Origin of the sequence: Microbacterium sp. HD4P20, assembly GCF_019449275.2 — a bacterium.
In the GTDB taxonomy this organism is placed as follows: Bacteria; Actinomycetota; Actinomycetes; order Actinomycetales; family Microbacteriaceae; genus Microbacterium.
The window spans coordinates 57,461-115,131 of sequence record NZ_JAHZQZ020000017.1 but is presented as its reverse complement, the minus strand read 5'-3'; the positions used below and the strand labels follow the sequence as shown (position 1 = coordinate 115,131).

The window sequence follows — 57,671 nt, the reverse complement described above, 5'->3', positions numbered from 1 at the left end:
CACGCCCAGCGCTGCTGGAGTGGCGGTCATCAACGACAGATCGTGCCCGGCCACCGCCGATGTCATCAGGATCTCGGCATTGAGCCCCGAGATCGATGCGCCCAGGGTGTCGAACTCGCGCACCTCGCCGTTGGGGAGCCGCTCACGGGTGTGGATGTCGAGCTTCCACATCGAATCCTCACTGCGCGTGATCCAGCACTCGATGCCGGCGGAGTCCGACTCCCACGCGCCGAGCCACGCGGCCGGCATCGTGTCGGTGTCGGGCTGACTGGTCCACGAGACGGGCCTGGTGGGACCGAACGACGGGTAGGGCGCCTGCCACGTGATGGCGAACTCGACCGAGTAGTCCCAGTCGGAGATGGTGATGATGGCGGACCTTTCACCAGACACCCGCGGCGCGAGCACCTTGGTGTGCTTCTGCCCGGGGGCCAACGGTTCGAGCGGTATGTCCTGCGCCCAGCGGAACACTTCGTCGTCGTCGTCGAGGCCGGTGAAGAAGTCGACGACTTCGGGGATCCCGTTGATGACCGAATCGATGTAGGGAATCGGCAGGTACGACGCAGCCTTCGCAATCCCGCTCGTGACTTTGCGGATGTCGTCTTCGTTCTTCACCCACCAGTCGCTGTTGTCGAGATCGAGTCCGAGCGCGCCGATCCCGACCGTCGGCTGATCGACCCAGCCCGCGAACAACGGCATCTGGTAGGTGAACGTCCACCCCGTCTTGAGCGGGATGGCCGGGTGGGCAAACGGATGAGTTTCGCCGTCGACCACCACCGCTCCGGCCAATGCGAAGACGTCATGCTCCGCTGACGACGACTCCATCTCATTGCAGATCACCCGCAGAAGCGTGATTTCCACGTAGTTCGCCATGACAACTCCAAATCCGCGCCGTCGCGCCAGGTGTGACGGGCGCCGGTGGCACTCCCTTGTCGCGTTCGACCAGCTGTCGCCAGCCGCAATGGAAGAGGCCACACGGCGAGCTTCTGATACGACGGCACTTCTCCTACGGCCCAATCGCGTGGCTGGCAATCGGGCGTCGCTCGGCTGTATCGGATTCCGCCGTCAACGGCAGACGCGGACCTGACGCCCTTCGAAACTGACGATGTCACCGAGCTGCAGCTGCCGTCCGCGGCGGCGGTCGACGTCGCCGTTCACGCTGACGTAGCCGTCGATGACGGCCTCTTTCACGTTGCCCCCGGTGTCGAGGAGACCGGCGAATTTCAGGAACTGCCCGAGGCGTATGCCCTCGCCGCCGATCGAGACGTCATCGATCGGTGCCGGGTTCGTCATCCCCGAATGCTAGCCGAACGTTTCGCTCGACCTGGTGTGCACTCCAGATCTGCTGCAACTCGTTCGTCCCGACGACCCTGACGGTGGACGGTTCACGCGTCGATGGTTCAGTGCGCCGCGTCGAGTCGAGCGCGTTCCTCACCTGTGAGGTGAAGTTGAACGCCGGTGACTGCTCGTTCGACTTGGTCGACGTCGCTGCACCCGACCAGGGGAACCAGCCCGGGCTGCGCACCGCTGAGCCACGCCAGCACGATCTGCCCACGCTGGACGCCTCGTTCGCTCGCAATTTCGCTGAGAACCTTCATCCGCCGGACGTTTCCAGGGTGCCGGTATTCATCCGGTAGCGGCCGGTCATCACGGTCATATGCGCCGAGCAGCAGCGAGGTGTACACCCAGCCGGTGATGTCAACCTCTCGGCGCAGCAGTTCGAGTCCGTCGGAGGACAACATGCCCAGTGGAAGAGGTTGCCCCGTGACAGGCGCACCCGGCGCGGGCTGCAGGTAGGAATATCTCTGCTGATACGCAACCGGTCCTGCCACGCCGCTGCGCTTGGCTATTTCGCGGGCTGAGGCGAAGAGCCAGGAAGGATGATTCGACAAGCCATAGGCGCCGACTCGCCCGTCAGCCTGCAGCCCACCGAATGTCTCCACAAGCGTTCGCATGGGAACTGAGGCGTCTTCGACGTGCGCCCAATAGAGGTCTACTCGGTCCACTCCGAGTCGCTCCAGGCTGGCGTCGAGCGACCGGTGGACGACGTCCGACTGCAGGCCTTCCAGATGATCCGGGAACCCGCCCCGATGGGTCGGCTGAGCCCCGACTTTCGTACTGATCCTGACGGCAACGCCCTGGTTCGCTCTGAGCCATCGGCCGATGACCGCCTCGCTCTGGCCTCCGAACCCCGACTCGTGTTCCCAGAACGAGTAGTTGTTCGAGGTGTCGATCCACTGGCCCCCGAGCTCGATATATCGGTCGAGCACTTCGAAGCTCCGCCGGTCATCAAGTCGCGTCCCGAAGTACATCGTTCCCAGGACGACTAGGGCATGGAGAGGATTCGTGGTCATGGTTCGATGCTTCTATCTGGAGCGCGCACCAGGTCAAGACATCATTGAGCGACTTGCTGATCGTTATCCGGAGCTTCCCGCGACCGCCGTCACTGATGCGGTTGCCGTGCTCACGGGACCGGGTAGCATCGGCGCGCGCTCCGATTGGCGTCAGGGCAATCGCCGGATAACCCCTGACGTGGGCAGCTCGCCGTTGAAGAGTTGCTCGAGGTTCACGAGGACGAATCCTCGGTCGAGGAGGCCGTCGTACACAGCGCCGGCGGTTCGAGCGGTGTTCGGGTGGATGTCGTGCTGGAGCACGATCGATCCGGGGCGGGGCAGATCGACCGCCCGAGAGAGAACGGCGTGGTCGGAGACTTTTGCGTAATCGAGCGAGTCGACGTCCCACAGGATCGCAGCCATTCCCGCGGTCTGCAGCACCATGTCGTTGTATTCCCCGTACGGAGGCCGGAACACCCGCGCCGGTACCCCGGTTGCGGCGAGGATGGCCGCATTCGTCTCTTCGATTTCGGCTGCAACGCGAGCTGAGCTGAGCTGGGCAAGGTCCGGATGGCTGAACGTGTGGTTCTCAACGAGATGTCCTTCGTCCAGGGTGCGCTTCAGCAGCTCCACGTTGAAGCGTGCCCGTTCCCCGGTGATGAAGAACGTCGCGGAGCCGTGCCGCTTCGCGAGTTCATCGAGGATGCCGGGCGTGAACTCGGAGGGGCCGTCGTCATAGGTGAGCGCGACGCACGGGACGAGGGTGCAGTCGACCGGATCCCGTCCGGCGGGTGTCGTCGCGGGTGGCGTGAACTGGCCAGCCCGCGTGGCCACGGAGAGGAGGTCTGCACCCAATGGTGTGAGCAAGTTCGCGGCGAGGCCGGCGGGGACCCCGATGATCAGACGCTCGGTCGTGGGGGTGATGCCTAGCGATCGCAGCTCTGGTGATGTGAACCCCGCCGCCACCGGCACGACAAGGGTGCCATCGGGAGTGACGATGGTCTGAGCAAGGGCGGCCGACATCAGTGCGCGCCCGGCATCATCCGGGGACTGTACGCTCACGCCCAGCGAGTCCGTGTCGCGACGGAGCAGGTTGACAATCTCGCCGTGCAGGGTGACGAGTGCATGGTGTGCCCAAAGTTCGTCGGCGGTCGCCGCCTCGCCGGTCGAGGTGTTCGCGTAGACCACGACGGTGGTGTCGGTCGAGTCGGAACTGACGGCGCGTATCCGCTGACCCAGATACGGGCCGGTCGCTACAACGATGTCGCAGACGACCGCGACCCCTGCCCCGTCCTTGGGACCGAGCAATGGATCCGCCAGGATGTCGCTGGCGGTCCGGTTCGTGGAACCGCTGATGCACCCACGGTCGGCCAGCCCTGACCCCGGCGGAGACACCGCCGGCGCGTAGGCCACGCCGCCCGCGCTCACCCGCGCGTCGATGCTGGCGCGAACGATCTCAGTGACCTTCGAGTCGAAAGCTGCACGACCGGGCAGTTCGATCCACCGCGCCTGGACGCCGACGTCGTCGTTCCGGATGCGGAAGGCTGGAAGCGCTGAGAAGGCGTCCGCGTCCAAGTGTGCAGGGATGGTCGTTACGGTCAGGGTCGGCGTGGGCCATTCGGGCGGAGCCCATGACGTGTCCGGCGCGGGCGCTGAACATGCCGATAGTGCTAGGCCGACCGCAGCGAGGGCGGCGATCTTCGCGTGTCGATTCATGAGGACACATGCAGCCCGTCGAGGATATGCCCCACCGCTGGAAGGTACTGCTCGAGGTCCTCAGCGGCCGCATGCGCGACCACGGTGGCGCTGCGTGCGCCGTCGGGCACCCCGACGGCCGCAATCAACGCATCATCCCCCGAGCGCGCGTGCACCACCGACAGGCCGGACCCCAGCTCTTCGGTGACTGGGTCATCGATGGCGCCGGCGTCTCGCGAGGCATCGGCGAAGGCCCGCGCACCGTCGGCGCCCGTCGCGGTGATGCTGATCGTCAGCACAGCATCGGGCGAGGTTACGACAACGGTGTTGCCCTGCAACGGCGACCACCGCGTCACCCATCCGGGAGGCACCGCAACTGTGACCGGCGCACCCTGATCGCCGATCGTCACCGTCGTCTCGGCTTCGGCGACGCGGGCGCTGAGATTCAACACGAGGCCCGGTAGCACCGTCATCAAAAGGATCCCGACGACGATCAGGGAAACCAGAATCGCACTGGCAACCACCGCGATGACCCGCGCCCGGCCACGCAGGAGCCGAGTTCGCGACGTGCCGGTTGCCGTCACTGGTCCCCCGTCCCCACGATTTTCGGAGCGGTGCATATCTTATGACCACCGAGCGACGAGAAAGGGGCCGCGAGGACTGAGTGTCCCGCGACCCCTACTCCAGACTGGTGCCCCCGACAGGAATCGAACCTGCGACCTTTGGTACCGGAAACCAACGCTCTATCCCCTGAGCTACGGAGGCGTGCCGATCGAGATTACCATCCCGACCCGGCGCCGACCGCCAGCTCAGGGCGCGACGGCCCCGTCATCGAGCGGTGCCTCGGCCACGACATTCGTCGTTCGGGTCATCGCTCGCACGGCGTCCGCCACTCGGCTCGCAAGGTAGGCGTGGCCGGTCGTGGAGGGGTGGTCACGGCCGACCGGGCCGCTGTCGATCACGTCAGCGTAGTTCGCCGTCGTGATCCATTCCTCTTGGATGGGGGAGATGTACCACCAGCCGCGTGCGGCTGCCAGATCCCGCAGGTCGGTGTCGATCTTGCGGGTGGCCGCCTCCACCGGCAGCACTTGCGGCGCCGGTCCCAGCACGACGATGGCGGCGTCGGGGAAGTGGGCTTCGAGCTGATCCCAGGCCGCGGTCACGGCATCCCGATACCCGCTCGGGTACAAGCGGCGGTCATTGATCGAGCCCTCGATGACGATGAGGTCGGGGTCGAGAGCCGGATCGAGCTGTGCGATGCGCTCTCCGTACGCCGGGCCGTCCACGCCGGGCTTGAGGTAGCCGCTGCCGCGCACGCCGTCGACGAGCGTCTCGACGCCCAGCTCGTGGGCGAGGCGATAGGCGAATCCGAGGGTGGGGGTGAGGGCGGCCGAGCCGTAGACCCACGAGTCGCCGAACACCAGCACGCGCGCCTCGTCGGGCAGGGTCAGAGCAGCCGGCGCCGCGACGGTCATGGGCGCGTCGCCGCCGCCCGCAGCGACCGGATCGGCGGCCGCTCCGGGACGCAGCACGGCCACCGCGCACACGGCAGCGACAGCGAGCGCGGCGCCCAGGAAGGGAAGCCACAATCGCCGTCCGCGGAGGCGACCGGGCGCGTGCATGCATCGAGGGTAAGTCACGCCGTGGGACGGCTTTGGACACGGGGGAGAAGGGTGGGGAAAACCGCCGGACGATCCTGAGGGTTGCGCGTGCGAGGATACTTCGGTGCAACGCGTCGTGACCGCTGAGATGGACCTCGAATTGGGGGCATCCGTCGACCTCATCGTGCAGCTCGCGGCCGCCCGGTCAGTGCCCGTCTCGGCGGAGCGGCTCACGTTCACGCAGGGTGACCGCGTGTTCACCCCGACCGAGATCGTCGACCAATCCGGGACGCGCCTGCACCGCCTGACCGGCGAGCCGGGGCGGCTCGAGATCCGCTACGAGGCGACCATCGAGGGTCAGGCGCCCGCGGGTCGCGCGAGCGAGCTCGAGGCGATCACCTACCTGCGCCCGAGCCGCTACTGCCAGTCCGACGAGGTGTTCTCGCAGGCGCGTCGTCAGTTCAACGGACTGTCGGGTCACGAGCTCATCGTGGCCGTCTCGGAGTTCGTCTCCACCCGCACCGCTTACATGCCGGGCCTCAGCCAGGGCACGGACAGTGCGGTGACGACCCTGATGACGGGTCAGGGGGTGTGCCGTGACTACGCCCACCTCGTCATCGCACTGCTGCGTGCCATGGACATGCCGGCCCGCTATGCCGCCTGCTACGCACCGGGCCTTCAGCCGATGGACTTCCACGCCGTCGCCGAGGCGTACCTCGACGGCGCCTGGTACGTCATCGACGCGACGCGCCTGGCGAATCGACGGTCGCTCGTGCGCATCTCGACGGGGCGCGATGCCGCCGACTGTGCGTTCCTCAGCTTCCACGGTGGCTACGTCGGTCTCGAGCACTTGCGGGTCGATGCGTGGGCGGTTCCGGATGCCGCGTCCCCGGATGGATCCGAGACCTTCGCGCCCGTTCTGCCCGAGCACACCGATCCCACGCGCGACGACCTGGCCACGCTGGTGCAGATGGCCTGATCCCCAGCGGTCGGCGACCCCGTTCGACCGCGTCCGATTGAACTTCCCGCCCGAAGCCGCTTCGTGGTTCGGCGGCGAGGGCGCGGGCGGCGGCGAGAACTAGACTGGGGAGGCTATGACTCCCGATGCCCTCTCCGCCGCTCTGCTCGCCGTCGTCGCCCCGCTCGCCGAGGCGCGACGAGCCGGCTCGTCGGATGGGCTGACGGCTGCCGATCTGCCGCTGGAGCGCCCGAAGAACCGGGACCACGGCGACTGGGCGTCCAACGCCGCGCTCAAGCTCGCCAAGGCGGTCGGCGCGAATCCACGCGAATTCGCAGCCGAGATCGCCGAGGGACTGGCCAAGGTCGACGGTGTCGCCGACGTCGAGGTCGCCGGACCGGGCTTCATCAACATCCGGCTGGATGCAGCAGCCGCAGGATCGCTGGCGAAGACCATCGTCGAGGCGGGCGCCGCGTTCGGCACGAACGATTCTCAGCGTGGCAACACGATCAACCTCGAGTTCGTCAGCGCGAACCCGACCGGTCCGATGCACATCGGACACACGCGGTGGGCGGCGCTGGGTGATTCGATGGCGCGCCTGCTGCAGGCCAGCGGCGCGACCATCGTGCGCGAGTTCTACATCAACGACGCCGGATCCCAGATGGAGCGCTTCGGCCGCTCGGTCCTGGCGGCTGCGAACGGGCAGCCCGCACCTGACGACGGCTACGCCGGCGCGTACATCGAGGAGCTCGCCCGTCGCGTCCTCGCGGCGCGTCCCGACCTGCTCGAGCTGCCCGAGGCCGATCAGCTCACGGTCGCGCGCGACCTCGCGTACGAGTTCCAGCTGGGGGAGCTCCAGCACTCGCTCGAGAAGTTCAACGTCCACTTCGACGTATGGTTCTCGGAGCGCACGCTGCACGCCAAGCCCGAAGACGGCGGCCCCAGTCTCGTCGACGAGGCCGTCGAGCGGTTGCGCGCCCAGGGCCACGTGTTCGATGAAGACGGCGCTGTGTGGGTGCGCACCACCGATTTCGGCGACGACCGAGACCGCGTCATCCGCCGCTCCAACGGCGAGTACACGTACTTCGCGGCCGATGCCGCGTACTACCTCAGCAAGACCGACCGCGGCTTCGCGCACAAGATCTACCTGCTGGGAGCCGACCATCACGGCTACATCCACCGGCTGAAGGCGCTCGCGGGTGCCGCCGGCGACGATCCCGACAAAGACATCGAGGTGCTGATCGGCCAACTTGTCTCGATCAACGGCGCTCGACTGAGCAAGCGCGCCGGCAACATCATCGAACTCGACGACCTGCGCGAGTGGCTCGGCGCCGACGCGCTGCGGTACTCGCTGGCGCGGTATCCCGCCGACTCGCCGCTGACGCTGGATCCCGAGATCCTCCGCAAGCGCACCAACGACAACCCGGTCTTCTACGTGCAATACGCGCACGCACGTACGCACAATGTCGCACGCAATGCCGAGGCATCCGGTGTCGACCGCTCTGGCTTCGCGCCCGAGCTGCTCACGCATGGGACCGAGTCGGCGCTGCTGGGCGCGCTTCAGGAATTCCCGCGCATCGTCGCGTTCGCCGCCGAGGTGCTGGAGCCGCATCGGGTGGCGCGCTACCTCGAAGAGCTCGCGGGCCTCTACCACCGGTGGTACGACAACTGCCGCGTGATCCCGCTCGGCGACGAGCCGGTCGAGGCCGTGCACCGCACGCGTCTGTGGCTCAACGACGCCACCGGGCAGGTGCTGCGCAACGGACTGACGCTCCTGGGCGTCGGCGCTCCCGAGCGGATGTGATCCCGTGAGCGCGGGCGACACGCAGCCGACCCTGCCGCTCCCGGACTGGGAGCCGGCCGAAGCGCCCAGGAGGCGCCGATGGCCCTGGCTGGTCGCCCTCGGTGTCGTGATCGTGCTGCTGGTGGCCGCGTGGTTCGCCGCCGAAGCCCTTGCCCGGCAGCTGGTCGTGGGCGTCGTCCGCGATCAGGTCCAGAGCCAGCTGGGGCTACCGGCCGACCAGCAGATCGACGTCGAGATTCCCGGCGCCATCATTCCGCAGCTGATCGGCGGCACGCTGCACGAGATCACCATCGCATCCGACGACGTCGTGGTCGCGCAGTTCGCCGGCGATGTTTCCGTCACCGCATACGGCGTGCCGATCCGCGGCGGGAGTATGAGCGACGGCACTGCCACCGTCACGCTCGCCGAAGAGCAGCTGCGGACGCTTCTGGCGACGATCGACCAGTTCCCCTCCGGCACCGTCGAGATCGACGAGCCGGGCGTCTCGATGACCATGGATCTGCAGCTGTTCGGTCTCACCATCCCCGTCGGTGCGTCCCTCACCCCAGCCGCTGTCGAAGGCGACATCATCCTCACCCCGACCGCGCTCAGCGTCGGCGGCGCCGAGGTCGACGCAGATGCCCTGCGCAACCAGTTCGGAGGCGTCGCCGATACCGTGTTGCGGGATTGGACCCTCTGCATCGCCCAGTACATACCGGCAGGCGCGACGCTCACCGACGTCGCCGTGGACGACGACACGCTCGTGGCCGACTTCGACATCGACGGCGACATCATGTCCGATCCGGCGCTGCGCGCCCAAGGCGTCTGCGACTGAGCCGGCCGGTCACGCGGTGCGGGGCGCGCGGTCTCCGGGCGTCATACGGAAAGGGGCACGGATGCGGTGTGCCCTAGACTTCAAGCACTGCCCGGCGCGTGACCCTTCCGGCCGCGGCATCGCGCCGCCCCCGGTGTCCGGACGGCGACAGCGTCGAAGCTCCCATCGATTGGTCCCCCGTGTCCGCTGACCCGCACACCCGCTCCGTCGCTCCCGCGTGGCTGAAGCGCCCGGACAACGCGAATGCGCTCGCTCCTGCCGTGTGGCCGGCCGCCGCTGTCCGCGACGATGACGGCGTCCTCCTGCTGGGCGGCATCGCCGCGACCGCGTTGAAAGAACGGTTCGGCACGCCGCTGTACGTCGTGGACGAGGACGAGGTGCGCGCCACGGCCCGTCGCACGCTCGACGCGTTCCGCGCCGCTGCCGCCCTCCACGGCGCACAGGCCCGCGTGTACTACGCCGGCAAGGCTTTCCTGACCGCCGAGGTGGTGCGGTGGGTGACCGAGGAGGGTCTGGCCGTCGACGTGTGCACGGGCGGTGAACTTGCGGTGGCGCTCGCCGCGGGAGCTGATCCGGCCCGCCTGGGCTTCCACGGCAACAACAAGTCCGTCGCCGAACTCGAGCGCGCGGTCGAGGTGGGCATCGGCTCGATCGTGATCGACAGCTTCATCGAGATCGAGCGGCTGGCCGCGATCATCGAGCGGCGGGGCGCACGGCAGTCGGTCCTGATCCGCGTCAACAGCGGCGTCCACGCTGAGACGCACGACTTCCTCGCGACGGCGCACGAAGACCAGAAGTTCGGGTTCACCCTGACGGATGCCCCGGCCGCTGCCGCCCGCATCCGGGAGCTGGCGGGACTCGAGCTCGTGGGCCTGCACTGCCACATCGGGTCGCAGATCTTCGGCACCGCCGGGTTCGAGGAGTCCGCCGCGCGCATCGTGGAGCTGCACGCCGAGCTGGCCGAGGACGGCGAGCTGCCCGTCCTCAACCTCGGCGGCGGGTTCGGCATCGCATACACCTCGGTCGACGACCCGACGCCCATCGAGCAGCTCGCGGTCGGCATCGCCGACGCGGTCGCGCGCCAATGCGAGGTGCGCGGCATCCCGATGCCGAACCTGGCGTTCGAGCCGGGCCGGGCCATCGTCGGGCGCGCAGGCGTAACCCTCTACGAGGTGGGCACCACCAAACCGGTCGCGCTCGACGGCGGGCGTACGCGTCTGTATATGAGCGTCGACGGCGGCATGAGCGACAATGCGCGGCCCGCTCTGTACGGCGCGCAGTTCTCGGCCCGGATCGCCTCACGCACCAGCGAGGCAGAGCCGGTGCTGGCACGCGTCGTGGGCAAGCACTGCGAATCCGGTGACATCGTGGTGGATGCCGAGTACCTGCCTGCCGACGTCTCGCCGGGCGATCTGCTGGCGGTGCCGGCGACTGGTGCGTACTGCTTCTCGCTTGCGAGCAACTACAACTTCGTCCCCCGCCCGCCGGTCGTGGCGCTGCGTGGGGGAGAGGCGCGCGTCATCGTGCGTGGCGAGACGGTCGACGACCTGCTCGCACGCGACGCCGGACTCACCTCGACCCCCATGGAACGGATGGACATGCCTGTAACGAGCGAGCGGAGCGAGCCGAAGTGACCGACTACCGACGTCTTCGCGTCGCACTGCTGGGAGCCGGCTCGGTCGGCTCGCAGGTCGCCGGGCTGCTGCGCCAGCATGCCGATGAACTCGCCGATCGTGCCGGCGCCCGTCTCGAACTCGTCGGCATTGCCGTGCGCGACGTGGATGCCCCGCGCGACGTGGAGTTGCCGCGCGAGCTGCTCACGACGGATGCCGAGACCTTGATCGTCGGCGCCGACATCGTCATCGAACTGATGGGCGGCATTGAGCCGGCCCGCACCCACCTGCTGCACGCGATCAACTCGGGCGCCGACATCGTCACGGCGAACAAGGCGCTCCTGGCCAGTCACGGTCCCGAGATCTTCGATGCGGCCGACCAGGTCGGTGCCGAGGTCTACTACGAGGCCGCCGCGGCGGGCGCCATTCCCATCATCCGCCCGCTGCGCGACTCGCTCGCGGGCGACCGCGTTCAGCGGATCATGGGCATCGTCAACGGCACGACCAACTACATCCTGGACCACATGGACACCGAGGGCGCTGAGTTCTCCGACGTCCTGGCCGACGCGCAGCGTCTCGGCTACGCCGAGGCCGATCCGACCGCCGACGTCGAAGGCTACGACGCGGCGCAGAAGGCGGCGATCCTCGCAAGCCTCGCCTTCCACACCGCGGTGCCGCTGGACGCGGTCCACCGCGAGGGGATCACCTCGATCGACAAGTCGACGATGGACGCCGCGCGCCACGCCGGCTACGTCATCAAGCTCCTGGCCGTGTGCGAGCGACTCACCGGCCCGGAGGGCGAGTCGATCTCGGTGCGGGTCTACCCGGCGCTCATCGATCGCGCGCACCCGCTGGCGAGCGTCCACGGCGCCAACAACGCGGTGTTCGTGCAGGCCGAGGCGGCAGGCAACCTCATGTTCTACGGTGCCGGGGCCGGCGGCGTGCAGACCGCGTCGGCCGTGCTCGGCGACGTCGTCTCGGCGGCGCGCCGTCACATCGCGGGCGGCGTCGGCGTCGGCGAGTCCACGCTGGCGAACCTTCCCGTGGTGCCCGTCGGCCGCGTCACGACGCGGTATCACATCACTCTCGAGGTCGATGATCGGCCCGGCGTGCTCGCGACCGTCGCGGGCATCCTCAGCGAAGGACGCGTGTCGATCGCCACCGTCGAGCAGACCGTCATCGGCGACGGCGAGGCCGGCAGCGGAGTCGCACGCCTCGTCATCGGAACACACAAGGCTTTGGAGCAGGACCTCAGCGAGACGGTCGACCGTCTCGCCGCGAGCGGCGTCGTCGAGCGCGTCGTCTCGGTCCTGCGCGTGGAAGGAGACTGACCGATATGGCAGCACACGTCTGGCGCGGAGTCCTGCGCGAATACGCAGACCGGCTGGGGGTCACCGACACCTCGACGGTGGTCACCCTCGGCGAGGGCGGCACGCCGCTGCTTCCCGCCCCGGCCCTGTCGCGGCGCACCGGCGCCGACGTCTGGGTCAAGTTCGAGGGCATGAACCCGACGGGCTCGTTCAAGGACCGCGGCATGACCGTCGCGGTCTCGCGCGCGATCGACCACGGCGCGAAGGCCGTCATCTGCGCATCGACGGGCAACACGTCCGCCTCCGCCGCGGCCTACGCCGCCCATGCGGGGATCACTGCTGCCGTGCTCGTGCCCGAGGGCAAGATCGCGATGGGCAAGCTCAGCCAGGCCGTCGCGCACAACGGCCGGCTCATCCAGATCCGCGGCAACTTCGACGACTGCCTCGAGATCGCGCGCGAGCTCGCCGACAACTACCCCGTGCACCTGGTCAACTCGGTCAACCCCGACCGCATCGACGGGCAGAAGACGGCGGCGTACGAGGTCGTCGAGCAGCTCGGCGACGCCCCGGACTTCCACTTCATCCCCGTAGGCAATGCCGGCAACTACACCGCCTACACGCGCGGCTACCGCGAAGAGGCCGCATCGGGCGTCTCCACCCGTGTGCCGCGCATGTTCGGCTTCCAGGCGGAGGGCTCGGCACCGCTCGTGCGCGGCGAGGTCGTGAAGAACCCCGAGACGGTGGCCAGCGCGATCCGTATCGGCAACCCCGCGTCGTGGGAACTCGCCCTCGAGGCGCGCGAGGCGACCGACGGCTGGTTCGGCGCCATCGATGACGACCGCATCCTGGCGGCTCAGAAGCTGCTCGCCGGCGAGGTCGGCATCTTCGTCGAACCCGCCTCCGCCATCAGCGTCGCGGGCCTTCTGGACCGAGTCGAGCAGGGCGTGGTGCCGGCCGGAGCCCGAGTGGTGCTCACGGTGACCGGTCACGGCCTGAAGGACCCGCAGTGGGCCCTGCGCAACGCCGACGGCAGCCAGGTCGCGCCGACCGTCGTCGACGCGACGACGTCGGAAGTGGCATCCGTCCTCGAACTCGCCCCGGTGGCGACCGCGTGAACGCAGCCGTCTCTCCGGAGCCGGGGCGACGGATCGTCGTCCGGGTTCCGGCGACGAGCGCGAACCTCGGCCCAGGGTTCGACACCCTCGGTCTCGCGCTGAGCGTCTACGACGAGCTGGACGTCACGGCGCTGCCCGAGGGCGAGCTCGACATCACGGTCGAGGGGGAGGGCACCGCGGATGTGCCTCGCGACGCGTCGCATCTCGTGGTGCGTTCGATCGCGTACGCCTACGAGTCGGTGGGACGACGGATGCCGGGCCTCCGGCTCGTCGCCAGGAACGTCATTCCGCACGGGCGCGGCCTCGGATCGTCCGGAGCCGCGGTGGTGTCGGGCCTGCTGGCAGCCAAGGGACTGCTGGAGGGCGATGTCGAGTTCGGCCCCGATGCCCTGCTGCGCCTGGCGACCGAGCTCGAGGGTCATCCCGACAACGTCGCGCCGGCCCTGTTCGGAGGACTGACGATCGCGTGGGTCGACGAAGGCGTGCCGCAGCACAAGAAGCTGCTCGTGCACCGCGGTGTTTCGCCGCTGGTATTCGTGCCCGAGTTCACGATGTCGACGAAGCTCGCGCGGAGCCTTCAGCCCCTCCATGTGCCCCGCGAGGACGCCGTCTTCAACGTCTCACGTTCGGCTCTGCTGATCGCGGCGCTCACGCAGAGCCCCGAACTTCTCCAGGCGGCGACCGAAGACAAGCTCCACCAGAGCTACCGCGCGAGTGCCATGCCCGAGACGGATCTGCTGGTGCGCGCGTTGCGTGCGAACGGGTTCGCGGCCGTCGTCTCGGGTGCCGGGCCGAGCGTGCTCGTGCTCGCTGACGGACCCGGCCGGCGACTCGAGGCGGCGGCGCTCGCCAAGACCGTGACCGACACCCCGTGGGAGGGGCTCATGCTCGCTGTCGACTTCAAGGGTGGTACAGTGAAGGAGTACGCGGAGGGTTCCACGTAACACGTGAATCTGGCCTCCGTCGCAAATCTGCGAATCCACCGCACGACCCCCGAACCTGCCGAAGGTCTCTGAGCGCCATCTCGGTCGCTCATGCCATCGACGAGTATTTCGACGGGCTGAAAGCCCTCCGATCCCGGGGAGAAGCTGCCGAGCAGCATGCGCCGTGCGATCGTGCACCACCGTTCGTTTCACAAGGGAGAACTCGTGGAGTCCATCTCCGAGATCCATACCGACGCCCAGGCCGACGAGCGCGCAGACGCGCCAGATGCCGAGAACGTCAAGACCACCACCGCCGCTTCGGGCGACGCCGGCAGCACCAGCGCCGCGCAGTCTGCGCCCGCCGCCGAGATCGCTGCACCGTCGCCCGCCGACGAGGCAGCCGCTGAGCCCAAGGCTCCGACCGGGGACGCGGCGTCCGCCGAACAGGCTCCGAGCGAGCCTGAGGCTCCGGCCCGGCGCCAGGCACCGGCCCGGAAGGCGAAGGCCACCAAGGCGGCTTCCGCCCGGACCGAGGCTGCGGCCGAGCAGGCTGCGCCCGCCGATGCTGCGCCCGAGGCTCCGGCATCCGTCGAGGAGCCCGCGAAGGCGCCGCGCAAGCGGGCACCGCGGCGTGCCAAGAGCACCGACGCGGCCGCGACGGCCGTAGCCCCCGAGACCACCGCCGAGACCGCGCCCGAGCCGGCCGCCGCGGACGCGGCACCGGCCGAGGCCGAGGCATCCGTCGACTCGTCAGCCGCGGGACCCGCCGAGACGGCGAAGGAGTCCGAGACCGCCGAGGCGCCGACCGACTCCGGCACGCAGTCCGCCGAGGGCGACAGTGGCGAGACGACGGGCCGTGGCCGTGGTCGCAACCGCAGCCGCAGCCGCAACCGCGGGCAGAACGGCAGCGGGCAGGGTGGTGGCCAGGCCGGCCAGGGCGCTCAGGGTCAGCAGGCCCAGGCGCCGTCGGGCGATGCGGCGAAGGCCGACGCCGCCGACGATGATCAGTCCCAGTCCGGTGGCCGCAACCGTCAGCGCAACAAGCGTCGCGCCACCCAGACGGGCGACGAGTTCGACACCGAGATCGGCGAGGACGACGTCCTCATCCCGATCGCCGGCATCCTGGACGTGCTCGACAACTACGCGTTCGTCCGCACCACCGGCTACCTTCCCGGCCCCAGCGACGTCTACGTCTCACTCGGCCAGGTCAAGAAGTACAACCTGCGCAAGGGCGACGCTGTCGTCGGTGCGATCAAGCAGCCGCGCGAGGGGGAGCAGTCCAGCCGCCAGAAGTACAACGCGCTCGTCAAGGTCGATGCCGTCAACGGCCTTTCGGTCGACGACGCCGCCACGCGCGTGGAGTTCGGCAAGCTGACGCCGCTCTACCCGCAGGAGCGCCTGCGCATGGAGACCGGCCCCGAGAAGCTGACGCAGCGCATCATCGACCTCGTCGCACCTGTGGGCAAGGGTCAGCGAGGGCTCATCGTCGCGCCGCCCAAGGCCGGCAAGACGATCGTGCTGCAGCAGATCGCCAACGCCATCGCGACCAACAACCCCGAGGTCCACCTCATGGTGGTGCTGGTCGACGAGCGTCCCGAAGAAGTCACCGACATGCAGCGTACGGTCAAGGGCGAGGTCATCGCCTCGACGTTCGACCGTCCCGCCGAGGACCACACCACCGTCGCCGAACTGGCGATCGAGCGCGCCAAGCGCCTGGTCGAACTCGGCCGCGACGTCGTGGTGCTGCTCGACTCGATCACCCGCCTCGGCCGTGCGTACAACATCTCGGCGCCGACGTCGGGCCGCGTGCTGACGGGCGGTGTCGACGCCTCGGCGCTGTACCCGCCCAAGCGCTTCTTCGGCGCAGCGCGCAACATCGAAAACGGCGGATCGCTCACGATCCTCGCCACGGCGCTGGTCGAGACCGGCTCCAAGATGGACGACGTCATCTTCGAGGAGTTCAAGGGCACCGGCAACAGCGAGCTGCGCCTGAACCGCCAGCTCGCCGACAAGCGGATCTTCCCGGCGGTCGACGTCAACGCGTCGTCCACGCGCCGCGAAGAGATGCTGCTCTCGGCCGACGAGGTCAAGATCACGTGGAAGCTGCGTCGTGCGCTGGCCGGCCTCGACCCCCAGCAGGCCCTCGAGGTCGTGCTCGGCAAGCTCAAAGAGACGCAGTCCAACGTCGAGTTCCTGGTGCAGATGCAGAAGTCGATCCCGGCTCCGGCACGCGACGGTCACGGCGGCGGGCACAGCCACACGCACGACAACAGCATCCGCTGACCGGCGATGTTCGAGTCGGTCCGAGGACTGATCGAAGAGCACGCCGCCATCCAGACGGAGCTCTCCGACCCGGCGGTGCATGCCGATGCTGCGCGCGCCAAGCGCGTCAATCGGCGCTACGCCGAGCTGTCGCGGGTCGTGAAGGCGCACGAGGACTGGGTCGCGGCATCCGCTGATCTCGAAGCCGCGCGCGAGTTCGCCCGCGAGGACGAGGCGTTCGCCGAAGAGGTCCCGGCGCTCGAGGCGAAGCTCGCCGACGCGCAGGAGCGGCTGCGACGGCTGCTGATCCCACGCGACCCCGACGATGCTCGCGACGTCATCATGGAGATCAAGCAGGGCGAGGGCGGCGCCGAGTCGGCGCTGTTCGCCGCCGACCTGCTGCGGATGTACCTGCAGTACGCCGCCTCGATGGGATGGAAGACCGAGCTGCTCGCGCGCAGCGAGTCCGACCTGGGCGGGTACAAGGAAGTCCAGGTGGCGATCAAGGGCTCGTCGTCCGACCCTGCGCAGGGCGTCTGGGCGCACCTGAAGTACGAGGGCGGCGTGCACCGCGTGCAGCGGGTGCCCGCGACCGAGTCGCAGGGCCGCATCCACACCTCGACGACGGGCGTGCTCGTCTTTCCCGAGGTCGACGAGCCGGACGAGGTGGAGGTCAACCCGAGCGACCTCAAGATCGACGTCTTCCGTTCATCCGGTCCGGGCGGGCAGTCGGTCAACACGACCGACTCCGCGGTGCGTATCACGCACCTGCCGACCGGCATCGTCGTGTCGATGCAGAACGAGAAGTCGCAGCTGCAGAACCGAGAGGCGGGAATGCGCGTGCTGCGGGCACGGCTGCTCGCACGTCAGCAGGAGGAGCGGGATGCCGCGGCCTCCGATGCGCGCAAGTCGCAGATCCGCGGCATGGACCGCTCCGAGCGGATCCGCACGTACAACTTCCCCGAGAACCGCATCGCCGACCACCGCACCGGCTACAAGGCCTACAACCTCGACCAGGTGATGGACGGCGCACTCTCCCCCGTCGTCGAGGCCGCCATCCAGGCCGACGAAGAGGCGCGCCTCGCCGCCCTCGGCTCCGACGCCTGACCCCGACTCTCCGCTCGACATTTCGAGCGGCCGTTCAGGGGTGTGCGCGCCTTGCCGGACGAGGGCGGGACGGATGCTGCACACCGCCATCCGATCGAAGTCCAACGCGAGCGGATTCGGCGGAACGTTCACCACTTCGCCGTTCACATGCACGAGCACGAGTTCTTCTCACACGTGACCGCCGCCGTGCTGTGGGGACTGCCACTTCCGGCTGTGGACATGAGCTGCCTCGACGTGTCCGTCGTCGCACCTCACCGCGCTCCGCGCGGCCGCGGAGTCCGCGGTCATCAGCTGGCATCAAAGCTGGTGTCGACGATGATCCACGAGGACGGGTTCACGGTCGCCTCTCCGGCGTCCACGTGGGCTCAGCTCGGACGGATCGTCCGGCATCCGTACGATCTCACCGCCATCGCAGACGCGGTCATCCTCACACCCAGGGTGGTGGGGCCGTTCGGCCGCGTCATCCGCCCGTCGCTCGACACGATCGAGTCGCTCGCCGCCGAGCTCACGCGCGGTCGGCGAGTGGGAATCGACTCTCTTGAGGAAGCGTTGCGCCGGACTCGTCCGGGGGCGGTGTCAAGGCCTGAGACGTGGGTGCGCCTGACCGTCGTCGACGCGGGTCTTCCGGAACCGACGGTGGATCACGACGTGTACGACGAGGACGGCGTGTTCGTCGGCTGTGTGGACCTCGCGTACTCGGAGCTCAAGATCGCCATCGAATACGAAGGCGACCATCATCGAGTCGAGCAAGGTCAGTGGAATCGCGACATCATCAAGCACGATCGGCTGGTCGAGCTCGGTTGGCGCGTGATCCGTGTCACGAAGTCGAGCGTGTTCAACGATCCCGGCGATCTCGTGCGCCGCGTTCGCACCGCGCTGCGCGCCCGCTCCTGATCCCGCCCCGCCGCCGCCCACGCGACGGGCCGGTCCCCGTCGCCACCCGGGTTCACTTGCCCTGTTCGTACATCAGACCGGCCTCTCCGCGTACGTTCAGGGCAAGTGAACCGGGGGAGGGGGGAGGGCCATGGCGGTAGGGTCGGCACGTGTTCGCCTTTCTCATCCATGCGCTGACGTTCATCGTCTCGGCAGCGCTCGGGCTCATCCTCGCCGACCTGCTGCTCGAAGGCTTTCACATCGACTGGAGTGACTGGTGGGGCTTCGTGCTCGCGGTGCTCATCTTCGCGCTCATCCAGAGCGTCCTCGCGCCGCTGGTCTCGCGACTCACCCGACGCCACGCGCCGGCCCTGCTCGGTGGCATCGGCATTCTCTCGACCTTCGTGTCGATCGTGATCGTCGTGCTCATCCCGGGCGCCGGCATCGGCATCTCGCAGCCGCTGGCATGGATCGTCGCACCGCTCATCGTGTGGATCGTCACGGCGGTGGCCACCTGGCTGGTGCCGCCCCTGTTCATCAAGGACGACCGGCGCGACCGGCGCCGGGCGTAGCGCGAACGGATGCCGCCGCATCCCCGCCGCATCCGGGTGCTCGGCACCTCCGGCTCGGGCAAGACGACGCTCGCGGCCGAGATCGCCCGGCGTACCGGGCTTCCGCGCCTCGAATTGGATGCGGTCTTCTGGGACGCGGGCTGGCAGTTTCGTGAGCTCGAGGAGGCGCACCGGATCATCGAGGAGTTCACGGCGGACCACCCGGACGGCTGGGTGATCGACGGCAACTGGACGTCGCGCCTGGACGGCCGACTCGATCCCGGGTCGGAGGGCGGGGCGGATCTGGTGGTGTGGCTGGATCATCCCCGATCGGTGGTGATGGCCAGGCTCGTGGCGCGTACGCTGCGGCGCGGCATCCTTCGTGAAGAACTCTGGCATGGCAACCGCGAGCGGCCCTCGGGGTGGTTCTCACGCGACGCGCACAAGAACATCATGCGCTGGGCGTGGGTGCAGCACGCCGCGGTGCGCGAGCGATTGAGCGCACGCACGGGGGAGTGGCCCATCGTGAGACTCACGGGCCAGCGCGACGTCGACACGTGGCTGGCGCGGCTCGGGCCGGGTCGACCCGGTTGATGCCCGAGGCCCGTGCAGGCGCGGCGTGACCCGGTGGGACGCCCCGCACGATGCGCGACATCACGGCCACGGCGGGCCGCGCCGATGGGATGATGGGCGGTATGCAGATCGGCCGGGTTCCCCTCGTCGGTCGTCAGGCAGACCTCGCGGCGTTGCGCGCCGAGGTCGCCGCCGTCGGGCCCGCCGGACGGGCCGTCGTCGTCTCGGGCGACGCCGGGATGGGCAAGACCCGGCTGCTGCGCGACTTCACCGACGGTCTCGGCGACGTCGTGGTGCTGCGCGGCGCGTGCGTCGACTCCGGATCGGGTCCCGCGCCGCTCACCGCGGTCACTGATCTGCTTCGCGATCTTGTCGACGCGCTGGGTGTGGCGGCGGTGCGCGAGGCGGCAGGGCCCGGCGCGGACGCGCTCGGCGTGCTGGTGCCCGCCCTCAGCGAGGCACCCGGCGAAGCGGAGCGCCTCGCCGACGTCGTCGTTGAACTGTTCTCCGAGCTCGCGCGCGCACATCGGCTCGTGGTGACCATCGAAGACCTCCACTGGGCGGATGGCACCACGAGCGAGATCGCGTCGCGCCTCGTTCGCCGCGCGGCCGCCGTGCCCCTGTTCGTGCTGCTGTCGTATCGCACCGATGACCTCGGCCGCGGGCATCCGCTTCGGCCGGTCCTGGCAGAGCTGGATCGTGCGAGGCTGATCACGCATCGACCGCTCTCGCGTCTGAGTTCCGCCGACGTCGCGGCTCTGGCCACGGCCGTGCACGGTGGCTCGCTGCCGGCCGAGGTGCTGCACGACATCGCGGCACGCAGCGACGGCATCCCGTTCTATGTCGAGGAGCTCGCGAGCTTCACCAGCGAGCGGCTTCCGACTTCTCTGCGCGAGGTGCTCCTCTTGCGGTACGAGCGGCTTGTGCCCGATGCGCGCCGGTTCGCCCGGGTGCTGGCCACGGGCGGCGTCGAGGTGACGCATCCGGTGCTGCGTGCCGTCTTCGAGGGCGACGAATCCGCGCTCGAGGATGCGGTCCGCGATGCCGTGGACGCGCAGGTCGTCGTGATCCGCGGCCAAGCGTATGCGTTCCGTCACGCCCTCATGCAGGAGGCGGTCTATGCCGAGCTGCTGCCCACAGAGCGGACGCGGCTGCACACGGCGTACGCCGTCGCGCTGGAGGCGGCCGAACCCACGCCGCGCGTGCTGGCCGATATCGCGCACCATTGGCGGGCCGCGCACGTGCTGGATCGTGCGCTGACCGCGGCGGTGACGGCACAGCGGGCGGCGAGCCGCGCGTCGGCGTGGACGACCGCCGCCGACACCGGCGAGCGAGCGCTCGAGCTGTGGGATGCCGTGCCCGATCCGGAGCAGAGGACCGGCATGCGACGGGTCGATCTGCTGCGGCGAACCTCCGGCGCGCTCGTGTCGGCGAACCGCCAAGAGCGCGCATTGGCGTTCGCTCAGGAGGCGGTCGCATTGTGGCCCGAGGACGACACGGTCGGACGCGCTGCGATCCTCGCGGATCTGGCGACGAGCGAGTTCCAGGCGGGAGTGTCGGACGGGGTGGCGAGCATCGAGCAGGCGCTCGCGATCCTGGGCGAAGATCCACGACACGACGTGCAGCGCGCCGGATTGCTGCTGTCTTCGGCGCGCGTGCACATGCTCAACGGCCGCCTGGGCCTCGGACGTGAGGTCGCGGCGCAGGCGCGTGAGACGGCCGAGGCTGCGGCGTCGGCGGGCGACCCCGTCGCGGCTGAGGCCGTCGCGCAGGCGATGCTCATCGTCGCGACGTGCCTGACCACCAGTGGCGACGCCGCCGGCATCGCGCTGTTCGACGAAGCGCGCCCGCGGGCGTCGGATTTCATGCGGGCGATGATGCGCTACTACATCAACTACTCGAACGCCCTGATGCTCGTGGGGCGATACGAAGACGCGATCGCGCTCGCCCGGGAAGGGCACGAGTACGGCAGAGCGCATGTCGCCGACCGCGGTCCGCTCGTCATGCTCGAGGCCAACGTGATCGAGGCGCTGCTGTATTCCGGCCGGATGCCGGAGGCGGAGGAACTCGGGGCGCGCTTGCTGCCGATGATCGAGCCGGGCCTGTATTCGGCTTTTCTCCGCGAGCGCCTGGTCTGCCTCGCCATCTGGCGAGGGCGCATCGCGGATGCCGAACGGGCACTCGAGGCGGCGGGCCGCGAACTGGACACGTTCGGCGCCTACGAGTTCCAGACGCGGTTCGGCATGACGTACGACCGAGGGGAGCTGGCTCTCGCCCGTGGCGACGCACGCCAAGCGCTGGCGTATGCCGACACCGCATGGAAGGACGCGGTCGGCGCCGTCCTGGCCCTTCCGCTGACGGCGGTCGCGGCGCGGGCGATCGCCATGCTCCGTCAGAACGGAGAGGATGCCGACCCCGAGCCGTACCGCGCGGTGCTGGAGAGATTCAAGGGGTGGCCGGTGACTCCGCTCTGGGCGGCGGTGTTCGCCGCGGAACTCGGTGAGGGGCCCTGGTCGGCGGTGATCGAGGCCGAGGGGCCGGCGTACATCCTCGCGTACGCCCGTGTGCGTCACGCTGAAGCGCTCCTGGCGCAGGGCGACCGTCCGGGCGCGAGAGACGCGCTGTCCCTCGCTGCGTCGTATGCGGAGGGGATCGGAGCGGATGGTCTGGACGCGCGGGCGCGGGAGCTGTCGGCGGACGCCGGACTCGCGGAGGTTGCGCCGCGATCGATCCTCACTGCTCGCGAGGAGCAGGTTCTCGAACTGCTCGCCGAGGGGCTCAGCAACGGCCAGATCGCCGAGCGACTGTACATCAGCGTCAAGACCGTCTCGGTGCACGTGTCCGCGATCCTGCGAAAGCTCGACGTGCCCACGCGCACGGCAGCCGCAGCCATCTACCGCCGCACGGTGGCCTGAACCTGCATCCCGGTCTGAACCGGCATCCCGGCCTGAACCGGCATCCCTCCTACGGGGGCCCGACGCGACGGCGTTGCCGGATCAGATGCTGTAGTCGGGTGTGGTGAGCAAGGCCCGCGTCTCTTCTCCGGTGCGACGTGCACGGGGCTTGGCGGGCACGCCGACGAGAACGCTGTCGGCCGGCGCATCCTTGGTGACGACAGCGTTGGCGCCGACGACCGAGCCCGCACCGATCGTGATCGGACCGAGGATCTTCGCACCTGCGCCGACCGCGACGCCGTCTTCGAGGGTGGGATGCCGCTTGCCGCCCTCGCGCTGACGCCCCCCGAGCGTCACGCCGTGGTAGAGCATCACGTCGTCGCCGACCTCGGCGGTCTCGCCGATGACGACCCCCATGCCGTGGTCGATGAAGAACCGTCGGCCGATCGTGGCGCCGGGGTGGATCTCGATGCCGGTGAGCCAGCGGGTGACCTGCGAGCCCGCCCGCGCGATGAAGCGCGCCCGGCGTGTCCACAGCGCGTGCCACACCCGGTGCGCCCAGATGGCATGCAGGCCCGGATAGAGAAGCGCGATCTCGAGGCCACCGCGGGCAGCGGGGTCGCGCAGTTTGGCGGCTGAGAGGTCTTCGCGCACGCGCGCCACGAATCCGATGTGCTCGGTCATTTCTTCTCCGCCTCCGGTTCGCGCAGGTGTTCGTACAGAGCAGTGGACAGGTAGCGTTCGCCCGAGTCGGGCACGATCACGACGATCCGCTGCCCCGCTGTCTCGGGTCGGGCCGCGATCTCCAATGCCGCCCACACGGCGGCGCCGGCCGACATGCCGGCGAGGATGCCCTCGCGGGTCGCAAGTTCCCGGGCGACGCGGATCGCGTCGTCGAACTCCACGTCGATGATCTCGTCGACGACGGAACGGTCCAGTACGTCGGGCACGAAGTTCGGGCCGATGCCCTGGATGCGATGCCCCCCGGCGCGGCCCTCGGTGAGGACGGGGGAGTCCTTGGGCTCGACCAGCACGACCTTTGCCTGCGGGTTGCGCTGCTTCAGCACCTGGCCGACGCCGGTCACCGTGCCGCCCGTGCCCGAACCCGCGACGAACCAGTCGATGCGGCCATCGGTGTCGCGCCAGATCTCCTCGGCGGTCGTGCGACGGTGGATCTCGGCGTTGGCCTCGTGCTCGAACTGACGGGCCAGGATGGCACCAGGCGTGTCGGCGGCGATGCGGCGGGCGGTCTCGACGGCCTCGGTCATCCCCTTGTACGGGTCGGTGAGCACGAGTTCGGCGCCGTACGCCTTGAGCAGCGTCCGGCGCTCCTTCGACATCGACGCCGGCATCGTGAGGATGACCTTGTAGCCGCGGGCCGCGCCGATCAGCGCCAGCGCGATGCCGGTGTTGCCACTGGTCGACTCGACGATGGTGCCACCCGGCCCGAGCTCTCCCGACTCCTCGGCCGCCGCCACCAGTGCGTAGCCCAGGCGGTCTTTGACCGACGAGCCCGGGTTGTAGAACTCCAGTTTGGCCAGCACCTCCGCGTCGAGGCCCTCGGTGAGCGCGTTCACGCGCACCAGCGGGGTCTCGCCGAACGCGGTGGTGATGTCGGAATGGATGCCGGGCACGGAGCGCTCCTCGGATCGGGCGGATGAGACGACGACGGCGCGACGGCGCCCGAGCGGGTCCGTCGCGCCGTCGTTGCAGATCAATCCTCGCGCAGATCCTCGTAGAGGGCGGTCGAGAGGTAGCGCTCACCGAACGACGGAACGATCACGACGATGTTCTTGCCCTCCGCCTCGGGGCGCGCGGCGATCTGCAGCGCAGCCCAGATGGCGGCACCCGAAGAGATGCCGACGAGGATGCCGTCCTTCGTGCCGACCGCGCGGGCCGTCGAGATCGCGTCGGGGAACTCCACGTCGATGACCTCGTCGATGACGCCCTGGTCGAGAATCGCCGGGATGAAGTTCGGCCCGATGCCCTGGATCTTGTGGGGGCCCGGCGTGCCCTTGGTCAGCAGCGGCGAATCGGCCGGCTCGACGGCGACGACCTTCGCGCCGGGTGCGCGCTCCTTGAGCACCTGACCGACGCCCGTGATCGTGCCGCCGGTACCGATGCCGGCGACGAAGTAGTCGACCGCTCCGTCGGTGTCGCGGAGGATCTCTTCGGCTGTCGTCTTGCGGTGGATCTCGGGGTTCGCCTCGTTCTCGAACTGCCGCGCGAGGACCGCGCCGGGGATGTCGGCCACGAGCTCCTCGGCCTTGGCGACGGCGCCCTTCATGCCACCGGCCGGGTCGGTGAGGACGAGCTCTGCGCCGTAGGCCTTCAGCAGCAGGCGGCGCTCGATCGACATGGATGAGGGCATCGCCAGGACGACGCGATAGCCGCGCGCGGCGCCGACCATTGCCAGCGCGATGCCGGTGTTGCCACTGGTCGCCTCGACGATGGTGCCGCCGGGCTGCAACTGGCCCGAGGCTTCTGCCGCGTCGACGATCGCGATGCCGAGGCGATCCTTGACGCTCGAGGCGGGGTTGTAGAACTCCAGCTTGGCCAGCACGTTGCCGCCGACGCCTTCCGCCACGCGGTTCAGGCGCACGAGCGGGGTGTTGCCGAAAGCAGAGGTGATGTCGGGATGGATGCCGGTCATGTCGGGGCCTTTCGCGGGTTCACGGCAGAGTCGAGCACCAGCCTAGAACCCGCGCTTTCGTGTGAGTCCAAGTGTGACGAAGTGAGAGTTCGAAGGCGCGTCGGGGACGCGGCATCCCGAAATAGAGTGGACCGGTCATGAATCCCGCACCATCCGTCGCCGAAGCGCTCCAGCGCGCCGCCGAGCGGCTGGCAGCCGCGGGCATCCCCGATCCCGTCGTCGACGTCGAGCTGCTCGCGGGCTTCGTGCTGGGCACCGGCCGTGGGGGAGTGCAGGCTGCGGCGATGCGCGGCGCCGACTTCACAGCCGACGAGGCGCGGCGCCTGGACGAGCTCGTCGCGCGGCGGTCCACGCGCGAGCCGCTGCAGCACATCACCGGCCTGGCCCCGTTCCGCCATCTCGAGCTGCGCGTCGGTCCCGGGGTGTTCGTACCTCGGCCCGAGACCGAGATCGTCGCCCAGCTCGCGATCGATGCGCTGCGGGCTGCGGCATCCGCGGCGCCGGTCGCCGTGGATCTCGGCACCGGCAGCGGGGCGATCGCTCTGGCGATGGCGACCGAGGTGCCGCACGCGCGGGTGTTCGCCGCCGAGAACTCCGTCGACGCGTTCGTGTGGACCAGGGAGAACTTCGAGCGGGTCGGCGCCGACAACGCGCAACTCGCCTTCATCGATCTCGCTCATGCGTTCCCAGAGCTGGACGGCACGGTCTCGGTCGTGGCCTCCAACCCCCCTTACGTTCCGGATGCCGCGATTCCGCGCGACCCGGAGGTCCGGCTGTTCGATCCGCCCGCGGCGCTCTACGGCGGCGTGGACGGGCTGGACGTGGTGCGCGTGCTGAGCGAAGTCGGGCTGCGCCTGGCGCACCCCGGCGGCGCGATCGTGATCGAGCACGGCGAATGGCAAGGCGAGGAGATCCGCCGGATCCTCTCCGCCGACGGCTGGCGCGCCGCGGCGACGCACCCCGACCTGACGATGCGCGACCGCGCCACCACCGCACTGCGGCCGTAACCGGGCGATCGGCATGGCCCGGCGCCTGCACCGGCCGGGCGAGGCTTCGCGCCTGCTCCGGACTAAACTGGCGGCGATATGTCCCCCATCTTCGACTGCCGTGATGAAGCGCAGCTGCTCACAGGCATGCGCCAGGCGCGCCAGGCCATCGGCCGCGGCGAGCTCGTCGTGATCCCCACCGACACCGTTTACGGCGTCGCCGCCGACGCCTTCGACGCGAAGGCGGTCGGACGGCTGCTCGCCGCGAAGGGTCGCGGCCGGCAGTCGCCGCCGCCGGTTCTCGTCGCCGGTGTCACGACGCTGCGGGCGCTCGTGGCCGACGTCCCCGAGCCGGTCGAGCGGCTCGTCGAGGCGTTCTGGCCGGGAGGGCTCACGATCGTCCTTCCCGCCCAGCCCTCGTTGTCGTGGGATCTCGGCGACACCCACGGCACGGTGGCCGTGCGGATGCCGGAGCACCGCATCGCCCTCGAGCTGCTCGAAGAGACCGGGCCCCTGGCCGTCTCCAGCGCGAACCGGACCGGTATGGCCGCGGGCATCACCGCCGAGGACGCGGAAGGGATGCTGAAGGACAGCGTCGCGGTGTACCTCAGCGACGGTCCCTCCAAGACCGGCGTCGCGTCGACGATCGTCGACGCGACGAGCCTGGTGGGCGGGGCCGAGCCCCTCGTCCGCGTGCTGAGAGAGGGAGCCGTGGGCCGCGCGCGCCTGCGCGAGGTGCTCGGCGACCTGCTCGAGCCCGACCCCGTGGACGAGTTCGCTGCCGCCGCCGAGGTGCAGGAGCCTCCACACCGGGAACCCGACGGCGCGTGAAGCAGTACGTCTTCACGATCCTGCTGACCGCCGCGGTCACCTTCGTCCTGTCGTGGGCGGTGTGGCGCCTGAGCCTGAAGTACAAGCTGTACCCCGGCATCCGCGAACGCGACGTGCACAAGACGCCCACCCCGCGTCTCGGCGGCATCGCCATGTTCCTCGGGGTGGTCGCGGCGTTCGCCGTCTCGTCGCAGCATCCGTTCTTCGCCATCGTCTGGTCGCAACCCCACGAGATCTACGCGCTCCTGGGCGCCACCGGCCTCATCGTGCTCGTCGGCGTCTTCGACGACCTGTGGGACCTGGACTGGACCATCAAGCTCGGCGCGCAGTTCCTCGCCGCGGGCGTGATCGCGTGGTTCGGCAAGCTGCAGATCTACACGCTGCCGCTGGGCGGCATGACGATCTTCTCCAGCTGGGCGAGCTTCGCGCTGACGGTGTTCTCGATCGTCGTGGTCATGAACGCCGTCAACTTCATCGACGGCCTCGACGGCCTCGTGGCCGGCGTCTGCCTGATCGCGAACGCCGTCTTCTTCGCGTACTCCTACATGGTGTTCCGCGACACCGGTGCCAGCAGCTACTTCAATCTCGCGTCGTTCATCGCCGCGGTGCTCATCGGCGCCTGCATCGGCTTCCTGCCGCTGAACTGGAGTCCGGCGAGGCTGTTCATGGGCGACGCCGGCGCCCTCATGCTGGGCCTGCTCATGGCCTGCTCGGCCATCTCCATCACCGGCAACTTCGACCCGGCCATGATGGGCGACAACGACGAGTTCGGCCGGTCCCAGCTGCTCGGTGCCTTCATCCCGATCCTGCTGCCGGTCGTGGTGGTGCTGTTGCCGCTGATCGACTTCGGCCTGGCGGTCGTGCGACGGATGAGCAGGGGAAAGTCGCCCTTCTCGCCCGACCGCAAGCACCTGCACCACCGCATGCTCGACATGGGGCATTCCGACCGCGATGCGGTGCTGATCTTCTACGCCTGGACCGCGCTGGTCAGCCTCTCGGTGCTGCTGATGTACATCGGCACGACGCTGGAGTGGCCCGGCGACTATCTGATCGGCGTCGCCTACGGCGTCGTGGGCGTGGCCGCATGCCTCGTCGTGACCTTCCTGCCCTCGCGGCGCCCGGCGCAGCCTCCTGCGGTCACGGCTCCGCCCTCACCCGAAACCTCGACGGAGAACGCCCGATGACCCCCAACACCGTCTCCAGCACACCGATCCTGCGCACCGTCCTGGTGTGGTCGGGCACCGTCACCGCGGTGCTCGCCGTCGTCGGCGCCGTCGTCGGCTACCTCGTCGCCGGATCGACCGGGTTGTGGAGCGCCCTGGTCGGAGTGCTCGTGGCGGCGGTGTTCCTCGGCATCACCGGCGCCAGCATCCTGATCGCCAACCGGTGGTACGGCGACGCGCTGTACGTCCCGCTGTTCTTCGGGATCGTTCTAGGCGGCTGGATCCTCAAGTTCGTCGTCTTCATCATCGCGCTGCTGGTCCTGCGCGATCAGCCGTGGGTCGAGCCGACCGTCTTCTTCGTCGCCGTCGTGGTCAGCGTGCTGGCCTCCCTCCTCGTGGATGTCGTCGTGCTCCTGCGCATGCGGGTGCCGCATGTGAGCGACGTCGTGCTTCCCACCGATCCGGATGCCGGAGACCGCACAGACGGCGCGGACGGCGGGGAGCGGCCCGGCCCCCCGGCGGATTCAGGGACCTCTCAAGTTTGATAGGCTGATCTCGCGCCCGCCCGCTCGCTTTGCGAGTGCTTGCGGAGTGACGCTCACCGACCATCGTCGCAACGGTTCTTGACCGGTGCCCCGAAGCTGGAGCCAGCGCTGACTACTCAAGCTGCGACCCTGATCGCCCCCTTTGCCGCCGACGCGCCCCCGGAGTTCCACGGGCCGTCGATCGAGGAGTTCTTCCCCGAAGCGATCTTCCAGATCGGTGGTTTCGAGTTCAACCGGATCCATATGATCCAGCTGCTCGCGACGCTCGCCGTGGTCCTCATCTTCTGGCTCGGCACGCGCCGCATGAAGATCGTTCCTGGCCGCTTCCAGAGCCTGGTCGAGATGGGCCTGGACTTCGTCCGCGTCAACATCGGCGAAGACCTGCTCGGCAAGAAGGACGCCCAGCGCTTCCTGCCGATCCTCACCACGATCTTCTTCATGGTGCTGTTCATGAACATCACGGGAATCATCCCGTTCCTGAACATCGCCGGAACCGCGATCATCGCGGTGCCGCTGACTCTCGCCGTCGTGAGCTACGTCACGTTCATCTACGCCGGCATCAAGAAGAGCCCCAAGAACTTCTTCAAGAACTCGCTGTTCCCGTCCGGCGTGCCGTGGCCGATCTACATCATCGTCACGCCGATCGAGCTCATCTCGACGTTCATCATCCGGCCGGTCACTCTGACGCTCCGACTGCTGATGAACATGATGGTCGGGCACCTCCTGCTCGTCCTGTTCTTCGCGGCGACGCAGTTCTTCCTCCTCGACATGGGCGGATGGTGGTCGGCGCTGGCAGCAGGGTCGCTCGCGTTCGGCTTCGTCTTCACGCTGTTCGAGATCCTGGTGGCCGTCCTCCAGGCGTACGTCTTCGCTCTCCTGACCGCGGTCTACATCCAGCTCGCAGTCGCGGAAGAGCACTAAGCGGGTCGGCGCTGTCTCAACGATGCAGCGCCGCCCATAACCGAAAGGAAACACCCCCGTGGACGCAACTACGGTTCTCGCCCAGGTCACCGGAAACGTCGCGACGATGGGCTACGGCCTCGCTGCGATCGGCCCGGCCATCGGCGTGGGCATCGTCGTCGGCAAGACCATCGAGGGCGTGGCACGCCAGCCCGAGCTCGCCGGTCGCCTGCAGGTGCTCATGTGGATCGGTATCGCCTTCACCGAGGCGCTCGCCTTCATCGGCATCGCGACCTACTTCATCTTCCAGTAAGCGCCGCTACCAGTTCTAAGGAGACAGGATGCTGAACGCTCTTGTCGCGTACGCGGCGGAGGACGGGGCGGCCTACAACCCGCTCATCCCCGCCTGGTACGACATCATCTGGTCGGCGGTCTGCTTCGTCGTCATCCTCTTCATCTTCTGGAAGGTCGCCCTTCCGCGGATGAAGACGCTCCTCGACGAGCGCTCAGCCGCGATCGAAGGCAACATCGCCAAGGCAGACGAGGCGCAGCGCAAGGCCGAGGCCGCGCTCGAGGAGTACACCTCCCAGCTGGCCGAGGCCCGCAAGGAGGCCGGTGAGATCCGCGATGCCGCCCGCGAGGACGGCAAGAAGATCGTCGCCGAGGCCAAGGAGACCGCGTCGTCCGAGGCCGCACGCCTGACCGCGACCGCGCACGCCCAGATCGAGGCCGAGCGCCAGACCGCGCTCGTGTCGCTGCGCAGCGAGGTGGGCACACTCGCCCTCGATCTCGCCGGCGGTGTGATCGGCGAGACCCTGGCGGACGACCAGAAGGCTCAGGCCGTGGTCGACCGCTTCCTCGCCGAGCTCGAGGCATCCGAGGGAGCCAAGGCGTAATGGGCAGCGCGACCACTCAGGCCCTCGCGGCGACGACGGCGGCGCTCGACGCCGCGTCGGGCGTCGACCTCGACGTGGCCCGCGAGCTCTTCGCGGCGGCACGCGCCGTGGGCGACTCGTCGCAGCTGAGCGGCGCGCTCGCCGACTCCGCCGCGCCGGTCACGGCACGGCGCAAGGTCGTGGCCGACGTGTTCGGCCCGGCCGTGAAGCCCACGACGGTGTCGCTGCTGACGACCGCCGTCGAGCAGCGCTGGTCGTCGGCCGGCGACCTCGTCGACGCGATCGAGGAGCTCGCGATCCGGGCCGCTGCCGTCGCGACGCCGACGGCCGACCTCGACGAGGAGCTGTTCCGCTTCTCGCGCACGATCGCCGGCAACCCCGAGCTCGAACTGGCACTGGGCAGTCGGGTGGGGGATGCCGCGGCCAAGCGCGCGCTCGTCGAGACGCTCTTGTCAGGCCGCGCGAACGACGCCACCACGCTGATCGCGTCGTCGCTCGTCCAGCAGCCGCGCGAGCGCCGCATCCGTCAGCTGCTCTCCCGCGCGACGCGGATCGTCGCCGACCAGCGCGGCCGCAAGGTTGCGACGGTCTACTCGGCCGCGCCGATCAGCGACGCGCAGAGCACGCGGCTCGCCGCGGCGTTGTCGCAGCGCTACGGCGCCTCGGTGTCGCTCAACACCGTCGTCGACCCCACAGTGATCGGCGGGCTGCGCGTGCAGATCGCCGACGATGTCATCGACGCAAGCGTGTCCTCCCGACTGGCGGATGTCCGCCAGCGACTGGCCGGCTAGTACAGACTTCCCGCTCCACGGGCGGAGATTTCGGGGCCGAGGCCCCATGAACGAAGGAAAACAATGGCAGATCTCTCTATCAGCCCCGACGTCATCCGTGACGCGCTGAAGGACTTCGTCGCCGCGTACGAGCCCACCGGGGCAGCGGCGACCGAGGTCGGCACCGTCATCGACGCCGCCGACGGCATCGCCCACGTCGAGGGGCTGCCCGGCGTCATGGCGAACGAGCTCGTAACGTTCGAGGACGGCACGCTGGGCCTCGCGCAGAACCTCGACGAGCACGAGATCGGCGTCGTGGTGCTGGGCGAGTTCTCCGGCATCGAGGCCGGCCAGCCCGTCACCCGCACCGGCGAGGTCCTCTCGGTGCCGGTCGGCGACGGCTACCTCGGCCGCGTGGTCGACCCCCTCGGCAACCCGATCGACGGCCTCGGCCCGGTCGCGAGCGAGGGCCGTCGAGCACTCGAGCTGCAGGCGCCGGGCGTCATGCAGCGCAAGAGCGTGCACGAGCCGCTGCAGACGGGCATCAAGGCGATCGACGCCATGATCCCCGTGGGCCGCGGTCAGCGCCAGCTCATCATCGGCGACCGCCAGACCGGCAAGACGGCGATCGCGATCGACACGATCATCAACCAGAAGGCCAACTGGGAGTCGGGCGACACCAACAAGCAGGTCCGCTGCATCTACGTCGCCATCGGCCAGAAGGGTTCCACGATCGCCGCCGTCAAGGGCGCGCTCGAGGACGCCGGAGCGATGGAGTACACGACGATCGTCGCGGCTCCGGCATCCGACCCCGCCGGCTTCAAGTACCTCGCCCCCTACACCGGCTCGGCCATCGGCCAGCACTGGATGTACGGCGGCAAGCACGTGCTCATCATCTTCGACGACCTGACCAAGCAGGCCGAGGCCTACCGCGCGGTGTCGCTGCTGCTGCGCCGCCCGCCGGGCCGCGAGGCTTACCCCGGTGACGTCTTCTACCTGCACTCGCGTCTGCTCGAGCGCTGCGCGAAGCTCTCCGACGAGCTGGGTGCCGGCTCGATGACGGGCCTCCCGATCATCGAGACCAAGGCCAACGACGTGTCGGCCTATATCCCGACCAACGTGATCTCGATCACCGACGGCCAGATCTTCCTGCAGTCCGACCTCTTCAACGCCAACCAGCGTCCCGCCGTGGACGTCGGAATCTCGGTGTCGCGAGTCGGCGGTGACGCACAGGTCAAGTCGATCAAGAAGGTCTCCGGCACGCTCAAGCTCGAGCTGGCCCAGTACCGCTCACTCGAGGCGTTCGCGATGTTCGCCAGCGACCTCGACCCGGCGTCGCGTCGTCAGCTGGCCCGTGGTGCGCGTCTGACCGAGCTGCTGAAGCAGCCGCAGTACTCGCCGTACCCGGTGGAGGAGCAGGTCGTGTCGATCTGGGCCGGCACCAACGGCAAGCTCGACTCGATCGAGGTCGAGGACGTGCTCGCGTTCGAGCGCGAGCTGCTGGACTACCTGCGCCGCAACACCACCATCCTCGACACGCTCCGCGACACCAACGTCCTGGACGACGACACGGCGGCCGAGCTGGCGAAGAAGACCGACGAGTTCATCCTCGAGTTCCAGGCCGGCAAGGGCCAGGCCATCGGCAAGCCGGGCCACGAAGAGGTCGCGGCAGCCGGAGTCGAGGACGTCAACCAGGAGAAGATCGTCAAGGGCCGCCGCTAAGGCGACCTCGGACAGGGACAATGGGCGCACAACTCCGGGTCTACAAGCAGAAGATCAGCACTGCTCAAACGACCAAGAAGATCACGAAGGCGATGGAGCTCATCGCGGCTTCGCGCATCCAGAAGGCGATGGCGCGTGTGCGCGCGTCGTCGCCCTTCGCGCGGGCCGTGACGCGAGCCGTCTCCGCCGTGTCGACCTACTCGAACGTCGAGCATCCGCTCACGAAGGAGCGCGAGGTCATCCGCCGTTCGGCGGTCGTGATCTTCGCGTCCGACCGTGGCCTCGCGGGTGCGTTCAACTCGCAGATCCTCCGCGAGGGCCTCGAGCTCGCACAGCTCCTCCGCCAGCAGGGCAAGGAGCCGGTGTTCTATCTCATCGGTCGCAGGGCGGTCGGGTACTTCCAGTTCCGTCGCATGGCGGCCGCTGCGGAGTGGACGGGCGACACCGACACCCCGCATTTCCACACGGCCGAAGAGATCGCGGCGACGCTGCTCGACGCATACAACCGCGGCGGTGAGGACGGCGGCGTCGACGAGATCAACCTCGTCTACAACCGCTTCGTCAGTATGATGACGCAGTCGCCCGAGACGGTGCGCCTGCTCCCGCTCGAGGTCGTCGAGGCCGAAGAGGCGGCGACGGCGCAGGTCTATCCGCTGTACGAATTCGAGCCGGATGCCGAGACCGTACTGGATGCGCTCCTGCCGGTTTACATCCAGAGCAGGGTCTTCAACGCTCTCCTGCAGTCGTCGGCGGCCAAGCACGCGGCGACGCAGAAGGCGATGAAGTCGGCCAGCGACAACGCCGACAAGCTCATCACCGACTACACCCGCCTGCGCAACAACGCGCGTCAGGCCGAGATCACGCAGCAGATCGCCGAGATCGTCGGCGGCGCCGACGCGCTCGCATCGGGCAAGTAATCGCTGCGTCAACAGACCACACGAAAGAGAAGAAGCCATGAGCCTCACCGCAGAGAAGACCGAGACCGCGGTCGTCGGCCGCGTCGCGCGCGTGACCGGTCCGGTCATCGACATCGAGTTCCCGCACGACTCGCTGCCCGAGATCTACAACGCGCTGAAGACGACCATCGTCATCGAGGGCGAGTCGAACGAGATCACCCTCGAGGTCGCACAGCACCTCGGCGACGACCTCGTCCGCGCGATCGCGCTCAAGCCGACGGACGGCGTCGTGCGCGGCCAGGAGGTGCGCGACACCGGCGGACCCATCACGGTCCCCGTCGGCGACGTCACCAAGGGCCGCGTGTTCAACGTCACCGGCGACGTCCTCAACGCCGAGCCGGGCGAGACCATCGAGGTCACCGAGCGCTGGGGCATCCACCGCCAGGCGCCCAGCTTCGACCAGCTCGAGTCGAAGACTCAGATGTTCGAGACCGGCATCAAGGTCATCGATCTGCTCACGCCGTACGTGCTCGGCGGCAAGATCGGCCTCTTCGGCGGCGCCGGCGTCGGCAAGACCGTCCTCATCCAGGAGATGATCCAGCGCGTCGCGCAGGACCACGGCGGTGTGTCGGTGTTCGCCGGTGTCGGCGAGCGCACGCGTGAGGGCAACGACCTCATCCACGAGATGGAGGAGGCGGGCGTCTTCGACAAGACGGCCCTCGTCTTCGGCCAGATGGACGAGCCGCCGGGGACGCGTCTTCGCGTCGCCCTCTCGGCGCTGACGATGGCGGAGTACTTCCGCGACGTGCAGAAGCAGGACGTGCTGCTCTTCATCGACAACATCTTCCGCTTCACGCAGGCCGGCTCCGAGGTCTCCACGCTGCTGGGCCGCATGCCCTCCGCGGTGGGCTACCAGCCGAACCTCGCCGACGAGATGGGCATCCTCCAGGAGCGCATCACCTCGACGCGCGGCCATTCGATCACGTCCCTCCAGGCGATCTACGTGCCCGCCGACGACTACACCGACCCGGCGCCGGCGACCACGTTCGCGCACCTCGATGCCACCACCGAGCTCTCGCGCGAGATCGCGTCGAAGGGTCTGTACCCCGCCGTCGACCCGCTCACCTCGACCAGTCGGATCCTTGACCCGCGTTACATCGGTGAGGACCACTACCGCGTGGCGACCGCCGTGAAGCAGATTCTCCAGAAGAACAAGGAACTGCAGGAGATCATCGCGATCCTCGGTGTCGACGAGCTGTCGGAGGAGGACAAGATCGTCGTCTCGCGTGCCCGCCGCATCCAGCAGTTCCTGTCGCAGAACACCTACATGGCCAAGAAGTTCACTGGCGTGGAGGGCTCCACGGTCCCGATCAAGGAGACCATCGAGTCGTTCGACGCGATCGTCAAGGGCGACTTCGACCACGTCGCCGAGCAGGCCTTCTTCAACGTCGGCGGCATCGCCGATGTCGAAGAGCGCTGGGCGCAGATCCAGAAGGAGAACGGCTGACATGCCGCTCAAGGTGAGCCTCGTCTCCGCTGACGCGGAGGTCTGGTCGGGAGAGGCGTCGCTGGTCGTCGCCAAGACCGTCGAGGGCGAGATCGGCTTCATGTCGGGCCACGAGCCCGTGCTGGCGATCCTCGCCGAGGGACAGGTGCGCATCACCGAGACCTCAGGCTCGAAGATCATCGCGAACGCGCAGGACGGCTTCCTGTCGATGGCCGGCGACGACCTCACGATCGTCGCGGGCAACGCAGCGCTGATCTCCTGACACGTGACGCTCGTTGAGCGAGCGAAGCGAGACGAAACGCCTCGACCCCCGCGGGGGCCCGGGGCGTTTCGTCTCGTCGTCGGCGCTCTTCACTCAACCGCCATGAGGCATACATGCTGATCCTGCTTCCCCCGTCCGAGACGAAGCGGTCAGGCGGGCGCGCAAAGCCGTTGCAGACGGCGACCCTCGCACTGCCGTCGCTTGCGCCGCAGCGTGAAGCGGTCGTCGGTGCGCTCGTGACGCTGTCGGCCGACGAGGACGAGGCCGCGCGGGTACTCAGGCTCGGTGCCACCCAGCGTGGCGAGGTCGCCGTCAATGCGGCGTTGCGTGAGTCACCCACAATGGCGGCCGTCGACCGCTACACCGGCGTCCTGTACGACGCGCTGGATGCGGCATCCCTCGACGCCTCCGCCCGCCGCTGGCTCGCGACGCACGTCATGGTTCACTCCGCGCCCTTCGGCCCGGTGGGTGCCCTCGACGCGATCCCGGGCTACCGGCTGGGCGCCACCGCTTCGCTTCCCGGGCTGCCTCCACTTCGACGCGTGTGGAATGAGGCCGTGACGAGTGCGCTCCACGACCTCGCTCCCGGCTTCATCCTCGATCTGCGTTCGGAGGCGTACGTCGCCCTGGGCGCGGTGCCGCCGTCCGTCGGAGCGCGGTACGTGCGCGTCGTGACCGAGAGCACCGACGGTGCCGTGCGCGCGCTCAATCATTTCAACAAGCACGCCAAGGGCGCCCTCGTTCGTCGTCTCGCCGAGGACCGCCCGCGCATCGGGTCTGCGAGTGGATTCGTGCGGTGGGCGGATGCTGCGGGCCTGCGTGTCCGCGACGGTGCGCGCGACGAGCTCGAGCTCTTCGCCTGACGCGTCAGCGCTTGGTGTGCTGCGCGGTGCGCTCGGTGTTCTCGGCGATCGCGATGAGGGCCACGACGGCTTCGATCACGAACCTCAGCAGGATGATCGCCAGGAACGTCAGGACCGGAACGATCACGAGCGTCGCGACGATCGCGGTGATGCCCGCCCCGACGTTGAACCAGAGCAGCGAGATACCGTTGAGGATGCCGCCCACGAAGTAGACGATGAACCCGGTCGCGATCGCAATGAGCCCCACGAAGTAGAAGACGCTCGCCAGCCGCCGCGTGATGAAGGTGCGGAACGAAAGGTCGAACAGCGCGGCGAAGAAGCCTCGCCCGACATCACCGGCATCGCCGTTGACGGTCGGGACCCCGGTGTCGTCGGGGTCGGCGGCAGGCTGGTGGGACGGACGCGACGTCGGGGTTCCGGTCGTGCGGGCGGCCTCGGCCGCGGACTGCTCCGGCAGTGGCGGGGGAGAGGCGGCGGGCGGGTTCTGATCGGACATGGAGGCTCCTTCGTCTGGCCGATGTGCTCAGGCTATCCAGCGCGGCGATGCGGTGGCCATCCCCGCGACACGTAACGAATGCTGACAGGAAGCTGTGAGCGTCGATAGCATGTGAGCCGCGGGGCAGGGGTCCCGTGGACGCCTGTGATGCGTTCGAATCGACTTTCTTGGAGGTCGCGCCATGTACAACGACTACGACGGGGTCGGCGGTCTGATCGCCTGGCTCGTCATCGCCCCAATCATCTTCCTGTTCGCGATCGCCGGATACATCATCGGCTCCTGGTTCCTGATGAAGATCTTCGAGAAGGCAGGAGTGCAGGGCAAGTGGCGTGCGTGGGTTCCTGTGTACAACACCCTGATCTTCGTCAAGCTGGGTGACCTGAACCCCTGGTGGCTGCTGGTCCTGTGGGGCGGCACGATCGTGCTCGGCTGGGTGCCCGTGCTGGGGTGGCTCATCGGCCTCGCGGCGTTCATCTACACGCTCCTGGCCGCGTGGCGCGTGGGCCTGAAGCTGCAGAAGGAAGCCGTCTGGCTCATCCTGTACTTCTTCCTCGCGATCGTGTGGCTCGGCATCAACGCCTTCGACCGCTCGCGCTGGAACACGGCGATCCCCGCCGCACCGTGGGCAGGCAACTTCCTCGCTGACAACACGGTGTGGTCGGGCTTTCCGAGCCAGGCTCCCAGTGGCGGCCACCCCGCCAACCCGGCTACCTCTCCTGGCTACCAGCCGCCCGCGGGGTACCAGCCCCCGGCCGGCTACCAGCCGCCGGCCGCGCCGCCGTCGGGTTATGCTGCGCCGCCCGCGGCGCCGCAGCCGCCTGCCTCGACGCCGCCCGCGGCGGCCGAGCACCCGGTGACGCGTCCGCCGGCATCGACCGAGCCACCCGCGGCGCCGCCGGCCGCCGACGCTCCGGCCAGTCCGGAGCCGCCGACGACCCCGCCGTCGCCGGATGCACCTGACGCGCCCGACGCGCCCGACGCACCGCGTCCGTAAGGGCACGAGTCGGCCCCTCACCGAATCCGGTGAGGGGCCGACCCATGCCCGGGCCCGGTGCAGTCGCGACGTGTGGGTCCCGGCGGCGGCTAACGTGAGAGGCATGACCTCCGCTGACGCTGTCGACGCCGTCCCCGCCCGCCGAGTCGGTTCCTCCGGCCTGCTCGTCTCTGCGGTCGGCCTGGGCTGCAACAACTTCGGCCGTCCCGGCACGCGCACCGAGACGATCGAGGGCACGCGGGACGTCCTGGATGCCGCGATCGACGCCGGCGTGACGTTCCTCGACACCGCCGACATATACGGCAGGGACCCGGGCCTGTCCGAGACGCTGATGGGTGAAGCGCTCAAGGGCCGCAGGGACGGCGTCACCCTCGCGACGAAGTTCGGGCACTCCGGTCGAGACATGGGGTATCCCGTCACCGGGGCGAAGGCATCCCGCACGTACGCGCGACGCGCGGTCGAGGCATCCCTCACCCGTCTGCAGACCGACTGGATCGACCTCTACCAGCTGCACACGCCCGATCCGCACACGCCCATCGAGGAGACCCTCGACGTGCTAAGCGATCTCGTGCGCGAGGGGAAGGTCCGCTACATTGGGCACTCGAACTTCTCCGGGTGGCAGATCGCCGAAGCGCACTTCGTCGCGGCCCAGCGTGCCGGCATCCCCTTCGTGTCGGCGCAGAATCATTACAGTCTGCTGGCCCGCGCGGCCGAGCGTGAGGTGCTGCCGGCCGTCGAGCGGTTCGGACTCGGATTCCTGCCGTACTTCCCGCTGCACAACGGCCTGCTCACCGGCAAGTTCAGTCGCGACCACGCGCCGGCCGACTCCCGGATCATGCGTCAGCGCCAGCATGTATGGCACGAGGCGCCGTGGGACGCCCTGGAGCAGTTCCGGGCCTTCTGCGGCGAGCGTGGCGTCACGATGGTCGAAGCGACGTTCGGGTGGCTGCTGTCGCACGAGAGCCTGTCCAGCGTCATCGCGGGCGCCACGAGCCCCGAGCAGGTGAGGGCCAACGCCGCCGCGGCGACGGCGTGGTCGCCGACGGGCGACGAGCTCGCGGCGATCGATGCCCTCTTCCCGCTCCCGGACGACCCCGGCGCGCGCGTCTGACGGCGCGCCAGCCACCCTTTGCGCCGAAGCCGCGGCGGGTGAAGCGACTAGTATGTGAGGACGCGGGGCCGACCGGTCCTGGAGCCGGCCGATGGGGAGGACAACGCGTGGTCGAGGTCTCCACCCAGTCCCGGACGGTACCGGTCCCCGGCGGAGAACTCGAGCTTTCATGGGCCGCGGCGACCGACACCGGACGTCGGCGTGAGGTCAACCAGGATGCCGTCTTCGCAGCGTTCCCGCTGTTCGTCGTCGCCGACGGAATGGGCGGGCACGTGGGCGGCGAGATCGCCAGCGCCCGCACGATCGAACGCCTGAGCGCCCTCGCCGACGCCGGCGCGGTGACGCCCAAGACGATCGAGAAGGCGCTCGCACGCGCGGTGAAAGACATCGCGGCTCACCCCGAGGCGACAGACGACGGAACGGGGACGACGATCACCGGTGTCTTCCTCGACACCAGCGGCGAGGCGCCGCACTGGGTCACTCTCAACATCGGCGACTCGCGCGTGTACCTCGTCCGAGACGGGGCGATCGTGCAGATCACGACCGACCACTCCGTGGTGCAGGAGCTCGTCGCAGCGGGGCGGCTCAGCCCAGAAGAGGCCGAGAACCACCCGTACGGCAACGTCATCACCCGGGCCGTCGGACCCAGCGAGGGTGTGACGCCCGACTACGTGCGGCTCGACGTGACAGACGGCGACCGCTTCGTGATCTGCTCCGACGGGTTGACAAAGGAGCTCACGGACTACGGCATCCGCCACTTCCTCGATGAGAACCCGGACCCCGCGGATGCGGTGGCCGCGATGCTCGACGCCGCACTCGAGAACGGTGGCCGCGACAACATCACCGTGATCGTGCTCGACGTCGGCTACCCGCAGAGCGCGGAAGGCGCCGAGGCTTCGGCGCCCGCCGCCGGCTCCTCCCCAGTCGAGGGCTGAGCGCCACTTTCCACAGATCCCTCGGCCGGCCGGGCCGGCCACCACGTTCCGCGGTGAACTGAGGTGTGCGCTCCTCCCTTGCCCCGCAGCCGTCGCCTCGGGCAGCCCTTGACCCGCTGGGTGCGGGAGGCGGGCATGCCGGGCTGGCCGAACCGGCCCACCTCGACGATGAGCCGCTGACGCTCCCACCGCCCTGGACGCCACCGCCCCGGCCGCCCCTGCCCGTCGTCGCGGCGGTCGTCCCGCTCGTGGGCGCTGTGGCCCTGTGGCTGGTCACCGGTTCGGTACTGTCACTGTGGCTGGCGCTGCTGGGCCCTTTGATCGCGGTCGCGACGATGGCTGATGCCCGCCGAGCGGCCCGCCGCGATCGCCGTCGTGCGACGGCCGACGCCGCCGCGGCACGCGAACGGGTGGCCGCTGCGGTGGTTCGACGCCATGAGATCGAGCGTCGTCGCTTATGGGCGCGGCATCCCGACGTGGCGCGCCTTGTGACGCACGACGAGGCGATCTGGCGCGCGGGCTTGGATGCGATCGGCCTGGTCGTGGGCGCCGGCGAGGTCGCGAGCCGTGTGCGTGTGGTGGGAGGAGAGGGCGATCCGGATGCCGCTGACCTGCGCCGCCGCTCCGCCCGCCTGGGCGACGGTCCGATCGTGGTCCGTGCCGACGAAGGCATCGTCGTGGTCGGTGCCGGCGCGGCGGCTGTGGCGGTGCATCGAGCGCTCGTGCTGCAGCTGTGTCTGATCGCACCGCCCGGCGAGGTGCGCATCGTGGGAGCCGCGCGCGGTTGGGCGAGCTGGACTGACGCGTTGCCGCATCGCGCGGCTTCAGCGGGCGTGGCCCTCGCGCTCCCCGGCCCGGGTGAGCAGGCGCCACCTGAGGCGCGGATCACGATCGCGCGGTGCGCGCCGGGCGAGCCTCTTCCGCCGCGTTGCGGCGCGGTGCTCACCGTCCGCTCACCGGACGCCGCCGTGCTTGAGCGCGCCGGTGAGCGTGTGCCGCTGCGTGTTGAGGCGGTCGGTGAGAGCCAGGCCGGCGAGATCGCCGCGAAGCTCGCGTCGCGTGCCGAGCACAGTCTCGGCCTCGCCCGCGGAGCGCGGGAGCCGGTGCAGCTGTCGTCCCTGGTCGCGGCCGCACCCGTGGCGGGACGGGACCGGCTTCCCGCGGTGGTGGGAGTCGCCGGCGGCGAGCCGATGATGGTCGATCTCGTCGCCGACGGACCGCATGCCGTCGTGATCGGCGTCACCGGCTCGGGCAAGAGCGAACTGCTCATCACGTGGATTCTCGCGCTGTGCGCGACGCACACCACCGACGAGGTCACCTTCCTGCTGGCGGACTTCAAGGGCGGCACCGCGTTCGACACGCTCATCGGAGTGCCGCATGTGACCGGAGTGATCACCGACCTCGACGGCGCCGGAGCGCGACGCGCGATCGAAAGCTTGCGGGCCGAGCTGCGGCGTCGCGAGGGCGCGATCGCCGGCGCCGGGGCGCGCGACATCCTCGACCCGCGGGTCGAGCTACCCCGACTGGTGGTTGTGGTGGACGAGTTCGCCGCGCTGCTGGGGGATCATCCCGAGATGACCGCCATCTTCGCCGACGTCGCGGCGCGCGGACGAGCGCTCGGGATTCATCTGATCATCGGAACGCAGCGCGCGGCCGGGGTCATCCGTGAAAACCTGCTTGCGAACTGCCCGCTCCGCGTGAGCCTGCGGGTGACCGACGCCGCCGACAGCCGAGCACTGCTCGGCACCGACGAGGCGGCACGGCTTCCGGGTGGCGTGCACGGCCGCGGCATCGCGCTCGTCCGCCGCGCCGGCGACGCCGTCCCGCAGCGTGTCACGATCGCGCTGTCCGGTCCAGATGACGTCGCTGCGGCGATTGCGCATGCCGGAGAGCGCGCGCCGCGCCGCCCGTGGCTTCCGGCGCTCCCCACCCGAGTGCGCCTCGCCGACCTCGCCGACCACGCCGACCCTGACCGCCCGCACGACCCCGCCGCTCCAGGCGTACGCGGGCAGCGGCTGCTGTTGGCGCTGGCGGACGAGCCAGCGCTGCAGCGCCAGCGCATCGTCGCGCTGAGCCCGTCGGACCGCGGCGTCCTGATGCTCGGGGGAGCCGGGTCGGGTGTCACGAACGCCCTCGAACTGATCGCGGTGCAGTCGGCGGGCGAGGTGACCCGCGTGCCGTCGGACTCCGAGGGCCTGTGGGACACCGTTGCCGCGCTCGCCGAGAGGATGCCTGCGCCTGGCACGCTGATCCTCATCGACGACCTGGACGCGTTGGCGACGCGACTGCCGTCCGAGTATGCCCAGACCGTCATAGAACGCCTGGAGACGATGATGCGACGCGCCGGCGACGCCGGAGTGCTCGTTTTGGTCGGCGCCCATCGCCTGACCGGCGCCGTGTCACGGATCGCGGACCTCATACCCCGCCGCCTCCTGCTGCCGTACGCGAACCGCACCGACCACGCAGCCGCGGGCGGAGATCCTGGGCACTTCGATCCGGATGCCGGGCCCGGCCGGGGCAGGTGGGCGGGCCTGACCGTGCAGGTCGCCCTGGCACCCGAGCGGCCGGTACCATCGGCCGCCCAGCCGTCGCCGTGGCACCCGTCCGCCCCGCTTACCGGGTTCGTGGCCCGCCGGTCTCCGGCCCCGCGCGCGGCGCTCGAGGCCTGGGAGCGACGGGGAGCGCGTCTGATCGAGGTCGACCGATACGCGTCCGATCCCGGGGACGCCGAGGGGCGGGTCGTCGTCGTCGGCGAGCCCGATGAGTGGCAGCGCCACTGGCGCCTGCTGGCCGACCTGCGCGGCGATCACGATCTCGTCGTCGACACCTCGTGTGCGGCAGAGCTGCGCCTCCTCATCAGTGTGCGCGACGCGCCCCCGTACTGCGAACCGGGGGCCGGTCGAGCCTGGCTGGTGTCAGCAGGCGCTCCGCCGGCACGCATCGTCCTGCCCCGGATCGATGCGTGAAGCGCGGCGAGTCGGGCCGGGGTGTCGGACGGCGGGTCAAACCAGGGCGTCAGCGAGGGAGGCCAGGGCCAGCTCGTGCGCCGTCGCCACGCCCGGATTCACCACTGAGCCGTCGACGACGTTCAGGCCGGCGGCGAGAGCGGGATCGGCCGCGAGCGCCGACTTCCAACCCCGGCGTGCGATCTGACGGATGTAGGGGAGCGTGGCATTGGTCAGCGCCGATGTCGACGTGTTCGGCACCGCACCGGGCATGTTCGCGACGCAGTAGAAGATGGTGCCGTGCACGGGGAAGGTCGGCTCGGCATGCGTGGTCGGATGGGTGTCCTCGAAGCATCCGCCCTGGTCGACGGCGATGTCGACCAGCACAGATCCCGGCCGCATGCGGCTGACCATCTCGTTCGTGACGAGCTTGGGCGCCTTGGCGCCGGGGATGAGCACGGACCCGATCACGAGATCGGACGAGACCACCGCGCGATCGAGGTCGAGCGGGTTCGATGCCGCCGTCTTCACACGGCCCTGGAAATGGTCGTCGAGAAAGCGGAGGCGCTGGATGTTCGTGTCGAAGATGGTCACATCGGCGCCCATGCCCGCGGCGATGTACGCCGAGTTCGCGCCCGCCACACCCCCGCCGATGACCGTGACGGTCGCCGGCCGCGTTCCGGGGACGCCCGACATCAGCAGACCGAGCCCGCCGGCCGAACGCATCAGGGTGGAGGCGCCCACCATCGGGGCGAGCCTGCCCGCCACCTCGCTCATCGGCGCGAGCAGGGGAAGCCCGCCGCCGGCCACTTGCACGGTCTCGTACGCGATGGCGGTGACGCCGTCGGCCACGAGCCGGTCGGTGAGCGCGCGATCCGCGGCCAGGTGCAGATATGTGAACAGCACGAGATCGTCGCGGAAGTGGCCGTACTCGCTCGCGATCGGCTCCTTGACCTTCAGCAGCAACTCGGCGCGTGCCCACACCTCTGCGGCGTCGCCGACCAACACTGCGCCGGCCGCCTCGTACTCGGCATCCGGCATCGACGACCCCTCGCCGGCGCCGCGCTGCACGATGACTTCGTGCCCTGCCGCGACCAGATCGTGGACGCCTGCCGGCGTCAAGGCGACCCGGTACTCGTTGTTCTTCACCTCGGTGGGGACACTGATCCTCATCGCGTGGTCCTTTCCGCTCCGCCGTTGGAGCGTTTCGGCTCCTCGTGGGAGCGCCTCAGAAGGCGGGGCGGATGGCCCCGACATCCTTCCCGCCGCCGGTCACGGCGAGCGGAAGCTTCGACATCGTCTCGGCGACATCGGCCGACGCGAGCGCGCCGTGCCGTTCGAGCAGACGCAATGCGACCGCGGTCGCGGCACGGCCGCTCCCGTCGAGCATCTTCAGCGCGACGGTCGTGCCGTCGGGAGCGACCATCACCATGACGCCCTCGGCGCCGCCCTTGGCGAAGACTCCGAGCCGCTCGATCGCGATGGTGTCGGGCCGGCCGGGACCGTCGATCGTCCACGGGTTGGCTCGGACCGCCTCGACGAGCACGCCGGCCGCGCGGTGCAGTGCGAACGGCGAGGTCTTCGAGGAGTTGCCGATGCGGTGGATCGCCCGCGCGAGACCGAACAGGGTCATGGCGTAGACGGGTGCGCCGCAGCCGTCGATAGCGGTCGCCGACGCCTTCTCGCCGATCAGGCGTTCGATCACGTCGCGGATATGCGCCTGCAGCGGATGCTCGGGGTCGAGGTATCCGGACGTGTCCCACCCGTTGACGACACAGGTCAGCAGCATCGCTGCGTGCTTGCCCGAGCAGTTCATGCGCACGCGCTCAGGCTGGCGCAGCTCTCGGACGAGCTCGTCGCGGGTGGCGGTGTCGCCCGGCCATGCCGGCGGGCAGCCCAGGGCGTCTTCGCTGACACGGGCGGCCTCGAGGATCTCGCGCACGACCGCGACATGGCGATCCGTCCCGGAGTGGCTGGCCGTCGACAGCGCGAGGCGCTCGCCTTCGAGCTGGGCACCGGCCGACACGCACGCGAGGGCCTGCAGCGGCTTGAGGCTGGAGCGGGGCAGGATCAGCGCCGACGGGTCGCCGCGCTTCTCGGCGATCGTTCCGTCGGGGGCCAGCACGATAGCGATCCCGGCGTGGCGGGACTCGATGAACCCGCTGCGTTCGACGACGGCGAGCTCGACAGCGTCGGCTGCGGCGAAGGTGTGCGGCACCCGGCAAGCCTACCGCCGGGGGCGACGGCATCCCGCATGACAGACTGTGCAGCATGTGGGGAGAGCATCGATACTCCGTCCGGACCACGTGGACCGGCGACCGCGGGACCGGCACCTCCGGCTACCGCGACTACGCCCGCGACGTGACCATCGAGGTCGACGGCAAGCCGGCGCTGCTGGCGTCGTCCGACAAGCCGTTCCGCGGCGACCCGGCGCGCTGGAACCCCGAGGACCTGCTGCTGGCGGCGCTCAGCGAGTGTCACCTGCTGTCGTACCTGCATGCGTGCGTGCAGACGGGCGTGGTGGTCGTCGGCTACGAGGACGAGGCATCCGGTCTCATGGTCGAGGACGGCCGCGGCGGCGGCGCCTTCCGCGAGGTCGTGCTGCGGCCCCGCGTGACCGTGGCGGAAGCCTCGATGACGGATGCTGCGCGTTCCGCCCACACGCAGGCCAACGCCTGGTGCTTCATCGCGAACTCCGTGAACTTCCCCGTCCGCCACGAGCCCACGATCCTCGTCGCCCCCTGAGCCCGCCCTCCGACGGGCGGAGGTCAGCGACGCTCGTGCGGCAGCACCTGCTTGATGCGCTCGATGGGGTTCTGCGCGGGCACCTCGTTGTAGGCGTGGGCCAGCTCCTGCCCCGACAGCGCGTGGATGGCCGCCATGATCTCGTCGGTCGCCGCGCGGCGGGCGCGTCCTGACGTGGCCGGGCCGTGGTGGCCGAGGTCGAGCGGCTCGCCGAACTTGACCGTGATGCGGTGTGTGAGCGACGGCATCTTGGCGCCGACCGGCATGACCTTGTCGGTGCCGATGAGGCCCACCGGCACGACGGGGGCGCCGGTCTGCAGCGCGAGGAACGCCACGCCGGTGCGTCCCTTGTAGAGGCGCCCGTCGAGCGACCGCGTCCCCTCGGGATACAGCGCGACGGCGCTGCCCTGCTCCAGAAGCGCACGCTGCTGTTCCAGGGCATCCAGGGCGGCCTGCCCCGCGCCTCGCTGCACCGGCACTGCGCCGATGGCGCTGAAGAACTGCTTCGAGACCCAGCCGCCGAGCCCCGGGCTGTCGAAGTAGCTGGACTTCGCGAGGAAGTGCACGGGCCGCGGTGCGGCGACGGGGATCGCGATGGAGTCGATGAACGACTGGTGGTTGCTTGCGAAGATCACAGGTCCCGACCTGGGGACGTTGCCGCGGCCCTGGACGTGTGGCCGGTAGACCAGGCGTGCGAGCGGGGTGAGGACGAAGCGGCCGAGCCCGTAGGTGGCACCCATGCGCCGGACCGGGCCGGTCTCGACTTCGGCGGTGGCCGCGTCGTCGGCGGCGTCGGGCACGAGGTCGGAAGTCACCCGTCGAGGGTACTCCCGATTCCATTCCCTGATCGGCATGACCGGTTCTCAGCGCGGGCAAAGGAAAGATGGGACAGGATGGAGACTCCGCTTTCCACGACTCGAGGTTCTTCCGTGCGCACTCGCTCGCTTGCCACCCTGTCCGTCGCCGCGTTGTCGGCTGTTCTGCTCGTGGGCTGCTCGGCACCGGCGAACCCGGAGGCCGACCCGACGCCATCGGCGAGTGGAGCGGTCGATCTGTGCGATGCGCAGGTTGCTCCGGGCGCCGCCTCCGACGCCGTCACCGTCGAGGGGGAGGTCGGGACGAAGTCCACCGCGACGTTCACCACACCCCTCGAGGTCGACGAACTGCAGAGCACCGCGGTGGCCGAAGGCGAGGGGGACCCGCTGGAGAACGGCGACTACGTCAACTTCGGGATCACGGCCTTCAGCGCCGAGACCGGTGAGGAGCTGGGCGCGTTGGGATATGAACCCGGCGAAGTCCTTCCACAGCCGATCAGTGCCGCGACTCCGGTCGGTCAGATCGCAGGCTGCGCCGCTCCCGGGTCCCGCTTCGTCGCCGCCTTCCCCGCCAGCGAGTCCGGTCCGGGCGAGATCTATGTGTTCGACGTGCTCAGCGTCACGCCCACCGCCGCGTGGGGGGAACCGCAGGAGCCCGTGGAAGGCATGCCGACCGTCGAGCTCGCCGAGGATGGCGCGCCGAGCGTCGAAATCCCTGCCGAGGACGCGCCCGCGGAGCTGGAGATCTCGGTTCTGAAGAAGGGAGACGGCATCGCCGTCGCCGAAGGCGACACGACGCTGCTGCAGTACTACGGGGTGGACTGGGAGACCGGCGAGAGCTTCGACGCCTCGTGGACCAACGGTGCACCGTACTCCAACCCCGGCAACCAGTACGTCCCGGGATTCGTGGACGCCCTTGTCGGCCAGACCGTCGGTTCGCAGGTGCTCGTCGTCATCCCGCCGGCCCTCGGCTATGGCGAGGCAGGCTCCAGCGAACACGAACTCGCCGGCAAGACGCTCGTCTTCGTGATCGACATCCTGGCAACGCAGCACGCCGTCGCTCAGTAACCCCCCGCTAGGCTGAGCCGATGCGGCGCGTCCTGATCCTCGGTTCGACCGGTTCCATCGGCACGCAAGCGCTCGACGTGGTGCGGGCCCACCCCCGCCGCTTCGAGGTGGTCGGGCTCGCCGCGGGCTCGGACCGGACGACCCTGGCCGCCCAGGCCGAGCAGTTCGGCGTCGAGCACACCGCGGTCGGCGCGGCCGAAGCCGAGCAACTGGTCCGTGACGTCGAGGCCGACGTCGTGCTCAACGGCATCACCGGATCGGTCGGCCTGGGGCCCACGCTCGCGGCGCTCGAGACCGGGCGCACACTCGCTCTGGCGAACAAGGAATCGCTCATCGTCGGCGGCGACCTGGTCACGGCGATCGCGCGCCCGGGCCAGATCGTGCCCGTGGACTCCGAGCATTCCGCGCTCGCGCAGGCGCTGCGCTCGGGGGAAGCCGAAGAGGTCCGCAGGCTCGTGCTGACGGCATCCGGCGGTCCTTTCCGCGGTCGCAGTCGCGCGTCGCTCGCCGACGTCACGCCGTCCGAGGCGCTCGCGCACCCGACGTGGGACATGGGCCTGATGGTGACGACCAACTCCGCGACGCTCGTGAACAAGGGGCTCGAGGTCATCGAGGCGCACCTGCTGTTCGGCGTGCCGTACTCCGAGATCGAGGTCGTCGTGCATCCGCAGTCGATCGTGCACTCGATGGTGGAGTTCGTCGACGGCTCCACGATCGCACAGGCCTCGCCGCCCGACATGCGTCTGCCGATCTCGCTCGGGCTGGACTGGCCCCACCGTGTGGCCGGTGTCGGCCGCCCTCTCGATTGGACGACGGCGTCGTCCTGGACGTTCGAGCCGCTGGACGACGACGCCTTCCCGTCGGTGCGGCTGGCCAAGCGCGTCGGGCGTGCCGGCGGGACGTTCCCCGCCGTCTTCAACGCCGCGAACGAGCAGGCCGTCGAGGCCTTCCACGACGGGCGCCTGAGTTTCCTCGGCATCGTCGACACGGTCGAGCGGGTGGTCGACGCGCACGAGGCGCCCGATGTCCTCACTCGCGAGGCGCTCGCCGAGGCTGAGACCTGGGCCCGCCGCACCGCCGACAAGGCGATCGCCGCGCACGACTGATCCCGCGCTCCAGCGCGGCCCAGCGGTCAAGCGGGGGGATACACCGGACGCAGGGGATCGGATGCCGGGGTCTCGTGCTGCGGATACGGCACCGGCCAGTGCGGCTCGGGCACGGGCCAGCCCGCCTCGCGCAGAGCGCGACGTGACAACTCGCGCGCCGAGTACGGCGTGCGGACACCGCGGATGTCGCGGTAGTCCTGGTGCCCCGGCCCTGCCCACAGGATCGCGTCACCGTCACCCACGAGCGCGACCGCCTCGATGATCGCCCGTTCCGGCGGCGAGAACTCGAGGATCTCGGCATCGGGCTGCGCGCGCCGTGCCCCCTCGATCAGGGTCGCGCGGATCGAATCAGGATCCTCGAAGCGCGGGTGGTGGTCGGTGACCACGAGGATGTCGCTGCCCTCGACGGCGGTGCGGCCCATGTCGTGGCGCTTGGTCGCGTCGCGGTCGCCGTCGGCGCCGAACAGCATCACGACCTTGCCCGGGGTGACCCGCCGGACCGCCGAGAGCGTCTTCTCGAAGGCGTCGGGGGAGTGGCCGAAGTCGACGTAGACCGCGGGCCCGGACTCGCCCGAGACGAGCTCGGTGCGCCCGGGCAGGTAGGCCTCGATACGCTGCCCGTCGAGTGCCCCGGCGATGCGCTCCCAGGTGTACCCGCCCTCGAGGATCATCACGATCGCGAGCCCGGCATTCGCGGCCATGTGCCGCCCGATGACGGGGACGAGCGTCGTGATCGTCCGGCCGTCACGGGCGGTGAGGCGGAATTCGGTGCCGGCCTGTCGCTCGTCGAGGATGTCCACCACCCAGTCCGCGCCGGCCGCAGCATCCGGATCCGACGCGAGCGCGGGCGTTCCGACAGTGACGGTCGGCACCGCGCTGCGCGAAACCACCTCCCAGCCGGGAGCGGAGTCGACGCACACGACCGCGTGGCGGGCACGGTCGGGGCGGAACAGCGGGAGCTTCGCCTCGAAGTACTCGCGCATGTCGGCGTAGTCGTCGAGGTGGTCGTGCGTCAGATTGGTGAAGCCGGCGACGTCGAACACGATGCCGTCCACGCGCCGGCGGCTGAGCGCCTGCGCGCTCACCTCGACCGCGACGGCCTCGACGCCGCGCTCGCGCATGAGGGCGAGGAGGGCGTGCATCTCGTACGCCTCCGGCGTGGTGAGCCGCGACACCACCACCTGACCGGCGATGTGGCGCTCGGCGGTCGACGAGAGCCCCGTGGTGGCGCCGAGCTGCTCGAGGATGCCCTCCAGCAGGTGCGACACGCTGGTCTTGCCGTTGGTGCCGGTGGTGCCGAAGAGGATCGGAAGGTGGTCGTCGCGGCCGGTGTTGTACACCCACGCCGACAGGTCGCCGAGCGCGGCCCGCGGATCGTCGACCAGCAGCACCGGCAGCCCGCTCGCGGCGGCGAGGTCGGCGCCGGTGGAGTCCGTCACGATCGCGATCGCCCCCTTGGCGGCCGCCAAGGGGGCGAACTCGGCGCCGTGGCGGTTCAGGCCCTTGACGGCGACGAAGACGTCGCCGGGCCGCAGGTCGGCGGTGGCGAGGGTGATTCCCGTGAGTGTGACGCCTGACAGCTCGCCGCGCGTTGCCGTGGCGAAACGCGCCGCGAGATCCGCGAGGGAGTGAGTCGGCGGCGCGTCCGGGCGGAGCACGGGGGGAAGGTTCGAGGGCGCGTCGGTCGGCATGGCGCATCCATCTTCTCATTCACGTGCGCCCGCGCACGTCGCTGTTGTTGGCCGGTCAGCTCCGGCGGGCGCGGCCCCGCACGAGCACCACGACGAGGGCGGCGAGGCCGGCGACGAGACCGCCGGCGGCGAGCCAGCGCGCGACCGGGTCGGCGTCGCTCGCGCCCGAGGACGCGGTTCCGGATGCCTCGGCTGCAGTGGTATCTCCCGAGGTCTCAGTTTCGTCACCAGCCGAGACCTCGGCGTCGTGGTCGTGGGTGGCGGTCTCGTGGGCGACCGGGCCGACCTCGACCAGCGGCGCAGGAGCGTCCAGGTCGTGCGGATCCTCGCCTTCGTCGGCGACCTGGGTCCATGCCGTCTCACCCGTGGCGCAGGTCTGGGTCACCGGGAAAGCGATCGTCGTGCCGGCGGCGGCCTCGTCGAAGAGCACGTCCATCGAGACCGTCGCCTTGAGGTGATCGGCGATGGGAGTGTCGGCCGTGTACACGACCCGGGTCGGCACGCCGTTGCCGGCGTCCTCGCGGGTGATCGTCCAGCCGCCCTGCACGATCGGGGTGACGTTGCCGACTCCCTCGGGGATGTCGATCACCAGTGCTGTGGTGGGGGAGCCATCACAGCCGTGCGAGAACGAGAACGTCAGGGTCTCGGTGCCACCGGCGGACGCCGTACCCGGATCGACATGGACGTGGGCCGAGGCGGCGAGCGGCACGCCCACGGCGAGGGCGATGCCGGCCGCGGCGCCGATCACGAGGCGGGCGGTACGCGCGCGGGGGCGGGGAGCAGGAGCGGAAGTGGTGTTCATGGGTCATCTTTCGTCTTGGCGCGCAGGGACGATTCACTGCGCGGCGATGCGGAAACTCCGGCCCGCGTCCGAAGAGTTCGGGGAACAGGGCGGGCCGGCGGGGGCGTGCGGGGCTCAGCGCACCGCGAAGACGAGCGACGGCGGGCCTCGTCGCGACAGCCCCGACAGGGCGATCCGCAGCCGACGCAGGGGTTGCGCGACTCTCGAGACGAGGCGTGGGACCGGGGGGCGGGGCGCGATCGCGCGGGCGCGCGAGAAGAGGGAACGGATGCCACGACCCAGGGCACGCAGCATCCGTTCGCCGACGTAGAGGGCGAGCATCGTGGCGATCGCGGCGAGCAGGTGACCCGTGGTCATCGGGCCGTCGGGGAGGACGGCAGTCGCGGTGCCTGTCAGGGCGTGGTGATGCGCGTGCGCGGCCGGGGTCGCGGCGGGATCGGCGCCGGCAGTGAACGCGAAGGCCACGTGGAACAGGACCTGGCTCACGAGCACGGCGCTCGCGACACGCCACATCGACAGGGCGCGACCGATCAGGGCGGTGGCGAACGGTGCGCCGAGGATGGCGACGGCGCCCACCAGCAGCGGCGCAGGAGCGCCCCCACCGGCCAGTGTGTGCGCGGTCGCGGCCACGACGGCTGCGACGGCGGCCGTGGCGGTGCCGCGCAGGGCGCGCACATGGCGTGGGCTCACGGTTCCTCCTGGCTCGAGCTTACGTGAGGCGCTGACGGGCTCGATTCCGTCAAACCGCTCGCCGGCGGCCGCGGTCACACCCAACTCAAAGCCGCACGCGGGTACCGTGTGCGTGTGGAAGCTCTTGCGTTCGTCATCGGCGTCGTGCTCATGGTCGTGGGCCTCGCCGTGTCGATCGCACTGCACGAACTGGGCCACCTGTGGCCGGCCAAGAAGTTCGGGGTGCGTGTCGGCCAGTACATGATCGGGTTCGGCCCGACCCTCTGGTCGCGGCGCATCGGCGAGACCGAGTACGGCGCGAAGGCCATTCCGCTCGGCGGCTACATCTCGATGGCGGGCATGTACCCGCCGTCGCCCGAGGAACGGGCCCGAGAGGCTGCGGCATCCGGATCCGATACCGCTGCGCGGCCGGGCCGAGCCGGCGGCGGCTTCTTCGCGACGATGGTGCAGGATGCACGCGCGGCCAACGACGAGACGCTCCACGGTGACGACGACCGGCGGGTGTTCTACCGGCTGCCCGTGTTCAAGCGCGTGATCGTGATGCTCGGCGGCCCGGTCATGAACTTCCTCTTCGCGATCGTGCTGTTCTCGATCCTGGTCACCGGAATCGGGGTGCAGACGGCCACCACCACGGTCGCCTCACTCTCGGAGTGCGTGCCCGCGACCTTGACATCCGAGTGCGCCGCGTCGGATCCGGCCGCTCCTGCCGCTGCGGCGGGCATCGAGCCGGGCGACACGATCCTCTCGGTCGACGGGCAGCCGGTGGACGACTTCGCCGAGGCGTCCGCGGTCATCCAGGAGGGCGCCGGGGATCCGCTCACCCTCGTGGTCGAACGTGATGGCTCCGAGCGGACACTCACGGTGCAGCCGGCGACCACCGAAGCGTCCGTGACGGCCCCGGATGGCACGACCACCACCGATGAAGTCGGGTTCGTCGGCATCAGCCCGACCGTCGAGTACGTGCGTCAGCCGATCTGGGGCGGCGCGCAGGCGGCCGTCGACCAGGTCGGCGCCGTCGCCGGCATCCTGTGGCAGCTTCCGGTCAAGGTCTGGGAGACCGGCGTCGATCTGGTGACCGGACAGGAGCGCGATCCCAACGGTCCGCTCAGCGTGGTCGGGGCCGGCCGCCTGTCGGGCGAAGTCGCCGCCGCGGACTCGCCGGTGCTCAACCGGGTCGCCGGCTTCCTCGCCCTCCTCGCGTCGTTGAACATCGCGCTGTTCGTCTTCAACCTGATCCCGCTGCTGCCCTTGGACGGCGGTCACATCGCGGTGGCATTGTGGGAGGGCATCAAACGGGTATGGGCGAAGATCTTCCACCGCCCCCCGCCGAAGCCCGTCGACGCCACCAGGCTGGTTCCGCTCACGTTCATCGTGGTGATCGCCCTCATCGGCATGGGAGCGGTGCTGATCCTGGCCGATATCTTCAACCCGATCTCGCTGTTCTGAGCGGGATGCCTCGCTCAGGTCCGAACGGGGGCAAGGGCGTGAGCGACCACGCGCTCGAGGGTCGTCATGCCGTCGCGCGACAGAATCGACTCGAGGTGGCCCTGCACCGAGGCGTAGCCCGGCCCCCGCAGCGCATACACGTCGCCTGTCTCGGGGTCGGCGGCGATCTCGGTCTCACCGGCTCGCCCCTGTTCGGCCGGGACGCGCGCGGTGAAGGTGTTGTAGAAGCCGATGGATGCCGGCGTGCCGAACACGTCCACCGTCTTCTGCAGGCCCTGGTGCGGCGCAGCGAGCGGTGCCAGGCCCAGACCCAACGAGCGGGCGAGGATCTGGTGGCTGAGGCACACCGCGAGCAGTGGCCGGCCGGCGGCCCGCCGGCGCCGCACGAGTTCGCGCATGCGCTTCATGCGGTCGCTCGCAGGGTCGCGCGGGTCGCCAGGACCAGGGCCGCATACGAGGAGCTCGGCGGCGTCGACCTGCTCGTCGGTGACCTGACTCCACGGCACGATCCGGGCGTCCAGACCGAGATGCCGCAGCTGATGGGCGAGCATCGTGGTGAAACGATCCTCGGCGTCGACGACGAGCGCCGATCGGCCGGCGAACGGCCCGGGCTCACCCGATCCCTGCGGGTTGAGCCAGAACTCTGCGAGCCGCGCATTGCGAGAGGCGAGCAGCGCCGCGATCGCCGGGTCGTCGGCGAGGCGGCGCGGTTGCGGGGCGGGCGCGTCTTCGTCGACGGCAGCGGTGTCGACGACGGACGCGACGGCGGCGGCCTGGGCAGCCCGCTCGGCGGCGGCATCGCGGGGAACGGCGCCGATCGCGCCCAGCACGCCCGCCGCCTTGCCGTGGGTCTCGCCCACCTCGCCGTAGGGGTCTGAGTGACGCACGAGGGTGGCGCCGACCGGCACCCGCAGGCGACCGTTCTCGAGATACGCCGTGCGGATGAGGATGGGCGCGTCGAGGTCGTGCGTCGGTCCGTCGGGCTCGCCGCCCTCGGCAGGCGAATCCGGATGCCGCGGCGTGAACAGCGCGGCCACGCCCGAGTAGTACCCGCGCGGCGACTTCTCGTGCCGCGTGATGACCGTGCACGCGTTCTGCATCGGCGAGCCCGTCACCGTCGGGGCGAACATCGTCTCGCGCAGGATCTCGCGCGGGTCCAGGCGACTGCGTCCGCGCAGCACGTACTCGGTGTGGGTGAGCCGCGACATCTCCTTCAGATGCGGACCGGTGATCCGGCCGCCGTCCGAGCACACCGCGCTCATCATCTTGAGCTCTTCGTCGACCACCATGAAGAGCTCCTCGGTCTCCTTGGTGGACTCGAGGAACTCCGAGAGCGTCTCGGCGGTCGCACCGCCCGCGGGATGACGGAATGTTCCCGAGATCGGGTTCATGGTCACGGTGCTATAGCCGGGGGCCGCGGGCGAGCCGCCCCGCGCGCTCACGTGCGCCTCGGGGCTGGCGCCGACCGCGACGTGGCCGGGCGTGACGACGGCGAACGTCCAGTACGCGCCGCGCTCGTGCTCGAGCAGAGCGCGGAACCACGTCAGGGCGGCGGTCGCGGCATCCGTCGTCACTCCCGCGGTGAAGTCGCGGCGGATCACGAAGTTGGCGCCTTCGCCGCGGCCGATCTCGTCCGAGATCACCCGTCGCACGATGTCGGCGTATTCGTCGTCGGGGATGTCGAAGCCGGGCTCGTGGAGCGGGACGGGCGTGGTGGGCAGCTGGGCAAGCGCATCGTCGCGATCGATCGCGAAGCGCTCGCCGACGATGAGACAGCGCAGCGGGGCGCCGTCGTCGTGGCACTCGAACCCGCGCTCGCGCACCTGGCGGAACGGCACGAGCGCGAGGACTTCGCGCGGAGCCCCGTCGGCGCCGGTCAGGGGGATGTCGGCGAGGAGCTCCAGGTCGACGACCTCACCGGTGAGAACCTCGACGGTGACGCCGTCGCGGGCGATGAGGGCGAACGGGATGCCGCTGTCGGCGATCTCGCGGAGCGAAGGGTGGGTGAGCCCGGTCATGGCGGTGGTTCTTTCGTCGTGGGGCGGTGTCCCGTACGAAAAAGAAGACCGCCCTCGGGGGCGGTCGGAGTCGCGCGAAACCCACCGCCTACGCGGTGAGCCACCAGGTGAGGTGTGCGGACATGCGCCGAACCTACCACAGGCCCACGCCGCGGCTCAGCCGCGATCAGCGCGTGACGCGTTCCAGCATCGCGGCGCCGTGGCGCCACCCGACCGTCTCGTACCCGACCACCACGACGGCCGGCGAGCAGGCGATGAGGATCATTCCGAGTCCCAGCGATGCGCCGAGGGCGACGGCCGCGACCCCGGCGGCCAGCATCAGCACGACGCCGAGATACAGCCACAGATGGAACGGATCGAGCTGTTGCACCATGAACGCGTAGAGCCCGAACAGCAGGGTCTCGAACGCGAGCACCGGGATGGCGATCGAGGTTGCCGCGAAGACGGCGTCGACATGCGCCTCGTGAGCGATCACGTTCGCTGCCACGTGCAGTCCGGCCCCGACGGCGACGAGGGAGCCGAACAGGGCCATCTGGAGGTATCCCCACAACCACGCACGGCCGCGGTGGTGCTCGAGGATCGCGCCCCACGGAATCGCGAAGTACATCCACCACATCCCGAACGTCAGAGCCACTCCGCTGAAGGCGATGACCGCGGTCTCGAGCGTCCACCCCTGCTCCGAGACCAGTGCGGAGATCGTGAGGATCGTGCCGAGGATGACCTCTCCCAGCGTGATGATGACGAGCAGTCCGTATCGCTCGGCGATGTGGTGGGCATGCCACGGCGTGCGCCCGAAGCGCAGCTCGGCGAACATGGGGCCCGCCATCTCGAACAGCGCCAGCAGCGCCGCGAAGAGGAGTGTCGTGCCGACCGGCAGGCTCAGGAAGATGAGGACGATCCACCCCACCTGCGCGATCGATATGTTCACCGCGTAGGCGATGCAGGTGCTGCGCCGCTTCGGGTCGTGACGGGCCGCCCGCAGCCACAGCGCGACCGTCGCGACACGCATGACCACGTAGCCGGCGACCATCACGGTGTTGTCGAGGTGTGCGCCCGCCTCGATCGAGTGGAAGACGTCCGGCACGCCGAGGGCCACCACGAGGACGCCGATCATCACCACCATCGTCGCGAGTCGGAAGAAGATGTCGTCGGTGTCGTAGCCCGATGCCAGCCACGAGTAGTTGATCCACGCCCACGCGACGGCGAAGGTCGTGAACGCCAAGCCGATCACCGCGTTGGCGACATGCCCGAGTTCCAGCAGGTGCGCCGTCTGAGTTCCGATCTGGCTGAACGCCACCACGAAAACGAGGTCGAACAGCAGCTCGAGAGGGGTCGCCGCGCGATGCGCCTGATGCGGATCGCGTCCCGTCATGCGTGTCAGGTGGTGGCTCAGGCTCATGCCGGGAAGATACACCGCGCACGCGGCCTGACTGCGACGCGGCATGCGATCAGCTCACCGCCAGCCGGTGCACATGCACCGCGCGTAGGCTGGAGGACGTGCCAGCCGTGAATCTCGGGATGCCCAAGGTCCCCGAAACTCTCGCCCCCCGCCGCAAGAGCCGACAGATCAAGGTCGGCAAGGTGCTCGTCGGGGGAGATGCTCCCGTCAGCGTCCAGTCGATGACGACCACGCCGACCACGAACATCAACGCGACGCTGCAGCAGATCGCCGAGCTCACCGCGTCGGGTTGTGAGATCGTGCGCGTCGCGGTGCCGTCGCAGGACGACGCCGATGTGCTGCACATCATCGCCAAGAAGAGTCAGATCCCCGTGATCGCCGACATCCACTTCCAGCCGAAGTACGTCTTCCAGGCGATCGACGCCGGCTGCGCCGCGGTGCGGGTGAACCCGGGTAACATCCGCAAGTTCGACGATCAGGTGGGCGAGATCGCGGCGGCTGCCAAGGCGGCCGGCGTATCGCTGCGCATCGGTGTGAACGCGGGATCGCTCGACCCGCGCCTGCTGCAGAAGTACGGCAAGGCGACTCCCGAAGCGCTCGCCGAGAGCGCGCGGTGGGAGGCGAGCCTCTTCGAAGAGCACGACTTCCACGACTTCAAGATCTCCGTCAAGCACAACGACCCCGTCATCATGGTGCAGGCCTACCGCCTGCTGGCTGGGATGGGGGACTGGCCGCTCCACCTGGGAGTGACCGAGGCCGGACCCGCGTTCCAGGGAACCATCAAGAGCGCCACGGCCTTCGGCATCCTTCTCGGCGAAGGGATCGGCGACACCATCCGCGTCTCGCTGTCGGCGCCGCCCGCCGAAGAGGTCAAGGTCGGCCATCAGATCCTGCAGTCGCTCAACCTGCGCGAGCGCAAGCTCGAGATCGTGTCGTGCCCGTCGTGCGGTCGCGCGCAAGTCGACGTGTACTCACTGGCCGACAACGTCACCG

General features: G+C 69.5%; 53 protein-coding genes and 1 tRNA gene (2 of these 54 running past the window's edge). 35 read left to right on the top strand and 19 right to left on the bottom strand.

Features of this window, described 5'->3' with window-relative positions:
- The 7 genes from K0817_RS12665 to K0817_RS12635 all read right to left on the bottom strand — a co-directional run.
- Positions 1–870 carry the 5' portion of a hypothetical protein gene (locus K0817_RS12665; RefSeq protein ID WP_253735363.1) on the bottom strand. 297 nt of this gene lie to the left of the window's left edge, so only the first 870 of its 1,167 coding nucleotides appear in the window; the start codon lies at positions 868–870; its stop codon lies beyond the left edge, outside the window.
- Positions 871–1,062: 192 nt separating this feature from the next.
- The gene (locus tag K0817_RS12660; RefSeq protein WP_219981869.1) at positions 1,063–1,290 is read right to left on the bottom strand and encodes an RNA-binding S4 domain-containing protein; all 228 of its coding nucleotides are present in this window, start codon (positions 1,288–1,290) and stop codon (positions 1,063–1,065) included.
- 107 nt (positions 1,291–1,397) lie between these two features.
- Positions 1,398–2,351: an aldo/keto reductase gene (locus K0817_RS12655; protein WP_219981868.1), complete on the bottom strand. Its 954-nt coding sequence runs from the start codon at positions 2,349–2,351 to the stop codon at positions 1,398–1,400.
- A gap of 150 nt (positions 2,352–2,501) precedes the next feature.
- Positions 2,502–3,905, bottom strand: a complete 1,404-nt coding sequence (locus K0817_RS12650; protein ID WP_219981867.1) for a polysaccharide deacetylase family protein — start codon at positions 3,903–3,905, stop codon at positions 2,502–2,504.
- Between the two features lie 137 nt (positions 3,906–4,042).
- Positions 4,043–4,498 (bottom strand): hypothetical protein, encoded by a 456-nt coding sequence (locus K0817_RS12645; protein WP_253735362.1) that lies wholly within the window; start codon positions 4,496–4,498, stop codon positions 4,043–4,045.
- 216 nt (positions 4,499–4,714) lie between these two features.
- Positions 4,715–4,790: transfer RNA gene (locus K0817_RS12640), tRNA-Arg, on the bottom strand.
- 44 nt (positions 4,791–4,834) lie between these two features.
- Complete coding sequence (locus K0817_RS12635) at positions 4,835–5,647, bottom strand: SGNH/GDSL hydrolase family protein (RefSeq protein WP_219981865.1); 813 nt, start codon at positions 5,645–5,647, stop codon at positions 4,835–4,837.
- A gap of 103 nt (positions 5,648–5,750) precedes the next feature.
- Between K0817_RS12635 and K0817_RS12630 the strand changes: the two genes are divergently transcribed.
- The 13 genes from K0817_RS12630 (at position 5,751) to K0817_RS18560 (ending at position 22,444) form a co-directional block, all read left to right on the top strand.
- The gene (locus K0817_RS12630; protein ID WP_253735361.1) at positions 5,751–6,605 is read left to right on the top strand and encodes a transglutaminase-like domain-containing protein; all 855 of its coding nucleotides are present in this window, start codon (positions 5,751–5,753) and stop codon (positions 6,603–6,605) included.
- Between the two features lie 115 nt (positions 6,606–6,720).
- Positions 6,721–8,388, top strand: a complete 1,668-nt coding sequence (gene argS / locus K0817_RS12625; protein WP_219981864.1) for an arginine--tRNA ligase — start codon at positions 6,721–6,723, stop codon at positions 8,386–8,388.
- A 4-nt stretch (positions 8,389–8,392) separates the two neighbouring features.
- On the top strand, positions 8,393–9,202 hold the full coding sequence (locus tag K0817_RS12620; RefSeq protein WP_219981863.1) for a DUF2993 domain-containing protein: 810 nt from the start codon (positions 8,393–8,395) through the stop codon (positions 9,200–9,202).
- A 179-nt stretch (positions 9,203–9,381) separates the two neighbouring features.
- Positions 9,382–10,836, top strand: coding sequence for a diaminopimelate decarboxylase (gene lysA, locus K0817_RS12615; RefSeq protein WP_219981862.1), 1,455 nt, complete (start codon positions 9,382–9,384; stop codon positions 10,834–10,836).
- Positions 10,833–12,146: a homoserine dehydrogenase gene (locus K0817_RS12610; protein WP_219981861.1), complete on the top strand. Its 1,314-nt coding sequence runs from the start codon at positions 10,833–10,835 to the stop codon at positions 12,144–12,146. The genes lysA and K0817_RS12610 overlap by 4 nt, the downstream gene beginning before the upstream one ends.
- 5 nt (positions 12,147–12,151) lie before the next feature.
- Positions 12,152–13,240, top strand: a complete 1,089-nt coding sequence (gene thrC, locus K0817_RS12605; RefSeq protein ID WP_219981860.1) for a threonine synthase — start codon at positions 12,152–12,154, stop codon at positions 13,238–13,240.
- Positions 13,237–14,184 (top strand): homoserine kinase, encoded by a 948-nt coding sequence (gene thrB / locus K0817_RS12600; RefSeq protein ID WP_219981859.1) that lies wholly within the window; start codon positions 13,237–13,239, stop codon positions 14,182–14,184. Before thrC ends, thrB begins: the two co-directional genes overlap by 4 nt.
- 156 nt (positions 14,185–14,340) lie before the next feature.
- Positions 14,341–16,446 (top strand): transcription termination factor Rho, encoded by a 2,106-nt coding sequence (gene rho, locus K0817_RS12595; RefSeq protein ID WP_219981858.1) that lies wholly within the window; start codon positions 14,341–14,343, stop codon positions 16,444–16,446.
- A gap of 6 nt (positions 16,447–16,452) precedes the next feature.
- Entirely contained in the window at positions 16,453–17,532 is a 1,080-nt protein-coding gene (gene prfA / locus K0817_RS12590) for a peptide chain release factor 1 (protein ID WP_219981857.1), read from the top strand.
- Between the two features lie 147 nt (positions 17,533–17,679).
- Positions 17,680–18,426, top strand: coding sequence for an endonuclease domain-containing protein (locus K0817_RS12585; protein WP_219981856.1), 747 nt, complete (start codon positions 17,680–17,682; stop codon positions 18,424–18,426).
- A 149-nt stretch (positions 18,427–18,575) separates the two neighbouring features.
- Positions 18,576–18,977 (top strand): phage holin family protein, encoded by a 402-nt coding sequence (locus tag K0817_RS12580; RefSeq protein WP_219981855.1) that lies wholly within the window; start codon positions 18,576–18,578, stop codon positions 18,975–18,977.
- A gap of 9 nt (positions 18,978–18,986) precedes the next feature.
- Positions 18,987–19,550, top strand: a complete 564-nt coding sequence (locus K0817_RS12575) for a toxin (RefSeq protein ID WP_219981854.1) — start codon at positions 18,987–18,989, stop codon at positions 19,548–19,550.
- A gap of 50 nt (positions 19,551–19,600) precedes the next feature.
- Positions 19,601–22,444: an AAA family ATPase gene (locus K0817_RS18560; protein ID WP_219981853.1), complete on the top strand. Its 2,844-nt coding sequence runs from the start codon at positions 19,601–19,603 to the stop codon at positions 22,442–22,444.
- An 81-nt stretch (positions 22,445–22,525) separates the two neighbouring features.
- Here K0817_RS18560 and epsC read toward each other — a convergent pair whose 3' ends face one another.
- The 3 genes from epsC to cysK (K0817_RS12550) all read right to left on the bottom strand — a co-directional run bounded on the left by epsC (position 22,526) and on the right by cysK (K0817_RS12550) (position 25,076).
- Positions 22,526–23,107 carry a serine O-acetyltransferase EpsC gene (epsC, locus tag K0817_RS12560; RefSeq protein ID WP_219981852.1) on the bottom strand — a complete coding sequence of 194 codons (582 nt, stop codon included), beginning with the start codon at positions 23,105–23,107 and terminating at the stop codon, positions 22,526–22,528.
- Positions 23,104–24,057, bottom strand: a complete 954-nt coding sequence (gene cysK, locus K0817_RS12555) for a cysteine synthase A (RefSeq protein WP_219981851.1) — start codon at positions 24,055–24,057, stop codon at positions 23,104–23,106. Before cysK (K0817_RS12555) ends, epsC begins: the two co-directional genes overlap by 4 nt.
- An 80-nt stretch (positions 24,058–24,137) precedes the next feature.
- The gene (gene cysK, locus K0817_RS12550) at positions 24,138–25,076 is read right to left on the bottom strand and encodes a cysteine synthase A (protein ID WP_219981850.1); all 939 of its coding nucleotides are present in this window, start codon (positions 25,074–25,076) and stop codon (positions 24,138–24,140) included.
- A 137-nt stretch (positions 25,077–25,213) separates the two neighbouring features.
- On the opposite strand from cysK (K0817_RS12550), the gene prmC reads away from it, so the two are divergent.
- The 13 genes from prmC to K0817_RS12485 all read left to right on the top strand — a co-directional run bounded on the left by prmC (position 25,214) and on the right by K0817_RS12485 (position 36,417).
- Positions 25,214–26,083, top strand: a complete 870-nt coding sequence (prmC, locus tag K0817_RS12545) for a peptide chain release factor N(5)-glutamine methyltransferase (protein WP_219981849.1) — start codon at positions 25,214–25,216, stop codon at positions 26,081–26,083.
- 78 nt (positions 26,084–26,161) lie between these two features.
- Positions 26,162–26,893, top strand: coding sequence for an L-threonylcarbamoyladenylate synthase (locus K0817_RS12540; RefSeq protein WP_219981848.1), 732 nt, complete (start codon positions 26,162–26,164; stop codon positions 26,891–26,893).
- The gene (locus K0817_RS12535) at positions 26,890–28,077 is read left to right on the top strand and encodes an MraY family glycosyltransferase (protein ID WP_219981847.1); all 1,188 of its coding nucleotides are present in this window, start codon (positions 26,890–26,892) and stop codon (positions 28,075–28,077) included. Before K0817_RS12540 ends, K0817_RS12535 begins: the two co-directional genes overlap by 4 nt.
- The gene (locus tag K0817_RS12530; protein ID WP_219981846.1) at positions 28,074–28,601 is read left to right on the top strand and encodes a hypothetical protein; all 528 of its coding nucleotides are present in this window, start codon (positions 28,074–28,076) and stop codon (positions 28,599–28,601) included. The genes K0817_RS12535 and K0817_RS12530 overlap by 4 nt, the downstream gene beginning before the upstream one ends.
- A gap of 129 nt (positions 28,602–28,730) precedes the next feature.
- A complete protein-coding gene (gene atpB, locus K0817_RS12525; RefSeq protein WP_219981988.1) occupies positions 28,731–29,522 on the top strand; it encodes a F0F1 ATP synthase subunit A in 792 nt (263 codons plus the stop codon).
- A 58-nt stretch (positions 29,523–29,580) separates the two neighbouring features.
- The gene (gene atpE, locus K0817_RS12520) at positions 29,581–29,814 is read left to right on the top strand and encodes an ATP synthase F0 subunit C (RefSeq protein ID WP_127819872.1); all 234 of its coding nucleotides are present in this window, start codon (positions 29,581–29,583) and stop codon (positions 29,812–29,814) included.
- Positions 29,815–29,842: 28 nt separating this feature from the next.
- The gene (locus K0817_RS12515) at positions 29,843–30,397 is read left to right on the top strand and encodes a F0F1 ATP synthase subunit B (protein WP_219981845.1); all 555 of its coding nucleotides are present in this window, start codon (positions 29,843–29,845) and stop codon (positions 30,395–30,397) included.
- Complete coding sequence (locus tag K0817_RS12510; protein WP_219981844.1) at positions 30,397–31,188, top strand: F0F1 ATP synthase subunit delta; 792 nt, start codon at positions 30,397–30,399, stop codon at positions 31,186–31,188. Before K0817_RS12515 ends, K0817_RS12510 begins: the two co-directional genes overlap by 1 nt.
- A 63-nt stretch (positions 31,189–31,251) precedes the next feature.
- Positions 31,252–32,889, top strand: a complete 1,638-nt coding sequence (atpA, locus tag K0817_RS12505) for a F0F1 ATP synthase subunit alpha (protein ID WP_219981843.1) — start codon at positions 31,252–31,254, stop codon at positions 32,887–32,889.
- Between the two features lie 20 nt (positions 32,890–32,909).
- Complete coding sequence (locus K0817_RS12500) at positions 32,910–33,806, top strand: F0F1 ATP synthase subunit gamma (RefSeq protein ID WP_219981842.1); 897 nt, start codon at positions 32,910–32,912, stop codon at positions 33,804–33,806.
- Between the two features lie 37 nt (positions 33,807–33,843).
- Positions 33,844–35,292, top strand: a complete 1,449-nt coding sequence (gene atpD, locus K0817_RS12495; protein WP_219981841.1) for a F0F1 ATP synthase subunit beta — start codon at positions 33,844–33,846, stop codon at positions 35,290–35,292.
- Between the two features lies 1 nt (position 35,293).
- Complete coding sequence (locus tag K0817_RS12490) at positions 35,294–35,554, top strand: F0F1 ATP synthase subunit epsilon (RefSeq protein WP_219981840.1); 261 nt, start codon at positions 35,294–35,296, stop codon at positions 35,552–35,554.
- A gap of 113 nt (positions 35,555–35,667) precedes the next feature.
- Positions 35,668–36,417 (top strand): YaaA family protein, encoded by a 750-nt coding sequence (locus tag K0817_RS12485; RefSeq protein WP_219981839.1) that lies wholly within the window; start codon positions 35,668–35,670, stop codon positions 36,415–36,417.
- Positions 36,418–36,421: 4 nt separating this feature from the next.
- Here K0817_RS12485 and K0817_RS12480 read toward each other — a convergent pair whose 3' ends face one another.
- Positions 36,422–36,913: a DUF4282 domain-containing protein gene (locus K0817_RS12480; RefSeq protein WP_219981838.1), complete on the bottom strand. Its 492-nt coding sequence runs from the start codon at positions 36,911–36,913 to the stop codon at positions 36,422–36,424.
- A 181-nt stretch (positions 36,914–37,094) separates the two neighbouring features.
- On the opposite strand from K0817_RS12480, the gene K0817_RS12475 reads away from it, so the two are divergent.
- From K0817_RS12475 to K0817_RS12460, 4 genes are all read left to right on the top strand, one after another.
- Positions 37,095–37,907 carry a DUF5684 domain-containing protein gene (locus tag K0817_RS12475; protein WP_219981837.1) on the top strand — a complete coding sequence of 271 codons (813 nt, stop codon included), beginning with the start codon at positions 37,095–37,097 and terminating at the stop codon, positions 37,905–37,907.
- A gap of 103 nt (positions 37,908–38,010) precedes the next feature.
- Positions 38,011–39,018 carry an aldo/keto reductase gene (locus tag K0817_RS12470; RefSeq protein WP_219981836.1) on the top strand — a complete coding sequence of 336 codons (1,008 nt, stop codon included), beginning with the start codon at positions 38,011–38,013 and terminating at the stop codon, positions 39,016–39,018.
- A 107-nt stretch (positions 39,019–39,125) separates the two neighbouring features.
- Positions 39,126–39,953 carry a protein phosphatase 2C domain-containing protein gene (locus tag K0817_RS12465; RefSeq protein ID WP_219981835.1) on the top strand — a complete coding sequence of 276 codons (828 nt, stop codon included), beginning with the start codon at positions 39,126–39,128 and terminating at the stop codon, positions 39,951–39,953.
- Positions 39,954–40,018: 65 nt separating this feature from the next.
- A complete protein-coding gene (locus K0817_RS12460) occupies positions 40,019–42,919 on the top strand; it encodes an FtsK/SpoIIIE domain-containing protein (RefSeq protein ID WP_219981834.1) in 2,901 nt (966 codons plus the stop codon).
- Positions 42,920–42,955: 36 nt separating this feature from the next.
- Here the strand turns inward: K0817_RS12460 and ald are convergent, their stop codons facing one another.
- Entirely contained in the window at positions 42,956–44,071 is a 1,116-nt protein-coding gene (ald, locus tag K0817_RS12455) for an alanine dehydrogenase (protein ID WP_219981833.1), read from the bottom strand.
- Between the two features lie 55 nt (positions 44,072–44,126).
- A complete protein-coding gene (locus tag K0817_RS12450) occupies positions 44,127–45,116 on the bottom strand; it encodes an asparaginase (protein ID WP_219981832.1) in 990 nt (329 codons plus the stop codon).
- A gap of 53 nt (positions 45,117–45,169) precedes the next feature.
- Between K0817_RS12450 and K0817_RS12445 the strand changes: the two genes are divergently transcribed.
- Positions 45,170–45,643 (top strand): OsmC family protein, encoded by a 474-nt coding sequence (locus tag K0817_RS12445; RefSeq protein ID WP_219981831.1) that lies wholly within the window; start codon positions 45,170–45,172, stop codon positions 45,641–45,643.
- A gap of 23 nt (positions 45,644–45,666) precedes the next feature.
- On the opposite strand, the gene K0817_RS12440 is transcribed toward K0817_RS12445, so the two are convergent.
- Positions 45,667–46,383 (bottom strand): 1-acyl-sn-glycerol-3-phosphate acyltransferase, encoded by a 717-nt coding sequence (locus K0817_RS12440; RefSeq protein ID WP_253735383.1) that lies wholly within the window; start codon positions 46,381–46,383, stop codon positions 45,667–45,669.
- 189 nt (positions 46,384–46,572) lie between these two features.
- On the opposite strand from K0817_RS12440, the gene K0817_RS12435 reads away from it, so the two are divergent.
- Positions 46,573–47,526 carry an FKBP-type peptidyl-prolyl cis-trans isomerase gene (locus K0817_RS12435; protein WP_219981829.1) on the top strand — a complete coding sequence of 318 codons (954 nt, stop codon included), beginning with the start codon at positions 46,573–46,575 and terminating at the stop codon, positions 47,524–47,526.
- 20 nt (positions 47,527–47,546) lie between these two features.
- A complete protein-coding gene (gene dxr, locus K0817_RS12430) occupies positions 47,547–48,632 on the top strand; it encodes a 1-deoxy-D-xylulose-5-phosphate reductoisomerase (RefSeq protein ID WP_219981828.1) in 1,086 nt (361 codons plus the stop codon).
- A 26-nt stretch (positions 48,633–48,658) separates the two neighbouring features.
- On the opposite strand, the gene K0817_RS12425 is transcribed toward dxr, so the two are convergent.
- The 3 genes from K0817_RS12425 to K0817_RS12415 form a co-directional block, all read right to left on the bottom strand.
- Positions 48,659–50,323 carry a Mur ligase family protein gene (locus K0817_RS12425; protein ID WP_219981827.1) on the bottom strand — a complete coding sequence of 555 codons (1,665 nt, stop codon included), beginning with the start codon at positions 50,321–50,323 and terminating at the stop codon, positions 48,659–48,661.
- 55 nt (positions 50,324–50,378) lie between these two features.
- On the bottom strand, positions 50,379–51,125 hold the full coding sequence (locus K0817_RS12420) for a YcnI family protein (RefSeq protein ID WP_219981826.1): 747 nt from the start codon (positions 51,123–51,125) through the stop codon (positions 50,379–50,381).
- Between the two features lie 114 nt (positions 51,126–51,239).
- Positions 51,240–51,815 (bottom strand): hypothetical protein, encoded by a 576-nt coding sequence (locus tag K0817_RS12415; RefSeq protein WP_253735359.1) that lies wholly within the window; start codon positions 51,813–51,815, stop codon positions 51,240–51,242.
- Between the two features lie 114 nt (positions 51,816–51,929).
- Between K0817_RS12415 and K0817_RS12410 the strand changes: the two genes are divergently transcribed.
- The gene (locus K0817_RS12410; protein WP_219981825.1) at positions 51,930–53,261 is read left to right on the top strand and encodes a site-2 protease family protein; all 1,332 of its coding nucleotides are present in this window, start codon (positions 51,930–51,932) and stop codon (positions 53,259–53,261) included.
- Between the two features lie 14 nt (positions 53,262–53,275).
- On the opposite strand, the gene K0817_RS12405 is transcribed toward K0817_RS12410, so the two are convergent.
- Positions 53,276–55,279: an anthranilate synthase family protein gene (locus K0817_RS12405; RefSeq protein ID WP_219981824.1), complete on the bottom strand. Its 2,004-nt coding sequence runs from the start codon at positions 55,277–55,279 to the stop codon at positions 53,276–53,278.
- Positions 55,280–55,445: 166 nt separating this feature from the next.
- Positions 55,446–56,678, bottom strand: a complete 1,233-nt coding sequence (locus tag K0817_RS12400) for a low temperature requirement protein A (protein WP_219981823.1) — start codon at positions 56,676–56,678, stop codon at positions 55,446–55,448.
- Positions 56,679–56,797: 119 nt separating this feature from the next.
- On the opposite strand from K0817_RS12400, the gene ispG reads away from it, so the two are divergent.
- A protein-coding gene (ispG, locus tag K0817_RS12395) for a flavodoxin-dependent (E)-4-hydroxy-3-methylbut-2-enyl-diphosphate synthase (RefSeq protein ID WP_219981986.1) crosses the window boundary here: on the top strand, positions 56,798–57,671 show its 5' portion. It continues 257 nt past the right edge of the window; the window shows 874 of its 1,131 coding nt (coding positions 1–874); the start codon lies at positions 56,798–56,800; its stop codon lies beyond the right edge, outside the window.

Coding starts and splice junctions, on each gene's coding strand:
- K0817_RS12660 (WP_219981869.1), bottom strand. CDS start 1,290: ATGACGAACCCGGCACCGATCGATGACGTCTCGATCGGCGGCGAGGGC.
- K0817_RS12655 (WP_219981868.1), bottom strand. CDS start 2,351: ATGACCACGAATCCTCTCCATGCCCTAGTCGTCCTGGGAACGATGTAC.
- K0817_RS12645 (WP_253735362.1), bottom strand. CDS start 4,498: ATGACGGTGCTACCGGGCCTCGTGTTGAATCTCAGCGCCCGCGTCGCC.
- K0817_RS12635 (WP_219981865.1), bottom strand. CDS start 5,647: ATGCACGCGCCCGGTCGCCTCCGCGGACGGCGATTGTGGCTTCCCTTC.
- argS (WP_219981864.1), top strand. CDS start 6,721: ATGACTCCCGATGCCCTCTCCGCCGCTCTGCTCGCCGTCGTCGCCCCG.
- thrC (WP_219981860.1), top strand. CDS start 12,152: ATGGCAGCACACGTCTGGCGCGGAGTCCTGCGCGAATACGCAGACCGG.
- rho (WP_219981858.1), top strand. CDS start 14,341: ATGCGCCGTGCGATCGTGCACCACCGTTCGTTTCACAAGGGAGAACTC.
- prfA (WP_219981857.1), top strand. CDS start 16,453: ATGTTCGAGTCGGTCCGAGGACTGATCGAAGAGCACGCCGCCATCCAG.
- K0817_RS12585 (WP_219981856.1), top strand. CDS start 17,680: ATGCACGAGCACGAGTTCTTCTCACACGTGACCGCCGCCGTGCTGTGG.
- K0817_RS12575 (WP_219981854.1), top strand. CDS start 18,987: ATGCCGCCGCATCCCCGCCGCATCCGGGTGCTCGGCACCTCCGGCTCG.
- K0817_RS18560 (WP_219981853.1), top strand. CDS start 19,601: ATGCGCGACATCACGGCCACGGCGGGCCGCGCCGATGGGATGATGGGC.
- epsC (WP_219981852.1), bottom strand. CDS start 23,107: ATGACCGAGCACATCGGATTCGTGGCGCGCGTGCGCGAAGACCTCTCA.
- cysK (WP_219981850.1), bottom strand. CDS start 25,076: ATGACCGGCATCCATCCCGACATCACCTCTGCTTTCGGCAACACCCCG.
- prmC (WP_219981849.1), top strand. CDS start 25,214: ATGAATCCCGCACCATCCGTCGCCGAAGCGCTCCAGCGCGCCGCCGAG.
- K0817_RS12540 (WP_219981848.1), top strand. CDS start 26,162: ATGTCCCCCATCTTCGACTGCCGTGATGAAGCGCAGCTGCTCACAGGC.
- K0817_RS12530 (WP_219981846.1), top strand. CDS start 28,074: ATGACCCCCAACACCGTCTCCAGCACACCGATCCTGCGCACCGTCCTG.
- K0817_RS12515 (WP_219981845.1), top strand. CDS start 29,843: ATGCTGAACGCTCTTGTCGCGTACGCGGCGGAGGACGGGGCGGCCTAC.
- K0817_RS12510 (WP_219981844.1), top strand. CDS start 30,397: ATGGGCAGCGCGACCACTCAGGCCCTCGCGGCGACGACGGCGGCGCTC.
- atpA (WP_219981843.1), top strand. CDS start 31,252: ATGGCAGATCTCTCTATCAGCCCCGACGTCATCCGTGACGCGCTGAAG.
- K0817_RS12500 (WP_219981842.1), top strand. CDS start 32,910: ATGGGCGCACAACTCCGGGTCTACAAGCAGAAGATCAGCACTGCTCAA.
- atpD (WP_219981841.1), top strand. CDS start 33,844: ATGAGCCTCACCGCAGAGAAGACCGAGACCGCGGTCGTCGGCCGCGTC.
- K0817_RS12490 (WP_219981840.1), top strand. CDS start 35,294: ATGCCGCTCAAGGTGAGCCTCGTCTCCGCTGACGCGGAGGTCTGGTCG.
- K0817_RS12485 (WP_219981839.1), top strand. CDS start 35,668: ATGCTGATCCTGCTTCCCCCGTCCGAGACGAAGCGGTCAGGCGGGCGC.
- K0817_RS12480 (WP_219981838.1), bottom strand. CDS start 36,913: ATGTCCGATCAGAACCCGCCCGCCGCCTCTCCCCCGCCACTGCCGGAG.
- K0817_RS12475 (WP_219981837.1), top strand. CDS start 37,095: ATGTACAACGACTACGACGGGGTCGGCGGTCTGATCGCCTGGCTCGTC.
- K0817_RS12470 (WP_219981836.1), top strand. CDS start 38,011: ATGACCTCCGCTGACGCTGTCGACGCCGTCCCCGCCCGCCGAGTCGGT.
- ald (WP_219981833.1), bottom strand. CDS start 44,071: ATGAGGATCAGTGTCCCCACCGAGGTGAAGAACAACGAGTACCGGGTC.
- K0817_RS12445 (WP_219981831.1), top strand. CDS start 45,170: ATGTGGGGAGAGCATCGATACTCCGTCCGGACCACGTGGACCGGCGAC.
- K0817_RS12440 (WP_253735383.1), bottom strand. CDS start 46,383: ATGGGTGCCACCTACGGGCTCGGCCGCTTCGTCCTCACCCCGCTCGCA.
- dxr (WP_219981828.1), top strand. CDS start 47,547: ATGCGGCGCGTCCTGATCCTCGGTTCGACCGGTTCCATCGGCACGCAA.
- K0817_RS12425 (WP_219981827.1), bottom strand. CDS start 50,323: ATGCCGACCGACGCGCCCTCGAACCTTCCCCCCGTGCTCCGCCCGGAC.
- K0817_RS12420 (WP_219981826.1), bottom strand. CDS start 51,125: ATGAACACCACTTCCGCTCCTGCTCCCCGCCCCCGCGCGCGTACCGCC.
- K0817_RS12405 (WP_219981824.1), bottom strand. CDS start 55,279: ATGACCGGGCTCACCCACCCTTCGCTCCGCGAGATCGCCGACAGCGGC.
- K0817_RS12400 (WP_219981823.1), bottom strand. CDS start 56,678: ATGAGCCTGAGCCACCACCTGACACGCATGACGGGACGCGATCCGCAT.